This is a genomic window from Halorarum halophilum, from assembly GCF_013401515.1.
GTDB lineage: Archaea > Halobacteriota > Halobacteria > Halobacteriales > Haloferacaceae > Halorarum > Halorarum halophilum.
Genome location: NZ_CP058529.1, coordinates 3522100 through 3576681, shown reverse-complemented (window position 1 = coordinate 3576681; position 54582 = coordinate 3522100). Strand labels below are relative to the sequence as shown.

At 68.5% G+C, this 54582-nt stretch carries 55 protein-coding genes, 1 tRNA gene and 1 pseudogene (2 of these 57 cut by a window edge); 26 read left to right on the top strand and 31 right to left on the bottom strand.

What is annotated here, in order from left to right; translation table 11 throughout:
• From HUG10_RS17820 to HUG10_RS17805, 4 genes are all read left to right on the top strand, one after another.
• Nucleotides 1-656, top strand: the 3' portion of a protein-coding gene (locus HUG10_RS17820) for an NAD(+)/NADH kinase (RefSeq protein WP_179170849.1). It extends 49 nt beyond the left edge of the window; only the last 656 of its 705 coding nucleotides appear in the window; its start codon lies beyond the left edge, outside the window; its stop codon occupies nt 654-656.
• 118 nt (nt 657-774) lie between these two features.
• On the top strand, nt 775-1233 hold the full coding sequence (locus HUG10_RS17815; protein ID WP_179170848.1) for a DUF7313 family protein: 459 nt from the start codon (nt 775-777) through the stop codon (nt 1231-1233).
• 55 nt (nt 1234-1288) lie between these two features.
• Nucleotides 1289-2293 carry an NAD-dependent epimerase/dehydratase family protein gene (locus HUG10_RS17810; protein ID WP_179170847.1) on the top strand — a complete coding sequence of 335 codons (1005 nt, stop codon included), beginning with the start codon at nt 1289-1291 and terminating at the stop codon, nt 2291-2293.
• Between the two features lie 88 nt (nt 2294-2381).
• Nucleotides 2382-3374 (top strand): NAD-dependent epimerase/dehydratase family protein, encoded by a 993-nt coding sequence (locus tag HUG10_RS17805; protein WP_179170846.1) that lies wholly within the window; start codon nt 2382-2384, stop codon nt 3372-3374.
• A 137-nt stretch (nt 3375-3511) separates the two neighbouring features.
• Here the strand turns inward: HUG10_RS17805 and HUG10_RS17800 are convergent, their stop codons facing one another.
• Nucleotides 3512-4210 (bottom strand): HD domain-containing protein, encoded by a 699-nt coding sequence (locus HUG10_RS17800; RefSeq protein ID WP_179170845.1) that lies wholly within the window; start codon nt 4208-4210, stop codon nt 3512-3514.
• A gap of 173 nt (nt 4211-4383) precedes the next feature.
• Between HUG10_RS17800 and HUG10_RS17795 the strand changes: the two genes are divergently transcribed.
• From HUG10_RS17795 to HUG10_RS17780, 4 genes are all read left to right on the top strand, one after another.
• Nucleotides 4384-5100 carry an alanyl-tRNA editing protein gene (locus HUG10_RS17795; protein ID WP_179170844.1) on the top strand — a complete coding sequence of 239 codons (717 nt, stop codon included), beginning with the start codon at nt 4384-4386 and terminating at the stop codon, nt 5098-5100.
• Between the two features lie 118 nt (nt 5101-5218).
• Nucleotides 5219-5677 carry a FlaD/FlaE family flagellar protein gene (locus HUG10_RS17790; protein ID WP_179170843.1) on the top strand — a complete coding sequence of 153 codons (459 nt, stop codon included), beginning with the start codon at nt 5219-5221 and terminating at the stop codon, nt 5675-5677.
• A gap of 2 nt (nt 5678-5679) precedes the next feature.
• Nucleotides 5680-6744 (top strand): rod shape-determining protein, encoded by a 1065-nt coding sequence (locus HUG10_RS17785; protein ID WP_179170842.1) that lies wholly within the window; start codon nt 5680-5682, stop codon nt 6742-6744.
• Between the two features lie 4 nt (nt 6745-6748).
• Entirely contained in the window at nt 6749-7549 is an 801-nt protein-coding gene (locus HUG10_RS17780) for a hypothetical protein (protein ID WP_179170841.1), read from the top strand.
• A 47-nt stretch (nt 7550-7596) separates the two neighbouring features.
• Here HUG10_RS17780 and HUG10_RS17775 read toward each other — a convergent pair whose 3' ends face one another.
• The 3 genes from HUG10_RS17775 to HUG10_RS17765 form a co-directional block, all read right to left on the bottom strand.
• A complete protein-coding gene (locus HUG10_RS17775; RefSeq protein ID WP_179170840.1) occupies nt 7597-8742 on the bottom strand; it encodes a CBS domain-containing protein in 1146 nt (381 codons plus the stop codon).
• A gap of 124 nt (nt 8743-8866) precedes the next feature.
• Entirely contained in the window at nt 8867-9706 is an 840-nt protein-coding gene (locus HUG10_RS17770) for a phosphatase PAP2 family protein (protein WP_218780621.1), read from the bottom strand.
• Complete coding sequence (locus HUG10_RS17765; RefSeq protein WP_179170839.1) at nt 9706-11757, bottom strand: ABC transporter substrate-binding protein; 2052 nt, start codon at nt 11755-11757, stop codon at nt 9706-9708. Before HUG10_RS17765 ends, HUG10_RS17770 begins: the two co-directional genes overlap by 1 nt.
• A 217-nt stretch (nt 11758-11974) precedes the next feature.
• Here HUG10_RS17765 and HUG10_RS17760 point away from each other — a divergent pair, with 217 nt between their 5' ends.
• The 3 genes from HUG10_RS17760 to HUG10_RS17750 all read left to right on the top strand — a co-directional run bounded on the left by HUG10_RS17760 (nt 11975) and on the right by HUG10_RS17750 (nt 16915).
• Complete coding sequence (locus tag HUG10_RS17760) at nt 11975-13363, top strand: aryl-sulfate sulfotransferase (RefSeq protein ID WP_179170838.1); 1389 nt, start codon at nt 11975-11977, stop codon at nt 13361-13363.
• Entirely contained in the window at nt 13360-15024 is a 1665-nt protein-coding gene (locus tag HUG10_RS17755) for a glycosyltransferase family 39 protein (protein WP_179170837.1), read from the top strand. The genes HUG10_RS17760 and HUG10_RS17755 overlap by 4 nt, the downstream gene beginning before the upstream one ends.
• A gap of 157 nt (nt 15025-15181) precedes the next feature.
• The gene (locus tag HUG10_RS17750) at nt 15182-16915 is read left to right on the top strand and encodes an alpha-amylase family protein (protein WP_179170836.1); all 1734 of its coding nucleotides are present in this window, start codon (nt 15182-15184) and stop codon (nt 16913-16915) included.
• Nucleotides 16916-16929: 14 nt separating this feature from the next.
• On the opposite strand, the gene HUG10_RS17745 is transcribed toward HUG10_RS17750, so the two are convergent.
• The 9 genes and pseudogenes from HUG10_RS17745 to HUG10_RS17705 all read right to left on the bottom strand — a co-directional run bounded on the left by HUG10_RS17745 (nt 16930) and on the right by HUG10_RS17705 (nt 24691).
• On the bottom strand, nt 16930-18639 hold the full coding sequence (locus HUG10_RS17745) for a glycoside hydrolase family 13 protein (RefSeq protein ID WP_179170835.1): 1710 nt from the start codon (nt 18637-18639) through the stop codon (nt 16930-16932).
• Nucleotides 18640-18745: 106 nt separating this feature from the next.
• Nucleotides 18746-19645, bottom strand: coding sequence for a polysaccharide deacetylase family protein (locus HUG10_RS17740; RefSeq protein WP_179170834.1), 900 nt, complete (start codon nt 19643-19645; stop codon nt 18746-18748).
• A gap of 89 nt (nt 19646-19734) precedes the next feature.
• On the bottom strand, nt 19735-20817 hold the full coding sequence (locus HUG10_RS17735; protein ID WP_179170833.1) for a YihY/virulence factor BrkB family protein: 1083 nt from the start codon (nt 20815-20817) through the stop codon (nt 19735-19737).
• A 90-nt stretch (nt 20818-20907) separates the two neighbouring features.
• Entirely contained in the window at nt 20908-22032 is a 1125-nt protein-coding gene (locus tag HUG10_RS17730; protein WP_179170832.1) for a PKD domain-containing protein, read from the bottom strand.
• A 172-nt stretch (nt 22033-22204) separates the two neighbouring features.
• Nucleotides 22205-22375: pseudogene (locus HUG10_RS17725) on the bottom strand (CBS domain-containing protein); the annotation flags it as partial.
• 60 nt (nt 22376-22435) lie between these two features.
• Complete coding sequence (locus tag HUG10_RS17720; protein ID WP_179170830.1) at nt 22436-23554, bottom strand: D-glucuronyl C5-epimerase family protein; 1119 nt, start codon at nt 23552-23554, stop codon at nt 22436-22438.
• A gap of 204 nt (nt 23555-23758) precedes the next feature.
• Nucleotides 23759-23833: transfer RNA gene (locus tag HUG10_RS17715), tRNA-Val, on the bottom strand.
• Nucleotides 23834-23915: 82 nt separating this feature from the next.
• Nucleotides 23916-24449, bottom strand: coding sequence for a cob(I)yrinic acid a,c-diamide adenosyltransferase (locus HUG10_RS17710; protein WP_179170829.1), 534 nt, complete (start codon nt 24447-24449; stop codon nt 23916-23918).
• A gap of 2 nt (nt 24450-24451) precedes the next feature.
• Complete coding sequence (locus tag HUG10_RS17705; RefSeq protein ID WP_179170828.1) at nt 24452-24691, bottom strand: glutathione S-transferase N-terminal domain-containing protein; 240 nt, start codon at nt 24689-24691, stop codon at nt 24452-24454.
• A 225-nt stretch (nt 24692-24916) separates the two neighbouring features.
• On the opposite strand from HUG10_RS17705, the gene HUG10_RS17700 reads away from it, so the two are divergent.
• The 5 genes from HUG10_RS17700 to HUG10_RS17680 all read left to right on the top strand — a co-directional run bounded on the left by HUG10_RS17700 (nt 24917) and on the right by HUG10_RS17680 (nt 29535).
• Nucleotides 24917-25885, top strand: coding sequence for a hypothetical protein (locus tag HUG10_RS17700; protein WP_179170827.1), 969 nt, complete (start codon nt 24917-24919; stop codon nt 25883-25885).
• A 62-nt stretch (nt 25886-25947) separates the two neighbouring features.
• Nucleotides 25948-28080 (top strand): S9 family peptidase, encoded by a 2133-nt coding sequence (locus tag HUG10_RS17695; RefSeq protein ID WP_179170826.1) that lies wholly within the window; start codon nt 25948-25950, stop codon nt 28078-28080.
• A gap of 312 nt (nt 28081-28392) precedes the next feature.
• A complete protein-coding gene (locus tag HUG10_RS17690; protein WP_179170825.1) occupies nt 28393-28569 on the top strand; it encodes a DUF7501 family protein in 177 nt (58 codons plus the stop codon).
• Nucleotides 28566-28736, top strand: a complete 171-nt coding sequence (locus HUG10_RS17685) for a hypothetical protein (RefSeq protein ID WP_179170824.1) — start codon at nt 28566-28568, stop codon at nt 28734-28736. Before HUG10_RS17690 ends, HUG10_RS17685 begins: the two co-directional genes overlap by 4 nt.
• Nucleotides 28737-29010: 274 nt before the next feature.
• Complete coding sequence (locus HUG10_RS17680; protein ID WP_179170823.1) at nt 29011-29535, top strand: HTH domain-containing protein; 525 nt, start codon at nt 29011-29013, stop codon at nt 29533-29535.
• Nucleotides 29536-29687: 152 nt separating this feature from the next.
• On the opposite strand, the gene HUG10_RS17675 is transcribed toward HUG10_RS17680, so the two are convergent.
• Both HUG10_RS17675 and HUG10_RS17670 read right to left on the bottom strand, forming a co-directional pair.
• On the bottom strand, nt 29688-30872 hold the full coding sequence (locus HUG10_RS17675) for an MFS transporter (RefSeq protein ID WP_179170822.1): 1185 nt from the start codon (nt 30870-30872) through the stop codon (nt 29688-29690).
• 62 nt (nt 30873-30934) lie between these two features.
• On the bottom strand, nt 30935-31324 hold the full coding sequence (locus tag HUG10_RS17670) for an acyl-CoA thioesterase (protein ID WP_179170821.1): 390 nt from the start codon (nt 31322-31324) through the stop codon (nt 30935-30937).
• A gap of 245 nt (nt 31325-31569) precedes the next feature.
• On the opposite strand from HUG10_RS17670, the gene HUG10_RS17665 reads away from it, so the two are divergent.
• On the top strand, nt 31570-31749 hold the full coding sequence (locus tag HUG10_RS17665; RefSeq protein WP_179170820.1) for a DUF7838 family putative zinc beta-ribbon protein: 180 nt from the start codon (nt 31570-31572) through the stop codon (nt 31747-31749).
• Between the two features lie 49 nt (nt 31750-31798).
• On the opposite strand, the gene HUG10_RS17660 is transcribed toward HUG10_RS17665, so the two are convergent.
• Nucleotides 31799-32428 carry a DUF2391 family protein gene (locus HUG10_RS17660; RefSeq protein ID WP_179170819.1) on the bottom strand — a complete coding sequence of 210 codons (630 nt, stop codon included), beginning with the start codon at nt 32426-32428 and terminating at the stop codon, nt 31799-31801.
• 89 nt (nt 32429-32517) lie between these two features.
• Here HUG10_RS17660 and HUG10_RS17655 point away from each other — a divergent pair, with 89 nt between their 5' ends.
• The 3 genes from HUG10_RS17655 (at nt 32518) to HUG10_RS17645 (ending at nt 33392) form a co-directional block, all read left to right on the top strand.
• Entirely contained in the window at nt 32518-32679 is a 162-nt protein-coding gene (locus HUG10_RS17655) for a hypothetical protein (protein ID WP_179170818.1), read from the top strand.
• A 152-nt stretch (nt 32680-32831) separates the two neighbouring features.
• Nucleotides 32832-33035: a hypothetical protein gene (locus HUG10_RS17650; protein WP_179170817.1), complete on the top strand. Its 204-nt coding sequence runs from the start codon at nt 32832-32834 to the stop codon at nt 33033-33035.
• Between the two features lie 129 nt (nt 33036-33164).
• Entirely contained in the window at nt 33165-33392 is a 228-nt protein-coding gene (locus HUG10_RS17645) for a hypothetical protein (RefSeq protein ID WP_246310184.1), read from the top strand.
• Between the two features lie 402 nt (nt 33393-33794).
• Here the strand turns inward: HUG10_RS17645 and HUG10_RS17640 are convergent, their stop codons facing one another.
• The 3 genes from HUG10_RS17640 to HUG10_RS17630 all read right to left on the bottom strand — a co-directional run bounded on the left by HUG10_RS17640 (nt 33795) and on the right by HUG10_RS17630 (nt 36343).
• Complete coding sequence (locus tag HUG10_RS17640) at nt 33795-34466, bottom strand: hypothetical protein (protein WP_179170815.1); 672 nt, start codon at nt 34464-34466, stop codon at nt 33795-33797.
• Nucleotides 34467-35120: 654 nt separating this feature from the next.
• A complete protein-coding gene (gene aceA / locus HUG10_RS17635; RefSeq protein WP_179170814.1) occupies nt 35121-36185 on the bottom strand; it encodes an isocitrate lyase in 1065 nt (354 codons plus the stop codon).
• The gene (locus tag HUG10_RS17630) at nt 36182-36343 is read right to left on the bottom strand and encodes a hypothetical protein (RefSeq protein WP_179170813.1); all 162 of its coding nucleotides are present in this window, start codon (nt 36341-36343) and stop codon (nt 36182-36184) included. Before HUG10_RS17630 ends, aceA begins: the two co-directional genes overlap by 4 nt.
• Nucleotides 36344-36795: 452 nt before the next feature.
• Between HUG10_RS17630 and HUG10_RS17625 the strand changes: the two genes are divergently transcribed.
• Entirely contained in the window at nt 36796-37278 is a 483-nt protein-coding gene (locus HUG10_RS17625) for a hypothetical protein (protein WP_179170812.1), read from the top strand.
• Nucleotides 37279-37317: 39 nt separating this feature from the next.
• Here the strand turns inward: HUG10_RS17625 and gcvPB are convergent, their stop codons facing one another.
• Together gcvPB and gcvPA are read right to left on the bottom strand one after the other, a co-directional pair.
• The gene (gene gcvPB / locus HUG10_RS17620; RefSeq protein WP_179170811.1) at nt 37318-38754 is read right to left on the bottom strand and encodes an aminomethyl-transferring glycine dehydrogenase subunit GcvPB; all 1437 of its coding nucleotides are present in this window, start codon (nt 38752-38754) and stop codon (nt 37318-37320) included.
• A 52-nt stretch (nt 38755-38806) separates the two neighbouring features.
• Nucleotides 38807-40141 (bottom strand): aminomethyl-transferring glycine dehydrogenase subunit GcvPA, encoded by a 1335-nt coding sequence (gcvPA, locus tag HUG10_RS17615; RefSeq protein ID WP_179170810.1) that lies wholly within the window; start codon nt 40139-40141, stop codon nt 38807-38809.
• Between the two features lie 266 nt (nt 40142-40407).
• Between gcvPA and HUG10_RS17610 the strand changes: the two genes are divergently transcribed.
• On the top strand, nt 40408-41463 hold the full coding sequence (locus HUG10_RS17610; protein WP_179170809.1) for a metallophosphoesterase family protein: 1056 nt from the start codon (nt 40408-40410) through the stop codon (nt 41461-41463).
• A 76-nt stretch (nt 41464-41539) separates the two neighbouring features.
• Here the strand turns inward: HUG10_RS17610 and gcvH are convergent, their stop codons facing one another.
• The 7 genes from gcvH to gap form a co-directional block, all read right to left on the bottom strand.
• Nucleotides 41540-41920 (bottom strand): glycine cleavage system protein GcvH, encoded by a 381-nt coding sequence (gene gcvH / locus HUG10_RS17605; protein ID WP_179170808.1) that lies wholly within the window; start codon nt 41918-41920, stop codon nt 41540-41542.
• Between the two features lie 120 nt (nt 41921-42040).
• Nucleotides 42041-42454 (bottom strand): VOC family protein, encoded by a 414-nt coding sequence (locus HUG10_RS17600; RefSeq protein WP_179170807.1) that lies wholly within the window; start codon nt 42452-42454, stop codon nt 42041-42043.
• An 80-nt stretch (nt 42455-42534) separates the two neighbouring features.
• Entirely contained in the window at nt 42535-43629 is a 1095-nt protein-coding gene (gcvT, locus tag HUG10_RS17595; RefSeq protein ID WP_179170806.1) for a glycine cleavage system aminomethyltransferase GcvT, read from the bottom strand.
• 77 nt (nt 43630-43706) lie between these two features.
• Nucleotides 43707-44462, bottom strand: coding sequence for a PHP-associated domain-containing protein (locus HUG10_RS17590; protein WP_179170805.1), 756 nt, complete (start codon nt 44460-44462; stop codon nt 43707-43709).
• 284 nt (nt 44463-44746) lie between these two features.
• Nucleotides 44747-44953, bottom strand: coding sequence for a YMGG-like glycine zipper-containing protein (locus tag HUG10_RS17585; protein WP_179170804.1), 207 nt, complete (start codon nt 44951-44953; stop codon nt 44747-44749).
• Nucleotides 44954-45068: 115 nt separating this feature from the next.
• Nucleotides 45069-46757: an aldehyde ferredoxin oxidoreductase family protein gene (locus tag HUG10_RS17580; RefSeq protein ID WP_179170803.1), complete on the bottom strand. Its 1689-nt coding sequence runs from the start codon at nt 46755-46757 to the stop codon at nt 45069-45071.
• 103 nt (nt 46758-46860) lie between these two features.
• On the bottom strand, nt 46861-47910 hold the full coding sequence (gap, locus tag HUG10_RS17575; protein ID WP_179170802.1) for a type I glyceraldehyde-3-phosphate dehydrogenase: 1050 nt from the start codon (nt 47908-47910) through the stop codon (nt 46861-46863).
• Between the two features lie 653 nt (nt 47911-48563).
• Between gap and HUG10_RS17570 the strand changes: the two genes are divergently transcribed.
• From HUG10_RS17570 to HUG10_RS17560, 3 genes are all read left to right on the top strand, one after another.
• Nucleotides 48564-48980 (top strand): TOBE domain-containing protein, encoded by a 417-nt coding sequence (locus HUG10_RS17570; protein WP_179170801.1) that lies wholly within the window; start codon nt 48564-48566, stop codon nt 48978-48980.
• 154 nt (nt 48981-49134) lie between these two features.
• Nucleotides 49135-50058 carry a bifunctional 2-dehydro-3-deoxygluconokinase/2-dehydro-3-deoxygalactonokinase gene (gene kdgK1 / locus HUG10_RS17565; RefSeq protein WP_179170800.1) on the top strand — a complete coding sequence of 308 codons (924 nt, stop codon included), beginning with the start codon at nt 49135-49137 and terminating at the stop codon, nt 50056-50058.
• Nucleotides 50059-50635: 577 nt separating this feature from the next.
• Complete coding sequence (locus tag HUG10_RS17560) at nt 50636-51010, top strand: Hsp20/alpha crystallin family protein (RefSeq protein ID WP_179170799.1); 375 nt, start codon at nt 50636-50638, stop codon at nt 51008-51010.
• A gap of 3 nt (nt 51011-51013) precedes the next feature.
• Here HUG10_RS17560 and HUG10_RS17555 read toward each other — a convergent pair whose 3' ends face one another.
• A complete protein-coding gene (locus HUG10_RS17555; RefSeq protein WP_179170798.1) occupies nt 51014-51898 on the bottom strand; it encodes an ATP-grasp domain-containing protein in 885 nt (294 codons plus the stop codon).
• 211 nt (nt 51899-52109) lie between these two features.
• On the opposite strand from HUG10_RS17555, the gene HUG10_RS17550 reads away from it, so the two are divergent.
• Nucleotides 52110-52505 (top strand): hypothetical protein, encoded by a 396-nt coding sequence (locus tag HUG10_RS17550; protein ID WP_179170797.1) that lies wholly within the window; start codon nt 52110-52112, stop codon nt 52503-52505.
• 118 nt (nt 52506-52623) lie between these two features.
• Here HUG10_RS17550 and HUG10_RS17545 read toward each other — a convergent pair whose 3' ends face one another.
• Nucleotides 52624-53454 (bottom strand): phosphosulfolactate synthase, encoded by an 831-nt coding sequence (locus HUG10_RS17545; protein WP_179170796.1) that lies wholly within the window; start codon nt 53452-53454, stop codon nt 52624-52626.
• A 54-nt stretch (nt 53455-53508) separates the two neighbouring features.
• On the bottom strand, nt 53509-54582 hold the 3' portion of the coding sequence (locus HUG10_RS17540) for an MmgE/PrpD family protein (RefSeq protein ID WP_179170795.1). 279 nt of this gene lie beyond the right edge of the window; only the last 1074 of its 1353 coding nucleotides appear in the window; the start codon falls outside the window, past its right edge — the gene reads right to left on this strand; the stop codon is at nt 53509-53511.

The window sequence follows — 54582 nt, the reverse complement described above, 5'->3', positions numbered from 1 at the left end:
CCGCCGTCGAGGCGGTCGGGGGGGCGGTCGTCCCCGCGAGCGAGGCGGACGCCCTGGTCACGTTCGGCGAGGACGCGCTCGTGGATACTGCGCTCGCGGACCCGGAAGTCCCGTTGCTCCCCGTCGACGCCGGGCCGGGGAACCACTCCGTCCCGAAGCAGCGGGTGGACGAGGCGCTCGACGCGCTGGCGTCCGGCGAGGGCTGGTTGGAGCCCCACGCGATCTTCTCGGTGGCGGTCGGCGACGAGCGGGCCGCCCGCGCGCTGCTGGACGTGAGCCTGATGACGAGGGAGCCGGCACGCATCTCCGAGTACTCCGTCCGCGCCGGCGCCGAGGAGGTCGACCGCTTCCGCGCGGACGGCGTCGTCGTCGCCACGCCCGCCGGGTCGGCGGGCTACGCGCGCGCTGCCGGCGGGTCCGTGGTCGTCCCCGGAGGGGGGCTCAGCGTCGTGCCGGTGGCGCCGTTCGAGACGATGCCGGACACGTGGGTCCTCGACGCCGACCTGACGCTGGTGGTCAAGCGCGACGACAGCGACGTCGACCTCGTCGCCGACGGCCGGGTCGTCGGGTCCGCGCCGGCCGGGACGCCCATCGAGGTTGCTCGCGACGGACGCGTCGAGTTCCTGCGGGTGCCCGGCGTCGCGGCGACGCGGTAGGTGACGCCGCAAGGGTGACGCGAGAGGGTACCGCCGACGGGGCGGTTGCTCGACGGCGCAGCGGGACGACTCGCGCGGATTGGAAACCTTCTAATGAGTCGTGGACGGAGTACCCCGCATGCAACCGCTACCGCTGCAGTTCGCCCTTCCGGTCGGGGCGCTCGAGGCCGTCGCGGGCGTGCTTCCGTACGTCATCCTCGTGGTGGTGCTGGCGAACCTCGTGACCCGGATCCTCGCCCAGCGCAACTACGCCCGGCAGGCCGAGGAGGAGGACGTCGACGACGATGCCCCCCTCTCGCGGTACCTTCCCCACGAGATCATGAACGTCGTGCTCGTCCTGCTGACGTTCGCGATGACGATCGTCCAGCCCCACGGCGGACTCGTGCTGGCGACGCTGGTCGTCGGCCTGTTCATCTCGGACTTCTTCGAGTTCGAGGCGCGCTGCGTCGAGGTCCGCAACGGGATGGAGATCGAACGGCCGAACAGCGCCATCTTCGCCTCGGGCCTGGTGGTGCTGTACGCCGGCTTCCAGGCGCTGTTCTTCCTCATCGAGCCCTACTGGGGCCAGGTCATCTGAGCCGACCGGTCGGGCCGACCCTCACGTTCTTCACGTTTCTCGCCGACGCCCCCGTATGTCCAGTTCGTCTCCCGGTGGAAACGCCCTGTTCGTCGGCGGCACGCGCTTCATCGGCCGGCACGCCGTCGACCTGTTCCGGGAAACCGGCTACGACGTGACGACGATGAGCCGCGGAACGCACGGGTTCCCCTTCGACGGGGCCGTCTCGCACGTCGAGGGCGACCGCACGAACCGCGAGGACCTGATCCGCGCCCGCGACGCGGCCGACCCGGACGTCGTCGTCGACATGGTCGCGATGCACCCCGGCGAGGTCCGCACTGCGACCGAGGTGTTTTCCGACGCCCGCTACGTGTACGTCTCCTCGGGGAGCGCGTACGACGCGGTGGACGTGCCGATGCGCGAGGACGCGACGCAGCTGCACCCGTGCGGGCCCGATCAGGAGGACGACGACTCCGTGGAAACGTACGGCCCGCGGAAGGCCGAGGGCGACCGCGTCGTGGCGCGGGCCGCCGAGGACGGCGTCGAGGCGATGGCCGTCCGCCCGATGCTGGTGTACGGCCCGCATGACTACACCGAACGGTTCGGCTACTGGGTGAACCGCGTGGCGACGTACGACCGCGTCCTGGTCCCGGGCGACGGCGGGTCGCTGCTCCACCGGGCGTACGTCGAGGACGTCGCCGCGGCGCTCCTCCGGGTCGCCGAGAACGGCGCACCGGGCGAGGCGTACAACGCCGCGGACCGGAACACGTTCTCGCTGGGGCGCTCGCTCGAACTGATCGCGGACGCGCTGGACACCAATGTGGAGCCGGTCCACGCGAGCGAGCGCGAACTGGCGGAGTTCGGCGTCGAGCCGACGGACTTCCCGCTGTACACGCCGCGGCCGGCGGTGGTGTCGACGGGGAAACTCGCGGCGCTCGGCTGGGAGTCGACCCCACCAGCGGAGGCGGTCGCGCGCACCGCCGAGGCCCACGTCGACGCCGGCGTGACCGGGCCGGAGGACGCGCTGGACCGCGAGACGGAGGAGCAGGTGCTCGATGCGCTGGGCGAGCGCACCCGGTAACCGGAAAGGGCACCCGCAACCACCGGACGAACCGGCAACCGGGCCGGTGACCGCGGCTGTTTTCCCCGCCGCAGCCGACTCGGCTCGTATGACCGACTCCGCGCTCGTCGTCGGCGGCACGCGCTTCATCGGCCGGCACGTCGTCGAGGACCTGCTCGACAACGGTTACGAGGTGACCATCTTCAACCGCGGGAACCACGACAACCCGTTCTCCGGGAACGACGACGTCGCACGCGTCGAGGGCGACCGCACGAACGACACCGACCTGCGGGCGGCCGCGCTCTCTGTGAAACCGGACATCGTCGTCGACTGCGTGGCGTACAGGCCGGCCGACGTCGAGGCGGCCGTGGAGATATTCTCGGACGTTGATGGCTACGTGTACGTCTCCTCGGGGTCTGCGTACGCCGCCGAGGAGATCCCCAAGCGCGAGGGCGAGACGGAGCTGTGCGGCTGCACGCCCGAGCAGGCCGAGGACGACTCGATGGACAGCTACGGCGCGCGGAAGGCCGAGGGCGACCGCATCGTGGACCGGGCCGCCAAGGACGGCGTCAACGTGATGTCCGTCAGGCCGTGCATCGTCTACGGTCCCCACGACTACACCGAGCGTATGGACTACTGGCTCGACCGCGTGCTGAACTACGACCGCGTGGTCGTCCCCGGCGACGGTCAGCACGTCTGGCACCGCGCGTACGTCGAGGACGTGGCGTCGGCGCTGCGGATCGTGGCCGAGGAGGGCGATCCCGGTGAGGCGTACAACGTCGGCGACCGGCGGCTCGTCACGATCGAGGAGATGGTGGACCTCGTCGCCGACGCGGCCGACACCGAGTGCGATGTCGTCCGGGCGAGCGAACGAGAACTCTCGACCGGGGGGCTCTCGACCTCGGACTTCGTCCTCTACCGCGAGTACCCCCACGTGCTCGGCACGGCCAAGCTCGCGGCGCTCGGCTGGGATTCCACCCCGCTGTCGGAGGCGATGGCCCGGACGCTGGCGGAGCACCGGGAGTCGGACCGCGACGGGAGCGAGCACGACCCCGGCCGCGAGGCCGAGGAGCGCGTCATCGGCGTGCTCGATACGGTGTAGGTACTCGACACGGTGTAAGCCGAGCCCTCGCGGCGGTTGACTGGACACTCGGGCGCAACCGCTCTGCCTGGCTCGACGTCGGAAACCGCCGCTCGCGACCGCTCCTCGAGCGACCTAACAGCGCGGGACCGTCCAGGTCAGACCCCGGTCGGGTCCTCGCGGTCCCACTCCATCTCCGTCACCTCGTCCTCCAGCCACTCGCGGAACCAGCGCACGCGCTTGAGCCGCTCGTGGGCGATGGACTCGGCCGTGTCGGACTCGATGCGGGCGATGTGGTCCTCGCCGCGCTCCAGCACGCGCTGGACCATCTGGGCGGCGTCCATGTGCGTCCGGGCCTCGTACCCCATCCGCAGGAGCATCAGCGCCGTCCCGTTCGCGCCGACCTTGTCGAGCAGGTCGGCCTCGATGAGACACTGCGTCTCCAGCGAGAGGTCGGTGAGCGGCCCCTGGTACGAATGCTCGGTGATCGACGCGCACACCTCGTCGACGAACGACTCGGGGTACTCGCCGCGGCTGAGCAGGTACTCGCGGGCGACGCGCGCCCCCTCCTCGGCGTGGACGTCCTGGTCGGCCTCGAGCTTCGAGACGTCGTGGAACAGCGCGGCGACGCGGACCACGTCCGTGTCGGCGCCCTCCCGCTCGGCGATGCGCTCCGCGAGGGACACGACGTTCAGGATGTGGTTGAAGCGGTACTCCGCGGAGTGCCAGGGGTACCAGCGCATCCGGCCCCCGTCGTCCTCCGACTCGACGGACGCCGTGAGGTACTCGCGGACGAACTGCTTCATGTCCGCGAACTCCTCGTCGGCGACGCTCGAGCCCTTTATCTCGACTCCCACATGGACCACCCCCGATGACGATACGTACGAGAGACGTGCGTAGTTCTCATTACGGGTATGTGAGGTGTGTTTCGTTCTTAGGCGTTACGACACCCGTACTACTGCGCGCGGATGCCCGGGAGGCGGCTGCCGGCGGGCGAACCGCTAAATAGGCGGGCCGGCTTCCCTCCGGCGTGACCGAGCAACTGTACCTCGCGGACAGCACCGTCCGGGGGTTCGAGGCGACCGTCGAGCGCGCGCTCGACGACCGGGTGGTGCTCGACCGGACGCACTTCTACCCGACGGGCGGCGGCCAGCCGAACGACACCGGAACCCTGCGGTTCGACGATGGGGAGACGACCGTGACCGACGTGGCGAAGAAGGACACCGTCTACCACCACGTCGATGGACCGGTTCCGGCGGAGGGGGCGACCGTGACCGGCGAGATCGACTGGGACCGACGGTACGCCCACATGCGGTACCACACAGCCCAGCACCTGCTCTCGGCCGTGCTCCTCGAGGAGTTCGACGCGCCGACGGTGGGGAACCAGCTGTACGCGGACCGCGCGCGGCTCGACGCGAGCCACCCGAAGTTCTCCGAGACGGACCTCGCGGACGTGGAGGCACGGCTTAACGAACTCGTCGACGACGACCTCCCGGTGCGCCACTACACCATGGACCGCGAGGTCGCCGAGGCCGAACTCGACACGGAGCGGACCCGCATCGACCTGCTCCCGTCCTCGATCTCGGAACTCCGCATCGTCGAGGTAGGCGACGAGTCGGACCCCTTCGACCGCACCGCGTGCGCCGGTACCCACGTCGCCGGCACAGACGAGGTGGGCGAGGTGACCGTGACGGGGCGGACGACACAGGGGAGCGAGACCGAGCGGGTCGAGTTCACGCTCGGGTAGGCGGACGCGCGGTTCCCGTCCCGCAGACCGTTTTCACGGCTGATACGCGGGGGCGAACCCCTATATGTCGGCTGGCGAATCCGACGAGTAGCGGCACAGGGAGTGCGGACGAACGAATATGCTCAATCCGAGCGATTACGACCCGGAGGAGTTGCGGGCGCTGGCGGGAGCGGCAGCGCCGACGCGTGCGGGCCCGGAGGGGGACCGGTGGGTGACGCCGGACGATTTCCTCGTGCGGGCCGAGGCGCGCGTCCGATCGGCGCAGGTCGAGGACGCGTTCGTCCTCGGCGCTGCGACCGACGGCACGAGCAGACCGTACCTCCCGAGTCTCCCCGACTCGGGGGTCGGCACGCGACTCGTGCTCGACTGGTTGCGATTCCTCGTCGGCGTCGGCGGGTGCGAGGGCGCCCGCGACGCCATCGCCTACTACGGACGGGTCGAGTGGCTCGGGGCGGACGCCGAGGAGGCGCTCGCCGCCCACCTCGAGACGTTCTCCGACGCGGAGAACCGCCGGGTGGGCCCCGGTCACCACCGGACGAGCCTGTTGTTCGTCGCCCGCCTCGCCGCGCTCCGATAACCATGGCAGCAGAATCAGACGCGAACGACGACAGTTTCGAACCCGGAGAAGCGACCCCGGTCGGCGTCAAGCTCGGCTCGACCCGAACGGTACTGAAATACCCCGACCAGAACGGCGAGCTCACGACGGTCCGCTCGCTCACCTGCCTCGCGACGTACGAGGACGCGATCACGGGGAGCGAGAAGGCGCTGTTCGGCGAACGCGCCGCCGCGGAGTACCCCGACCGCGTGGAGTACATGCTCCGCTCGGGGCTCCCCGAGGACGACGAGCGCGCGGAGCTCGCGGACCGCTACTTCCGCGAACTCATCGCCGCGAACGGCGTCCCCGAGGAGAGCACGGTGGTGTACGCCGTCCCGACGATGGAGAACGACGCCGGGCTGGAGAACCTCACCGACGTCATCGAGTCCTCCGCCATCGGCGGCGTCGAGATGCGCTCGTACCCCGAGTCGCTGTGCGGGGCCATCCCCGCGCTCGGCGACGGCGTCGAGGCGGTGGACGAGGTGTTCATCGCGGTGAACATGGGCTCGACGAACCTCGAGGCCTCGGCGTACCGCCGCGGCGACCAGCTCGTCCCGTTCTCGACCGGGTCGGTCACGGGCAACGACGTGGACCGGCGCATCGTCTCCAACGTCGAGGAGGAGACGCAGGGCCGCGTCCACGTGGACCTGACGACCGCCCGCGAGTACAAGGAGGAGCACGGCGACTTCGACGCGTTCGAGCCGTTCTCGGACGTGGTCCAGCAGCCCGGCGGCGGCTCCCACGAGTTCACCATCGAGGACAGCGTCCAGGAGGCGCTGAACTGGTACCTCGACGCCGCGGTCGACGCGGTGGCCAACGAGTTCCTCCCCGAACTCGCGAACGACTACATGAAGCCGTACCAGCTCGCGCTGGCGAACCCCATCGCGCTCACCGGCGGGATGGCGTGCATCCCCGGGATGACCGAGGAGTTCGAGAAGCGGCTCTCGGCGGAGCTCGACCGCGACGTCGAGGCCGTCTCGCCGGACGAACCGGACCTCGCCGCCGCCGAGGGCGCCCACCGCATCGCGGAACGCCTCGCGGGCCGGTAGACGCATGACCGGGGGTTTCGAGTTCGGCGCGGACTCCCCCGACGACACGCTCGGTTCTCGACTGGATCCGACCGCGAGCGACGGCGACGACGCCGCGAACGCGTCGGTCGACACCCACCACGGCACGGACTCGGAATCGGTCGCTCCCACCGACCTCATCGCCGAGGCGGAGCCGGGAGCGACGTCCGACCCTGCGGTGGATTCGAATCGAGCGACCACCAGTACTGCCTCGGCGAACGCCGACCCCGCGGCCGACGACCCCGAACTGACGAAGCTGTTGTACGACGGTGAGGTCGTCGAGGCGAGCGTCCCGGTCGACGGCGGTCGCCTCGTGCGGACGAGCCACCGGCTGCTCGTCCACACGCCCGGGACCGACGGTCGGACGCTCGCCGTCGTGCAGCGTCCGAACGTCGAGGGGATTCGCGTCGTCGCGTCCGGGCGCGGCGGGTACGTCGCGCCGGCGCTGAAGGCGATCCTCGTCGGTGGAGTCCTCGTCGCCGCCGGCGCGACCGTGCCGCTGGACGGGATGGCCGACGTGGCCCCCTCCGCGAGCGGCGCGGGCGCGACCGGGATGGGCGGAACGGTCGCGCTGCTGGGGAGCCTGCTCTCCGCGATCGCGCTGCTGGACGACGTCCTCCGGGTGGTCGGCGCGCTCGCCCTGCTCGTCGGGGTCGCGCTGCTCGGGCTGTATCTGCGGTCGCGAAAACGGGAGATCGTGGTGTCGGTCGCGGGCGACGAGGACCTCCGCGTGTCGGCGGCGGACGTCGCGGAGGGCGATGTCGCTCGACTCGTGCCGGAGTCGTAGCCGGGACGTCGCCGAGGTACGGACTGTTCGCCGTGTTCCGCCGGGCCTCAGAGCTCGCCGAGTTTCCGGAGGAGCTGCCCGCGGTACCGCTCGTCGGCGACGACGCCCTTCAGCTCGAGGACGTTCCGCTCCAGTTTGTCGAGCGCGACGTGGAACGCGTGCTCGGCGCCGTACCCCTCCCCGGATCCGGCGACCTGCCCGTGCGTCGTGCGCAGGCGGATCTGGGCCTGGATGAGCGGGGTGCCGCGGAGCTTCTCCTTGTGCTCGTGGAAGCGGACGTGCGCGTGCATGACCTGCATCTCCTGGTACTTCTCGGCCACCTGGCCGATCGACTCGCGGACGTCCTCGCGCGTGATGGTGCTGTCCATCAGCTCCACGTTGGTGATTTGGACGTCCATCGCCTCCTCCTGGGTGAACGTGAGCGCGCGGAGCACGTCCGTCTTGGTGACGACGCCGGAGACGAAGCCGTCGTCGTCGGCGGGCGTGACGACGAGCCCGTTCACGTCGTTGTCCATCATCGACTCCACGGCCGCGCGGACGGTGGTGCCGGGGGTGGTCGTGAACACCGGGCTCGACATCAGGTCGTACACCGGGAGGTCGAGCATCCGGTCGAGGTCGCCGCTTCGGTCGCCCTTCCCCTGTCGTTCGTCCTCGCGGACGACGAAGTCGACGATGTCGTGCGTGGTGAGGACGCCGGTCAGCCGGCCGTCGTCGGTGACGACGGGTAGCCGGGAGATGCCGTGTTCCCGCAGGCGGTTGATCGCCTGGCCGACCCCAGCCCCATCGCCGATGGAGACCACGTCGGTGGTGTAGATGTCCTCCACGGTGAGCGCGTCCAGGTTCTCGAGCACCGCGTGGAGGATCGCGTCGGCGGTGACGATGCCGTAGAGCTTGCTCCCCTCGTACACCGGCGCCACCTTCACGTTCCCCTCGACGAGCACGCGCGCCACCTCCCGCACGTCCTCCCGGCGGTCGACCTCCGGCGCGTGGTTCATCAGCGCCGCCGCCTTGGTGTCGTCCTCGACGCGGGACCGGACGAGGTCCCGCTCGCCGATGACCCCCGCGTACTCGCCGTCCTCGACCACGATGATGCCCTTCGGGTTCTCGCGTTCGAAGAGGGAGCGGATCTTTCCGAGTCGCTCGTCCGACTCCACCTCGACGAACTCCGGCACGGCGATGTCTTCGATATCCATAACTCCGTTGCGGAGGTACGCCGCCTCGCGTCTTGAAGGTTGGTTCCACGCGACAGGGTCGTTCCGGTGGGCGACGCGGTCGCGGACGCCCCCGACCGGGGCCGTTGTCGTCCAGCCAGGGGACTTATCCCCGAACGCGCCAGTCGCCGGCCGCGCGGATGCGGCCGAGCAGCGCCTCGGTGTCCGAACGACGCGCGAGCGTCACGCACAGCGCCGCGAGCAACGCCCCCGCGACGACGTCGGTCGCCCAGTGGATGCCGAGGTACATCGTCGCGACGACGACGCTCGCGGCGAGGGCGGGTGCGATCACCCCCCAGGCCGGGTACGTCCGGCGCGTTCGCACCGCGAACGCCGCGGTCGTGAGGGACAGCGACGTGTGCAGCGAGGGGAAGACGTTCGTGTTCGTGTTCACGTGGCTGACCAGCGTCTGGTACTCCGGGTAGGTCGAGTACAGCAGCGGTTCCACCTGGTCCACGAGCAGGTTCCGCGGGCCATAGGCGACGAAGACGGCGTAACAGACCAGCCCGATGGCGTAGTTCAGCCCGTAGGCCACCGCGAGTTCGCGGAGGTGGTCGGGGTCGGGGTGGAGCAGGTACGCGAGCAGCGGGAACACGAGGAGGAAGGTGTAGCCGAACACGTACACGAACGAGAAGTACGCCGTCGCCGCCGGCGTGGCGAACGACTGGACCCACGGGACGAACCCGCCCTCCAGCGCGTGGATGTAGCCGGTGATGTTCACGCCGATCAGCCACGAGACGTCGGGAACGCGCTCGCGAACGAGGCCGTTGAGGAGGAGCATGGCGCCGAGCGCGAGCATCGCCGGCCCGACCTCCCTGATCCGGCGACGGCCGTCCGTTCGGAGCAGCGCGACACGGCCCTCGCGGGCGAGCACGATGGCGCCGGCCAGACAGAGCGCCGTGACGACGACGAACACCTGGACCAGGACGGCGACGAGCGTGCTCATCAGTGGCGGAGTCGGCCCTCCTCATCGTATCGATACCCCGCCTCGCGGAAGGCCGTCCGGGCGCGCTCCACGTCGAGTTCGCCGTTCCGGCCGTGGAAGCGCTCGTTGCGCGTCTCCTGGTCCCACCGGAGTTCGGGCGCTTCCCACTTGCTTCCGGCAAGCGGCGTCGCGGCCGGCCGCGCGTAGCCACCGAACTGCTCGTTCGCGACCCGCTCCGCGTCGAGCAGCCGGGAGATCGCCCCCCGGAAGTGCGGGTTCGACAGCGGCGAGCGCCGCATGTTGAACCCGAGGTGGTAGAACGACCACGACCGGGAGGAGACGAGCCGCAGTTCGTTCGTGCGGCCGATCCGCGGCACCGTCGACGGGTTCAGCTGCGAGATGGTCGCGTCGACGTCGCCCGCCGTCGCGAGCTCGACCGCGGTCGAGTCGGACGGGGCCGCCTGGACGAACAGTTCGTCGAACGCCGGCTTGCCGTGGAGCCGCTCGGGGAGGCCCTCCGGAGGTTCGTCGGAGGCGAGGAAGTGCTCCTCGAAGCGCGAGAACAGCACCGACTCCCCCGCCGTCGCGCGCTCGAACTCGAGCGGGCCGCTTCCCACGGGTTCGGGGTTCGCCCAGACGAGCGCCTCGGTGACCCCCTCGGTGCCGAGCCCGGGGACGTCAACCTTGCCGGTCCGTTCGGTCCAGACGTGCTCGGGCAGTATCGGGACCGTGAGGGCGCCGGCCGCCACCCGCCGGTTCGTCGTGTTGAACCGCAGCGCCAGCGTCCGGTCGTCGATCGCCCGGGCCGACGTGACCAGCGAGGACTGGCCCCGGAACCGAGGGGCCGGGACCGGCGACTCCAGTTCGCCCATCGACGTGTCGGTCAGGAACTCGTAGGTGAACGCGACGTCGGCGGCGGTGAGCGGCTCGCCGTCGTGCCAGGTCAGCCCCTCGCGGAGTCGGACGATCGCCGACAGCTCGCCCTCCCCGGCCTCGATCGTCACGGTCCCGTCCGCCTCCTCTGTTCGCTCGGTTCCCGTCTCGGTCCCGTTGCCCGCCGTGGGTTCGGCGACCCCGGTACCCGTCGGGGTCCCCGTGCTAGCCGGGGTCGCCGCGGTCTCGTTGCCCGGTGTTCCGGCGGCCGTCCCGTTCCCCGGCGTCCCCCCGCCGGACTCGGTGCCGTCCGTGCGTACGGTCCGCCGACCCTCCGTCTCGTCCTCGCCTGGCCACTCCCAGCTGGTCGCGAGCCACGGGCGGATCTCGTCGGTGAACTGCCTCGCGAGCGAGTCGTACACGAGGCCGGTGAACGCGCCGGTGTTCCGGAACTCGACGGCGACTGGATTGCGGTTCTCCGTGACTCGCACGTCTGTCGTCGCCAGCCGGAGCCGGTCGGGGGCGGCCGCCTCGTCCCCCTCCGACGCGTCCACGGTCGTCGTTACCTTGTCGAGACCCAGCAGGCCGAGGGGCGTGTCGAAGCCCTCAGCTGTGCCGATCCACCCCTCGTAGCGCCCCTCGCGGACGGCCGAGAGGTCGTCCGGGAACGCGAGCACGGAGAACGGGCGCACGTCGTCGATCGCGCCCTGGAGGTCCGTGACGGCCGCGTTCCGTTCCTCGCCCGTCGTCGTGCGCTGCCGGTCGAGCAGTTCGTCGATCGTCAGGTCGGTACAGCCGAACGGGTTCTGCCACCCCGCCTCGCCCGTGAACCGGGAGTGTAACAGCGGGTAGAACTCGTCCGGCCCGATGACGGACGTCGTGGGGTAGCGACCGACGTAGACGTCGAAGTCGTTGTTGATGAGCACCTGCCGGTACAGTTCCTCGATGGCGACGGGGGTCACCTGGGAGGCGATACCGACCGCGTGGAGGTTCTCGGCCAGCGTGCGTGCGATCGCGATCGCCATCGGGTCCTCGTCGGCCGGGGGGGCCTTGATGTCGAGCGAGACCCGCTGGCTCGTGTTCCGGCTGGCCACGCTCCGGAGCTGATCGAGACAGCCGCCGGTGAGGGCAGTTCCGGCGGTAGCACCGAGCGCGGCGAGCGTTCGTCGGCGCGTGGCGACTGGGGACGGTGTAGCCATCGACTCCTCGGATAATTCGCTGCAGAACCGTTTAATCGTTCCGCGACGCGGATTGCATCGCGCCGGACGGGGACCGAGGCTCCGATTGCGGGGCGATCGGCCGTCAGCGGGGCCGATCCGGGCCATTGCTGACGGGCGCCGACTCGGGCGACGATCGGGACGCCCGGACTGGATGAGAAGCGTTTTTCCGCTCGTTCGCCATTGTACGCGGGTGAACATGGGGAATCGGCGCCGCGTCACGCTCGGAGTGCTCACACTGTTGGCAGCGGCCGTCCTCGCCGGTGGCTTCGCGTCGGCCCAGTTCGCCGGCGACAGCGTGCGGGGCGACCCGTCGGTCGAACAGGCGTTCCGCTCGGGTGACACCGGGCAGGTGGTCGGCGAGCGTGACAACATCACCATCGTCGGCACCGACTCGACGGCGTTCGTGGGCGACGAGGGGTCGGGAGCCCGTCAGCTCGCCGAACTCGTCGCGTTCGCTCCGGACGGAAGCATCTACTACTACGACAACACCCACACGCGGTACTGGGACGTCGACCCCGTGGAGGGGACGAACGCCACCGTCGAGTACGTCTACGCCGACCACCTCACCCCCGAGGACTGCGGCTCCGAGTCGGTGTGCACCCGGAACGGCGTCGAGCGGGTGAACCTCACCACGGGCGAGACGACGCACGTGTACAGCCGCATCACGCCCGGCAAGCACTCGACCCGGTGGCACGACGTCGACCGGATCGACGACGAGCGCCTCCTCGTCGCGGACATCGACCGGGATCGCACGTACATCGTGAACGCGACCACCGGGATCGTCGAGTGGGAGTGGGACGCACAGAGCCAGTTCGACCCCGAGAGCGGCGGCCCGTACCCCGACGACTGGACGCACATCAACGACGTCGAGGCCGTCGAGATCGACGGCCGCGAGGCCGTGATGGTGAGCATCCGGAACCACGACCAGGTGGCGTTCATCGACCTCGAACGGGGGTACATGGAGGACTGGACGCTCGGCGCCGACGACGACCACAGCGTGCTGTACGAGCAACACAATCCCGACTTCATCCCCGCCGAGCGGGGCGGCCCCGCGGTGCTGGTCGCCGACTCCGAGCGCGGTCGTGTCGTCGAGTACCAGCGCGTGGACGGCGGCTGGGAGCGGAGCTGGGTGTGGGCCGACCAGCGCATGACGTGGCCCCGTGACGCCGACCGCCTGCCGAACGGGCACACGCTGATCACCGACTCGAACGGCGACCGCGTGTTCGAGATCGATCAGGAGGGCGAGATCGTCTGGACCGCCGACGTCGGCTTCCCGTACGAGTCCGAAAGGCTCGGCACGGGCGACGAGAGCGAGGGCGGGGAGAGCGCCGACTCGCTCGGGTTGGAGTCGAACGAACCGCCGGCAGCGAGCGGGGAGGGCGACCTGATCTCCCGGCTCGCCGCGAACCTCCCGCCCTCGGTCGTGAACGCCATCGCGTACGTCCTGCCGCCCTGGATGGGCATTCCCGAGATCCTCGCGGCCCTGACGCTCCTCGTGGTCGCGCCGTGGTGGCTCCTGGTGGAATACCGCCTGAGTTCGTACCGACTGTCACTCCGGACGCCGTTCACGCTGGGGAGACGATGAGCGGCGACTCGGCGGGCGGGAGCGACGATTCGACCGGGAACCCCGGGGACGCGACCGGAAAGCGCAGCACGTCGACGGGGGAGCCCGGCTCGTCGGTCGTATCGAACCGGGAGCAATCCGGCGCGTTCACTCGGGCGTTCGCGGGCGCACGCGCCTGGCCGGACGCGCCGTTCTCCCGCGCAGACGCGCCGTGGGTCGGTGGTGTGCTGGCGGTCGGCCTCGCGGTCGCGGCGACGTACGTCCTCACGAACCCGTACCCGGCGTTCGGCGCCGGGCTCTACACCGTCATCGCCGACGGCATCCGGGCGTCCGGGTACGGGCTCCCCGCGGGCGTCTCCGGCTACACGACCGAACCTGTGCCGGTCGCGTACCCGCCGCTCGGCTTCTACGTGCTCGCCGTCCTCCGCGATCTCGGGGTCGGCACGTTCGCCGCCGCGCGGTTCCTCCCGCCGCTGGTCACCGCCGCCGCGCTCGTCCCGGCGTACCTGCTCGGGCGCGACCTGCTCGACGGACGGGCGCAGGGCTGTGCTGCCGCGCTCCTGCTCGGGGTGAACCCGCAGGTGCTGCAGTGGCACATCTCGGCCGGCGGGGTGGTCCGCGCCCCCGCGTTCCTGTTCGCGCTCTCGAGTTCGTACGCGGCGCTCCGCCTGTTCCGGGACCGCGACTCGACGTGGCTCCCGGCCGCCGTCGTCCTGTTCGCGCTCACGGTGCTCACGCACCCGACCTACACGCTGTTCGCCGTCCTCACCGCCGTGCTGTTCTGGATCGGCTTCGACCGGACGCTGTCCGGACTGCTCCGGGGGACGGCGATGGGGCTCGGCGGCGCGGCGGTGACCGCTCCGTGGTGGGTGACCGTCGCCACGATCCATGGCCCGACCGTGTTCGCCGCCGCCGCCGGCACCCACGGCGGCGTCGGCGGCGGGCTGTTCTCGGGCGTGTCCATCTGGACGTTCGTCCCCCTCACGGCCGCCGTCATCCTCGCGCTCGCGGGGCGTCGCGTGCTGCCCGCCTGGGTCGTCGTCGCGGAGATCGCGTTCGCCCAGCCGCGGTTCGTGTACACCGTCGGCTCGTTCGCGGTCGTCGGCGTGGCGGTCGAACTCGCCCGCCGGTTCCCGAGAATCGTCCCCGACCGACCGGGGGCCCGTCGGGTCCTCGTGGCGGCGATCCTCGTCACCGGCGCGATCGCCGGGGTGGGCCAGCTCGGCTACTCGTTCGCGTCCACGACCGACAGGACGACCCCGGCGTTCGTCGACGACGACGACGTGGCCGCGATGGAGTGGGCCGCCGCGGAGACCGAGCCGGACTCCACGTTCGTCGTGCTCGGCGACGCGGCCGAGTGGTTCCCGGCGGTGGCCGATCGCACCATCCTGGTCGCCCCCTGGGGGTCGGAGTGGCGGACGCCCGAGACGTACGCGCGCCACCTCGGCGCGTTCAAGAACGCCTCGGCCTGTGGGACCGCCGGGTGTCTCGACGCGTCGCTCGCCCCCGTCGACCCCGACCCGGACTACCTCTACGTCCCGCGCGGCGGGTACACGGTTCGGGGGTTCCGGTACGTCCAGTTCGGCACGCTCGAGCGGTCGCTCGAACTCACCGGGCGGTACGAACGGGTGTACGCGAACGACGGCGTGGTCATCTATCGCGTTCGCGACGACGACGCGTGACGACCTCGAGCCGACCCGGACCGGCTCCGAGATCGCGAGAACCGGCCAAGTATTACGTTCGTAACCGTTTCCGCCCGTCGACGGCGGGGTAATTGATTCATAACAATCAGGATCGGCACGAACGATTAACGGCGTGGGTGCCCAAGCACCGCTGGGAATGGTCTCCGTATCACCCGAAACCTGGTTCAAAAACGCCGTCGTGTACGCGGTGGATGTGGAGGCGTTCAACGACTCTGACGGCGACGGAGTCGGCGACTTCCAGGGACTGACCCAGAAGCTCGACTACCTCGATCGGCTGGGTGTCTCCGCGCTGTGGCTCCTCCCGTTCTATCCGACGCCTAACCGCGACAACGGGTACGACGTAAGCGACTACTACGGCGTCGACCCGCGGCTCGGCACGCTGGGCGACTTCGTCGAGTTCATGGACGAGGCCGAGGCCCGCGGGATCCGGGTCATCATCGACCTCGTGGTGAACCACACGTCCGACCAGCACCCCTGGTTCAAGGCGGCCCAGGAGGACCCCGACTCGAAGTACCGCGACTACTACGTCTGGGTGGACGAGCGACCGCCGCCGGACCCCGAGCGCGCCACGGTGTTCCCCGGGGAGGTCGAGGACGAGCGCGTGTGGACGTACGACGAGGAGGCGGACGCGTACTACTACCATCGGTTCTACCCGTTCCAGCCCGATCTGAACCTGGCGAACCCGGACGTCCGCGCCGAGATCTACCGGATCATGAAGTTCTGGCTCGAACTCGGCGTGGCGGGCTTCCGGGTCGACGCGGCGACGCTCATGATCCAGCCGAAACACCCCGACGCCGAGCAGCTCGACGACCCGCACGAGGTGCTTCGGAGCCTCAAGCGCCACGCCGTCGCGCGCCGGAGCGACGCGGTCCTGCTCGCGGAGGCCGACGACGCGCCGGGTGAGCTGGAGTCGTACTTCGGGGACGGCGCCGAGATGGACCTGCTGATGAACTTCGTCCTGAACGCCCACCTCGTCGCCGCGCTCGCGACCGAACGCGCGGCGCCGCTCGCCGAGGGGCTCGAACGCCTCCCGCCGGCGGACGTCGGCCAGTGGATGAACTTCCTGCGCAACTACGACGAGCTCAACATCGGCCGGCTTCCGAAGGACCTCCAGGACGAGGTGTTCGAGCGGTTCGCTCCCGACACGGACATGCGCATCTACGGTCGGGGAATCCGCCGCCGCCTCGCGCCGATGCTCGACGGCGACGAGCGGCGGGTCAAGCTCGCGTTCAGCCTGCTGTTCTCGATGCCCGGGACGCCGATGCTGCTGTACGGCGACGAGATCGGGATGGGCGAGGACCTCTCGCTCCCCGGCCGGACGTCCGTGCGGACGCCGATGCAGTGGACCGACGAGGAGAACGCCGGCTTCTCGACGGCGTCCGAGGACGACCTCGTGCTCCCGGTCGTCTCCGGCGGCCGGTTCGGCCACGAGGAGGTGAACGTCGCCGCCCAGCGCGCCGACGCGGAGTCGCTGCTCAACTGGATGGAGCGGCTCATCGCGACCCGCCGGGAGAGCAGGGAGATCGGCGAGGGGTCCTTCAGCGTCATCGACGTGGACCACCCGTGCGCGTTCGCCCACCGGTACGACTTCAACGGGAACGCCGTCGTCTGCGTGCACAACCTGTCGGACGGGAAGTGCTCGCTCGAGTTCGACCTGGATCTGGTCCAGGGGGACGCGCTCTACCCCCTGCTCGGGAACGCCGACCATACGCGCCACGACGACGGTAGCTGCGAGATCACCCTCGACGACTACGGCTACATCTGGCTCCGACTCCACCGAACCGGCGCGGGTGCGAGCAGGCGGTCGGCCTCGGAGAGCGGCCAGCAGAGTCGACCGGAGGGCCCGCGGGCTCAGTCGGAAAGTCGGTAGGGTCGATCGGGGAGTCAGTCGAGCCGGTAGACCCGGGCCTCGTAGGGACGCAGGTCGAACGCGTCGGGCGGGGCCGGCCGTTCGACGTCGTAGTTCGCGAGCAGGAGGTCGGCCTCCCCGTACTCGATCGACTCCGGGAGGTCGAACCGGGGCTCGTCGCCGAAGAAGTTCAGGACGACGAGCGCCCGCTCGTCGCCGAGGCTCCGGAGGTACGAGTAGATCTGCGGATGCTCCGGCGCGACGAGGTCGTAGCGGCCGTACACCAGCACGTCGTGTTCCTCGCGGAGGTCGGCGAGTCGACGGTAGTAGTGCCAGACGGAGTTCGGGTCGGCGCGCGCGTCCTCGACGTTCACCTCGGGGTAGTTGGGGTTGACCGCCAGCCACGGCTCGCCGGTGGTGAACCCGCCGTTGGGCTCGTCGGACCACTGCATCGGCGTGCGGGCGTTGTCGCGACTCCCGTACCTGACGGCCTCGCTGATGTCCGCGAACCCCTCGACGTCATCGCGCTCCAGCATCCGTTCGACGTACCGGAGCGTCTCCACGTCGGCGAACTGCCCGGCGCTCTCGAACGGGACGTTCGTCATGCCGATCTCCTCGCCCTGGTAGACGAACGGCGTCCCCCGAAGCGTGTGGAGCAGGGTCCCGAGCAGCTTCGCCGACGTGACGCGGTACTCCTCGTCGCCGAAGCGGGAGACCATCCGTGGCTGGTCGTGGTTGTTGAGGTACAGCGCGTTCCACCCGTCCTCGGCGAGCCCGGTCTGCCAGCGCGTGAACGTCTCCTTGAGGTCGGAGAGCTCCCAGTCGCGGAAGTCCCACGCGTCCCCCTCCCCGGCGTCGAGGCGCATGTGCTCGAAGTGGAACACCATGTCGAGCGGCCCGTCGCTGACGTACTCGCGCGCGCCGTCCACGGAGACCCCCGGCATCTCCCCGACCGTGACGATGTCGTCGTAGTTCGAGAGCACCCGCTCGTCCATCTCGCGGAGGTACTCGTGCATCCGGGGACCGTTGATGAAGTGCTCGCTGCCGGTGACCACGGACCCGGCGTCGCCGTCGGGGAACCCCTCGGTCTTCGACAGCAGGTTGACGACGTCCATTCGGAAGCCGTCGACGTCCCGGTCGAGCCACCAGCGCATCATCTCGTAGACGTCCTCGCGAACCGCGGGGTTCCGCCAGTCCAGGTCGGGCTGTTTCTCGTCGAACAGGTGGAGGTAGTACTCCCCGCGGACCTCGTCGTAGGTCCAGGCCGAGCCGCCGAACAGCGACTCCCAGTTGTTCGGTGGGTCGCCCGACTCTCCCTCCCGCCAGATGTAGTAGTCGGTGTAGGGGTCGACCTCGCGGCGGGACTGCTGGAACCACGTGTGTTCGTCGGACGTGTGGTTCACGACGAGGTCCATGACGAGGCGGATGTCCCGGTCGTGGAGGCCGTCGCGCACCCGCTCCCAGTCGTCCATCGTGCCGTACTCGGGGAGGATGGAGCGGTAGTCCCGGATGTCGTAGCCGAAGTCCGCGAGCGGGGAGTCGTACACCGGCGTCAGCCACAGGAGGTCGACGCCGAGGTCGTCGAGGTAGTCGAGTTTCTCGTAGATGCCGGGGAGGTCACCGACGCCGTTGCCGGTGGAGTCGTAGAAGCTCCGGGGGTATATCTCGTAGGCGGTCGCCTCCTTCCACCACTGCCGATCGACCTCCTCCGATTCCGTAGCACTCGCCGAGGCTGGGGGATCCATTCGATAGAGTCTACGGGACGAACGTACGAAAGGGTTGAGTCGGTCGCCTCAGAACCCGCCCCACCGGAGGTACGCCGTGACAACCTCGGTAGGGACGACGACCGCCTCAGACGAACTCGCCCTCCGGCTCGTACACCGAGGGGTCGTCCCGGTACTTGTTGGCGATCGCTTCGAGCGTCAGGAACTCGACGCCGGAGTGACCCATCACGTACTGGATGAACTCCTCGAGCAGCGGGATCATGTGCGGCTTGCCGTGGACGTCGGGATGGATGGTGAGCGTGTAGACGCCGGCCCCGCGCCGGTCGTACAGGAAGTCGAACTGCGCCTTGTACAGCTCCTCGTGGATCATCTCCGGGCTCGCGTACCCCATGTTGTAGTAGGGGTGTTTGATGAACATCATGGGCGGGATGTCGTCGCGATACCAGCTGATGGGGACCTCCACGACGTCGAGTTCCTCGCCGTATCCGTACGGCTCCATCCACGTCTCGGGGTCCTCCTCGTAGTCGATCTTCTCCCAGCTATCGCCCTTCCGGACCTGTCGTGGTTCGAACTCGCTCTCCATCAGGCTGCTGTCGTAGAGGAAGTCGTACTCGTCGAGGAGTTCGGCGGTGTTCTCGCTGAACTCCCACCAGCTGGCCCGGTGTCCGACCGGCCGGGAGCCGGTCACGTCCTCGACGAGGTCGATCGACGCCTCGATGATGGCTGCCTCCTGGTCACGTGAGAGGTCGGTCGGGTTCTCGTGGGAGTAGCCGTGAATACCGAGTTCGTGGCCCGCGTCCGCGACCGCTTCGATCTCCTCCCGGAACGTCTCGATGGTGTGACCCGGAACGTACCAGGAGGTGTCGATTCCCTCGTTCTCGAACACGGTGAGCATCCGCGGAACGCCCTCGTTTCCGGCCGAGAGCCCGCGCGAGAGGTCCGCCCGGGAGTCCTCGCCACCGTACGATCCCAGCCAGCCAGCGACGGCGTCGACGTCGACGCCGATCGCGATGTCGATGTCTCCCATAGGTGCGTGAAACAGTACCACAGGGAACGTCGAAAAGGTTGTCCGGGGGAGGAGCCACCCGCCAGCTCGTCGGCCCCTGCGAGCCCCCCTCAACTCCCCCCGGTATCGGTCCGGTCGTCCGACTCGTCGGGTTCGGCCCGCCAGCGGAACGACACCGCCCACTCGTCGTGGTCGCCCTCACGCGAGGTCTGTTCGATCACCTCGACGTCGCCCACGGGTCGGGGGTACCGACCGTCACCGCCCGCGTCCTCCATCGGTCGCATCCCCTCGTAGTGACCGGTGAGCCCCTCGCGGAGCCCGCGCAGGTACTGGGCGAACTCGTCGCGGCTCATCCCCTCCTCGTGCGTCGTGTCGAACCCGGCGGCCCCCTGCCCGACGCCGCCCGCCTTACCCGACGCGTGCCCGCCGAGCACCGCGTTGATGACCGCCCCGAGGAGGAGGACGAGGCCAGAGAAGTACAGCCACGTGATGACGACGATGACGCCGCCGAAGAAGCTCCCCGTGCCCCCGCCCGTGGACGCGATGTACACCTGGAACAGCGCCTGGAGGACTGCCCAGCCGACCGCCGCGAACACGACGCCCGGGAGGACGTCGCCCCAACTCACGTCGGTGTCCGGGAAGCGGTAGTAGATGGGGAGGAACGCGACGACGAGGCCGGCGACGAGAACGAGCGGCGTCAGGACCCCGACGAACGGGATCGTATCCGAGAGTCTCGCGAAGACGACGGTGACCCCCACGGTAGCGGTGACGGCCACGAGGATGGCCACGAGCACGACCAGCCCGTCGACAAGCTGGTCGGGGAGTGAGTTCTGTCCCTCCGTCTCGTAGATCTCCGAGAAGGCGGTGTCGAGCCCGCGGAAAATCTTCAGCGTCCCCCACAGCAGCGTGAGGAGCCCGACGGCCGACGCGCCCGCCGCCACGTCGTTCCCCTCGAACACCTCCGCGATGACGTCGGCGATGGGGCCGGGCAGGGCGCCCCGGGCGAGTTCGACGATGCGGCCCTCCAGCCCGCCCCCGAAGGCGGTGACCGTCAACAGGAGCACGAGCAGCAGCGGCGCGAGCGAGATGAACGCGTTGTACGCGATGCCCGCGGCCATGAACGTCACGTTCTTCCCCGAGAACTCGGAGAAGATCCGTTTCCCCGTTCCCACGACGCCGGAGAGACTGACCATGCAGTGGAGTTCGGGAGAGGAACGGAAAACGGACACGGGCGATTCGCTCGCCGTCGACCGTCCGGGCGGAGCGAGTCGGCCGGGTCCGCGCTACACCGTCGAGAGGACGAGCTCCTCGGTCGCGGTCGCCCCCTCGTCGTCGGTGACGCGGAGCGCCACGGGGAGTTCGCCGCAGAACGAGAGCGTCACCTCCGCGGTCTCGTCGCCCTCCTCGAACTCGTTCGTCCCGTTGACGTCCCACTCGTACGTCACGATCTCGCCGTCCGGGTCCTCGGAGGCGGAGGCGTCGAGGTTGACCGTCTCACCCTTCGAGAACACCGTCTCCTCGGCGTTCTCCGGGTCGGTCTCGATTCGGGCCACGGGGATCTCGTTCTCCTCCTCCGGAGCGTCTCCCCCGTCGTCCGGGTCCTCCGGGTCACCCTCACCGGGGGTGAGGAGCTCCTCCCAGACGAGGCTCCGGACCACCCTGGCGTGCCAGTGAATCCGGGTCGAGAGCTCCGGCCCGTCCGATACGGTCTCGGCGAGGAACGCCGTGGCGTCGGTGTCCCGGGCCGCCTTGTGGACGAACATGTTGGGCGTCTCGCTCGGCGGCAGGGAGAACGGGGCCACGGTGAAGTCGTACGTCGAGTCGTCGACGTAGTCCTCGTTCAGCGTCTCGGCCGCCTCCTGGGCCTCCTCCTCGGCCCGGACGTCGCGCGAGTGGAAGATGGCCTGGCCGACGCCGTCCTCGACGTCCCCCTCGTACAGCTCCTGCGACTCGTGGAGGTCGATGACGACGTCCGGTTCGTACTCCTCGACGACGCCCCAGAGCGCACGTGCGAGCTCGGTGCTCGGCTCCTCGTCGGTCGGGAACTGGCGGTTCAGGTCGGTCCCGTCGGCGCCGATCCGAGTTCCGCTCTCGATGGCCGTGGCGTTCGCCCGCGGGACGGTCACGAGACGCCCGCGTTCGAGCTCCATGTCGGACACGTTCGCCGCCGCCTCGTAGCCGGCGACCTCGTTCCCGTGGAGGCCCCCGACGACCAGGACGGTCGGCCCGTCCGCGTCCGCGGTCTGGACGTAGCCGGTCGTCTCGTACTCAGTTCCTTCCAGAAGAGTGACCTTTTCGTCGGCCTGTGCGGCGTTCGCGCGTTCGGACGTGGCGGCGATCCCCGCACCGGCGAGGGCGATCCCTCCGACCGCTGCGAGAAACGGCCTCCGCCCCGTATTTGATGGCATAGCGGGAAGAGCCTCGTCCGACCCGTGATTAACTATTATCTCTATAAGCCGGGGATGTTCCGTCGAACGAGCCCGAACCTGTTTCCATCATATCACTAATGTGGCAGGGGAAAAACGTCCGAGGAAGGAGGTCGTCGGGGAGGAGAGGGAGCCGCCCCCTTCGTTCCCGAGATCAGGGACTGTAGTCGAGCGACTGCGCCTCGATCGTGTCCGCGACCTCGTCGAGTTGCTCGCCGACGGTGCTGACGTGGTCGTCGACCGTGGCGATGCTCTCCAGCTTCCCGTCGTCGTCGACCACCGGGAGCCGTACGTTGTGCTCGCCGATGGTCCGTGCGATCTCGACCTGCATCTTCCGCTAGCTCGTCCGGCTCAACTCCACGAGCCGGACGACTCGTGCTCGCCGTTACTCCCGCTCGTCCACCGGGTGGTCGGACTCGAACGTCTCCCGCATCTCCCGGAAGTGCTCGGCGCCGGAGATCTCGTAGAGCTTGTCGATCTGCGCGACGTGAACCTCGTGGTACGCGGCGTTTCCGCGGTACGGCCTGGCCGGATACGTCTCCGTCATGCCGCGCTCCCAGTAGAAGTACCCGTCGAGCCCGTAGTAGCTCACGTCGTTCGGGGCCCGGATGTACTCGAGGGAGTGTTCCAGCGTCGTGAGGGCGGCCTCCAGCAGCAATCGGCTCCGCTCGGAGCGCACGTGCATCCAGTAATCGTAGAGCCCCCAGAGGCCGACGCAGTAGCCGTTGAAGACGTGCGTCGGCGGGTCGGCCGGGTACTCCTCCACCCAGTAGTGGCCGTCCGGGTCGACCATCGACGTCCACGGACCGTCCGTGTCGCGCGCGAGCGTGGTGAACGTCTCCAGCACGCGATCGGCTGTCTCGAGGTGCTCGTCGTCATCGGTCAGTTCGTGGAAGTAGGTGTACGCCGACAGCGCGACGCCCTGGCACATCCCCGAGTACCACGGCGCCTCCATGGAGGCGCTCGACCCGCTCTTGTCGATCCCGTACGGGAAGTAGATCCCGCCGTCCTCGACCTTCGTGGCGTCCGCGAGGAACGCCCCCGACATCTCCTCGGCCTTCGAGAGAAAGCCGTCGTCCCCCGTGACCCGATAGCAGTGGAGCAGTCGGAGGAGCCAGCGCGCCGTCCGGAGCGGGAAGTGGCCCGTCTGACCGTCGACTTCGGCCATCCGCAGGTTGTCGATATCCTGGACGGCCTCTACAGGGTACGAGCACTTGGGCTCGGACTGTCGGTACGGTCCGAAGAACTGCGGACGCTTCTCGTACGGGAGTTCCCGCAGCGAGTACCGTCGACGCTGGACGGGGACGTTGCCGATCCGTGGCTGTGACGGCGTGGGGGTCGGGGACGGCGTCGAGGGTGGGGACGGCGTCGGAGTCGATGCCTCGGCGGCGGAGCTGGAGTGCCCCTCGAAACCCGTACAGCCGGTCAACCCGACGGCCGTGGCGAGTGCGAGGAATCGGCGTCGTGAATCGGCGGACGAATCGTCGTCGGAGGGCGCTGCCATCGATGTCCGACACGTCGAGCTTGGAGTTGTTATAGCCGACGTAAACGGTTCGAGCCGCTCGGAGCGGTTTCCACCGAAGTTCGATCGGGGAAGTCAGCTCGGCCCACAGATATGAATGCGTCCGGAGCGCAGGGACGGGATTTTTCCACAGTTCTCCGGCGGCGTGGCTCCTCGCTCCGCTCGTCGCAATACGCCGCAAAAACATGGGTCGGGGCGGATTCGAACCGCCGGCCTGCTCCGTGTGAAGGAGCCGTCATAACCGGACTAGACCACCGACCCGGCACCCCGAACTACCCCAGTGGGAGACTTAACCCTTACCTCTCGCCACGGGGCGACCACCCGACGACCGGCACCCCGCAGCTCAGTACGTCGGCCGGTCTTCGGGTTCGCCGTCGCGCTGGTTCACGACCCGCGCGAAGGTGAACAGCGCGTCCGAGAGCCGGTTGAGGTACGCGATCGCCTCCTCGTTCACCGGCTCGTCGTTCGCCAGCGCGACCGCGCGGCGCTCGGCCCGCCGGGAGACCGTCCGGGCGTGGTGGAGCTTCGCTCCAGCGTCGCTCCCCGACGGGAGCACGAAGTGCCGCAACGGCTCCAGTTCCTCGTCGAGTTCGTCGATCCAGTCCTCGAGCTGTTCGGTGTGGGCCTCGCGCACGGCCGGGTCGTCCTCGTCCGGGTCCGGGTTCGCGAAGTCGGCCTGGACGACGTGGAGATGGTTCTGGACCGTCCGCAGCATCTCGTCGACGTCGTCGTACCCGGTCGGTCGGACCGTGCCGACGAGCGCGTTCGCCTCGTCGACGGTGCCGTACGCCTCGATCCGCGGCGACGTCTTCGACACTCGCGACATGTCGCGCAGGTCGGTCTTCCCCTCGTCGCCCCGCCCCGTGTACACGGGCATGATTACGCGAGCGTCCGGTCGATGTACTCGAGGATGTTCGCCGACTCGTTCATCGTCACGCCGTGCTCCTCGTCCACGAGCACCGGCACGGCGCGCTGGCCGCTCACGCGCTTGACCTCGTCGCGTTCGGAGTGGAGCCCGTCGGTCCACACCGTCTCGTACTCGAGCCCCTCCTCAGAGAGCGCGTCGTGAACCTTCTCGCACCACGGACAGCCGTCCAGCGCGTACAGCGTGATGGACATGTCGCGGGGTAGGGCCAGGTCAGGGAAGTAGCTTCGCCCGTCGCGCGAGAACTCCGAATCGGCCGGCGAAGCGAAATACTGTCACCAAGATGTCCCTATCGGTCGGAAATCGGTCTCAGAATGTCGTCTCGGGGTATCGAACGGGAGAACAGTACGCCCCGCGCATGACGTTCGTCTGACTTTTCGAGTCGTTTAATATCGCTGAAAGAAGGCACCGGCCACAGCATGGAGCGGGGCGACGGAACGCGGGAAGTGGACCGGGGCAGCGAGACCCTCGGCGAGGGGGCGCTCCCCGCGAGCGTGGAGCGGCTGGCCGAGCGCTACGACCGAATCATCCCCGAACGCGGTCGGTACGTCTGGACCTGGCTCGCCGAGACCCTCCCGACGTTCCGCCTGAGTTCCGTCGCCCCCCGTCATCGACCGCGGGCCGACGAGGGTCGCCTGCTCGTCTCGGTGTTCGTGACGGCGCTCAACGACCTCTCCGACCGGCGCGAGGACGACGCGGCGTTCGAGACCGCAGCGGGTATCCCCGAGGGGAGGACGGATCCGGCCGAGTCGAACGACCCCGGCGTCCGCCTGGCCGGCGACGCCTGGGACGCCGTCGTCGACCGGCTGGAGGGGGCACCGCGTTTCGAGACCTACCTGGACTCGCTCCGGCTCTCCCTCCGGTGGACGGCACGGGCCCAGCGCCACGCCGCGTGGTCGGCCGAACACCCCGCGAAGACCACCTACGAGGAGTGCCTGCTGGAGCAGTCGCCGACGATGTGCATGGACGCGCTCGCGTCGGTGGACCTGATGTACTCGCCAACGTTCGACCCCCGCGAGGAGCCGGCCGTCAGGGAGGCCGTCGGGCTCGCGGAGCCGCTCGGTCGCATCGGCAACTGGCTGACGACGTGGGAGCGGGAGCTCGAGGAGGGGGACCTCGCCAACGGCATCGTCGTGAAGGCCGTCGAGGACGACGCCGTCTCCCCCGAGGCGGTCCGTCGAGCGCGGGTCGAGCCGACCGTGCGTCCCGCGTTCCGCCGCCGGGTCCGTGAGGCCGGCGTCGAACTGGCCGTGGACAGCGACTGGCGGCGCCGGTACGACCGCGCGCTCGCCCAGGACTGGAACGCGGAGACGGTCGACCTGGACGCGTTCCTGGCGGCGATGGCGGGCGTCCGAAGCCGACACGAGGCCAGTCGCGGACGCAAGTAGCGCCCGAGCCACGGGGGTTCCCGTTCCCGAACGGTGAAGTGGGCGCTCTCCCAGCCCACCCCATGGACGACGGCATCGATCCAGAGAAGTTCTACGACCTCCGCCTCCTTACCGACGTTACCCTCTCGCCCGACGGCGAGCGCGTCGCGTTCGTCGCTAGCGAGTCCGACCCGGACGACGACGAGTCCAGGACCGGCCTGTACGTCGTGCCGTCCGACGGCTCGCGCGACCCCCACCGGCTCACCCGTGCCTCGACGGCCTCCGCGCCGGCCTGGGGACCCGACGGCGACACGCTCGGCTTCCTCGCCGCCCGGGACGGCGACCTCGACAGGCGGGCGGGCCGGCGCCGGGACGAATCCGACGACGGTGGCGATGAGGACGGTAGGAACGGTGGAGACGGCGGAGGCGGCGGAAACGGAAGCGACGGCGGCGAGGGGCCGAAGCCGCAGGTGTGGACCTTCGACCTCGCGCTCGGCGGCGACGCTCGCCAGGAGACCGACTTCGAACACGGCGTCCGCGAGTTCGACTTCGGCCCGGACGGCGACCGTCTCGGCGAGTTCGACTTCGGCCCGGACGGCGACCGTCTCGTCGTCTCCGCGCGCGACCCGACCGAGGAGGAGGGGGAGTACCTCGACCGGCGGCGGGACGACGGGCCGATCGAGGTCACCAGGCTCCAGCACAAGATGGACGGCGCCGGCTGGCTCGACGACGTGACGACGTACCTGTTCGTCGTCGACCGCGAATCGGGCGAGACCGACCGCCTCGACGACGCCTACGGCGCCGGCTCCGCCGAGCCGCTCATGGGCCTCCAGCCGTCGTGGGGTTCCTCGAACCGCATCGCGTTCTGCCGGTCGAACGCGGAGCACCCGGACGACGACGGGAGCGTCGACGTGTTCACGATCGCGCCCGACGGCGCCGACCTCCGGCGGCTGACCGACGGCTCGATGCGCTGTATGGTTCCGACGTGGTCGCCCGACGGCGACCGCCTCGCCTTCGCGGGCGGGAACCACGAGAACTGGTACGAGCCCACCGACGCGTACGTCGCCCCCGACGACGCGGACGCGGAGTACGAGTCGCTCTCGGCCGGCCTCGACCGAACCCTCGCCCGCGGCGGCGGGCTGGCGTGGCTGGACGGGGAGACGGTCGTGGCGCCCATCGCCGACGAGGCGTGGACCAGGCTCGCGGTCCTGCCGCTCGATGGGGAGCCCCGCCGGTCGTACGAGCGCCAGGGACGCCAGCGAACCATCTGCGCGTTCGACCTCGCCGGCGACACCGTCGCGCTCGGGTTGACGACGCCCGACGACACCCCGCAGGCGTTCTCGCTCGACGCCGGCGAACTCCGGGAGGACGACACGGGCGGGCCGATCCGCCGGCTCACCGACCTCAACGCCGACTGGGTCGCGGACGCGCCGCTCCCGGACTGCGAGGTGGTGAGCTACGAGAACGCTGACCTCGAGGAGGTGGAGGCGATCGTTTATTACCCGGACGGCTTCGACGCCGACGCGGACGGCCCTGCGCCAGCCATCTGCTCCATCCACGGCGGCCCGATGAGCTACGACGCGCCAGAGTTCCGCTTCACCGTCGCGTACTGGACGAGCCGAGGGTACGTCGTCGTCAAGCCGAACTACCGCGGCTCGACCTCCTACGGCCGCGACTTCTCGGAGGCGCTGAAGGGAAGCCGGGGCGACCTCGAGTCCGACGACGTGATCTCCGCGATGGACCGCCTCGTCGCCGACGGCGTCGCCGACCCGGACCGGCTGTTCTGCACCGGCTTCAGCTACGGCGGCATCACGACCGCCCACGTCGTCACGCGGACCGACGAGTTCGCGGCCGCGGCCCCCGAGCACGGCATCTACGACTTCCACTCGAACTTCGGCACCGACGACAACCACAACTGGCACGAGTGGGAGTTCGGGATGCCCTGGGAGAACCCGGAGACGTACCGCGACATCTCCTCCATCTCGCGCGTCGGGGAGATCGACACGCCGCTGCTCGTCACGGCGGGCGAGGAGGACTGGCGCTGTCCGCCCACGCAGGCCGAACAGCTCTACGTCAGCGTCCGCAAGCGCGGCATCGACGCCAAACTGGTCGTCTACCCGAACGAGCACCACGACATCGGCGACCCCTCACGGGCGACCCATCGGCTGGAGGTATTGACGGAGTGGTTCGAGTCGCACGATCCAGGCGAGGCGTGAGCCGGGTGCGGTGAGGCGAGATCCCCGGTCGGTGATGGCGTCGAAGCGAACCGGCGGCGAATTCGGATTCGGACCACTCGTCCGTTCGAGCAGTCGCCGTCCCGCCATCCGCACTCGATCTCCACGAGCGTTCAATCCAACTACGCGAAACAGCATCCACGACATCCACATGTCTATTTCCATCTCCTCAATCCAACTGTTCGTCCACATCTCATCGACAGACCTAGTAGGATTCCAGTGATTAAAGGTATATCACCCCATTCGTCCTATTTCACCAGTACTCTTTTTGTCGATCGGACACGATGGGCTCCCATGGCAGCGAGCGACGTGTGGAGCGACCCGAACCGTTGTCCGTTCTGCGGCGCCGGCCTGCGCAACCCCGGGGACGGGTTCATCGACCACATCGAGGAGGCGTCCGACTGCGCGTCGCGCTTCGGGCTTTGGCGCGACCGGATCGGGGACGACATCCAGGGGGACTGGAGCGGGTGACGGGCAGCAGGACGGACTGCCCGAGCGCCGAGCAGGCGGAGCCACGGCACTCGTTCCGAACTGACCCGGACGAACTCGGATCGGTTTGCGAGCCGACCACCGCCTTCCTCCGGGCGGCCGTCGACCGGAGTGGGGCGGACGGCGTCGTCGTGCGACTCCGGGGGTGACGTCGGATCGACCGTGACGGCGGCGCTCGGTGTCGACCCGGAACTCGTCGAACGCGTGACCGCTCGCCACGCTGGCACGCGACACAATCGACATCGGCCCCGACACCCCGGGCGGGCCGAGGCGAGTTCGGAGGAGGCGTGAGGAACCGTTCGAATACGTGAACATTCGCCTCACGGAACTCGAACGGGACGTTCGGTCACCCGTTCCCGGAGTCGGATATGGAAGGAGAGTACTTTTCCTCGGACCTTTATGCGAACGACGACCACCGACTGTATGAGCCAGATCGAACTGAACGACGTACAGAACCGGATACTCGCCATCCTGGTCGAGGAGTACCAGTCGAGAGAGTCACCGGTGAAGGGGGAGTTCGTCGCGGACGAGGTCGGCCGCTCGGCTGGGAGCATCCGGAACCAGTTCCAGAGCCTGAAGGCGCTCGGTCTGGTCGAGGGGATTCCCGGGCCGAAGGGCGGGTACAAGCCCACCGCGAGTGCATTCAACGTCCTCGATTACCAGAACCTCGACGACCCAGAGCGGCTCATCGTCGCCCACGACTACGAGCGCGTCACCGCGACGGTCGACCAGATCGACCTGCTCACCGTCAGGGAACCGGAGCAGTGCCAGGCGCGGGTCCACTTTCAAGAGCCCATCGAGGGGTTCGGGGTCGGGGACCCGATCGTGGTCGGGCCGACGCCCATCTCGGAACTCGTCCTCGTCGGCGAGATTGAGGAGATCGACGGGACGACGAACCACGTGGTCCTCGACGTCAGTTCGATGGAAGCGCCGTTCTCCGAGGAGTAGTCCCGTCGCACTCGGGCGGGGTGACGTGACGACGGCCGGGATTCCAGCCGACGAGTCCGAGCCGGCGCAGGTTGCGTAATCCGGTTCGGGGATTCTTCCGGCACGGGAAACCGCCCTGGCAGTCGACCGCGCCGGGTCCGTGACGTCCGAGCCTACAGTCCGAGCCGTAACGCCCGGTTCGCGCCGAGCAGAAGCAGACAACAGCCGAGCAGGCCGATGACGGTGCCGAACGCCAGCGGCCACCCGCCGACGTCCGCCAGCACGCCGACCACCACGCTGCCGCTCGCCGCGAGGAACATGTACGTCGTGCGGATCAGGCCGAAACCGTAGCCGCGCTCGGCAGCGTCGAGTCGGTCCATGATCCGCGCCTGGACGGTGCCGGGCCAGGAGATGCCCGCGCCGACCACCGCGGTCCCCGCGACGAGGGCGACGGTTCCCGACCCCCAGACGAGCGTGCTCAGCCCGACGGCCGTGAGCGCCGCGCTGCCCGCGATGGCGGCGTCGCGCGTGTACGCGTCCGAGGCCCGGCCGGCCAACGGTTGCGCCACCGACGAGAGCGCGAACGCGGCGCCGAACGCGAGCCCGGCGGTGCCCGGATCGAGCCCGCGGTGCTGGACGAGGAACGTCGGGAAGAACGACGAGAACGCCTGGAACGTGAACCCCGTGCAGACGGCGACGATGGTAGTGTACGCGAGGTCGGGGCGCGTGAGGAGGCCGGCGAGGCGGGCCGGATCGCCCGCAGCCACGAGGTCGCGTTCCGAGTTCGCCGGCGGGAGGCGTGGGAGCACGACGAGGATCGCGCCGAACGCGGGGACCGTCACGATCGCGCCGAGGCCGACCGCGATCCGCCAGCCGAGCGCCTCCGCGAGGAAGCCGCCGACCGCCGGGAAGGCGACGCCCGCGAGCGCCCCGCCGGCCGTCAGCGCGCCGAGCGCGCCGCCGCGCGCCTCGAAGAGGCGGGAGAGCAGCGACGACGCGGGGGCGAAGAACAGGCCGGCGCCGGCGCCGAGCAACACCGCGGCGACGCCGAACAGCGCGACGGTGGGCGCGAGCGCGACCAAGCCGGTTCCGACGGCGGCCCCGCCCACGCCCGCCAGCATGATCGGTCGCTCCCCGTAGCGGTCGGCGAGCACGCCGCTCGGGAACTGCAACAGCGCGTAGGCGGCCCACATCCCGGTCAGCGCGAACCCGACGACCGACTTCGTCGTGTCGAGTTCGAGCAGCACGAACGGGACGACGGCACCGAGGAGAAGCCGAACCCCGAGCTGGCTGAAGTTCGCACCCGCGACCACGGCCAGGACGCGCCGCGAGCCCCTCGGACCCTCGTCGTCGCTCACGGTCACCCGTCCGCCCACCAGCAGCATAACCTCGGGGCAGGGGGCAATGCTGGCCGGCGGGCTCAGCCGTCGAGGTGGCGTTCGAACGCCGCGCGGACGTCCTCGGGGAGCGGGGTCGGGTCCCCCTCCTCGTCCAGCATCACCTGCACCGACTCGGCCGTCGCGACCGTCTCGCCGTCGCGTCGGAGTTCGTACGCGAGCGTGGCGCTCGTCGTCCCGAGATCCGTTACCCGGAGCTCGACCGTCACGTCGTCGAGCCCCTCGATCGGCCGGCGGAACTCGATCGAGAGCGCCGCGAGTGCGGCGTTCGAGTCGTGGAGTTCCACGCCCACCTCCTCCCTGAAGAACGCCGTCCGGGCGTGTTCGAGGTAGGTGGCGTACACCGCGTTGTTGACGTGGCGCATCGGGTCCAGGTCGCGATACCGCGGCTCAACGGTCGTCTCGAAGGTCATCGTACGTGCCTCGTCCGGCGGGGGCTTTTGCGTACCGCTACGTCGACGCCGGCCCGACACGCTCGGCGACGGCCGACACGGCGTGAGCTAGGTTTGCCGACCACGATGTCGAGCGCATCCACGCTCGTCGGGAACAGGCCGAGCGGGAGGGTGAGCGTCGTCCGTATCGGAACCGAACGATTCGGGAAACCTAGCTCCCGCCCACAATCGGTGTGTTGAAAGGTCCGCCGGCCCGAACGCAGAGCATGAGTCTCGAGCTGGAACACGAGTGTCCGCGGTGTGAGGGGAAGCAGACGTTCTGGCGGACCGCCAGCATGGAACTCCACCTCGGTGAGAAGACGAAGTGGCGCTGCCCGGAGTGCGACTACGGGTTCATCCGCATCAACGACGAGGCGGACATCGACTCCTCCCGCATCGACGCGTAGACGCCCACGTTTCTCGCGGCACTTCCCGGCTCTCCGGTGCGACCGTCCGTCACCCCGGCAGCAGGTCGCCCAGCGCCGCCCCGACCGCCATCGGCACGAGCGCGGCGACGACGTTGCCGAGCGCGATCGTCGGCTCCGCCCAGCTGATCCGCCCCCAGGCGGTCAGTCCGAGGACCGCCACCACTACCGCCACCCCGAGCACCCCGACGAGTCGGCGCGGGACGACACCCAGGATGGGGTTCTTGACGCGCACGTCCTGGAAGTCCGCGACGTAGATGATGCCGACGACGACCGTAACGGTGAACGCGGCCGTCCCGGCCATGTACGCCGGATGGGCGGCGAGGAACTCGCCGACCTCCTGCGTGCCGCCCTCGACGAGCATCGGGACGCCGAAGATGACGCTCCCGAGGAGCGCCTCGGCGATGTCGCCGCGGTCGAACCCCCGGACGACCCGGCCGAACACGGTCGGCCGCGAGAGCTGCGTCGCGGTCCGCATGGCGTCCCGGACCTTCTCGACCTCCTCGGAGTCGTCGACGGTCTCCTCGAGCGTCTCGAGCTGGTCGAGCAGGTCGTCGACCGTCGGTTCCTCCCGCCTCGTCCGGTCGCCGCCGTCGGCCGCCGTCGGGTCGTCCCTCCTCGGGCCTGGACCGGCCCCCGGGTCGTCGGCTCCGCCGTTCATACCCAATCGGCTCCCGCCCCCGACGTAGTTCCGCCGGTCGCGGCGGAGCGGCCATCGGACCCTCCACCCTCCGAACCGAACTCCGGGTGATGCCCGATGACCCCGAGAAGCAATCGAGCGACGAGGTCGACGTGAACCAGATCCAGCAGGCGCGCACCGAAGGCGAGGCGTACCAGACGTCGGTCACCTACATGGCCGAGACCGTCGAGACGACGTTCGAGGGAATCGAGGTCGAGACCGGACAGGACTGAGTCGGGCCCGTGGTCGGGTCCGAAGTCAGCAGTCGGTAAGACGGGTTCGGTACTCGGTCCTCGTGTCGGAACGAAGCTGATCGACGTAGTAGGTAGTCCTGCTTCCGTATCGACCGCCAACAAACCTACAATCCTTGATACGGCGTTCCCGCATGGCGATGTTTCCGGCTCGACCCCCGTTCCCCGCCGAGCACGAGATGGTACTCGGCATTTTGCTTCTCCTCATCGCTGTTCTCTACAGAGGATTCCTGTTCGGTGAGGAGGTATCGCCACGAGTACGTCAAGGACTTGCCGTCATGCTCCTCGTCGCCGTCGTTCTTCTTCTGTTCTCCCTCATCGTTCGATTCTACCGATAGTCCGTCACCCTGTACCTAGCGAGTATTTGTGTCCTTTCGAGTTCGAGGAGGTCAGCCGGATCTGTTCTGGCTCGATGTTTAGTTGACCGGCGAGAATGGTCACACATGCACTGGCGAAGACGGCGCGACTTGGAAGGCGGAAAGGTACTGGGTGCCTGGTTGCTCCTCGATGAGGGGACTGTCGAGGAGGAACTGTACGTCGAGTCGCACGAGTACCGGGGCGGCGATTTCGACGTCTATACTACCTCTTCCGACGGAGAATGGAAACACAGGGGTACCTTCGATACGGCCGACGACGCCTTCGATGCCGCCCTCGCGTACATTGACGAGAGTCAGTCCCCTGTCGAAGGGAGGTGACGTTCACTCAGCTGCTCGGGGGGTGGCTCCAATCATGGTACAGGCATCCTCTGTAGTCAGCACACTCCTTTTGACAGGAATCGAGTAAACCGTCGAGAGCGTGCTGCATACGGAGCGCGTATCGGGCACGAGAACGAGATGATGTGACGGTCGATTGTATCGCTAAGTACAGGTGGACTACTGCTCGATTTCGTACGGATTCCGACAGTAGTAGACCGAAAGTCCGGCGTATACAGCGAACAGTGCGAGGAGAACTGCAAGAAGGGGTAATACGTCTGTTGAGGCTGTTTCGCCCCTGTTCGTGCCTGGAGAAGGGGATTCCAACGACGCTGGTCTGGACAGACGGGCTTCAAGCGAACCGACGATCAGAGTACGACCAGCGGATCGCTGGATGCTGCTCGGTCACTCATCGGGCGTGTATGTGGCGTTCACCGTCGCGGTACCGTAGACGTCGTCCCACTGTGAATCCTTGTCAAACAACACGACCAGGAGTTCGACCTCGCCCGCCTCCGTATCGGCCGCCTCGAACGCGGCCTGGGGGACGGTGAGCGTGAACGTCCCGTTCTGCTCGAAGCGGAGCTCCGACGAGCGCTGGACGGGCGATCCCGTGGCGATGTAGAACCGGGGGTCGTACCTCGACTCGTTGGTGAGTGAACCGTTGGCGTATACGAGGAAGAACGGCTCGCCGCGCACGGTGCCGTGTTCCGGGGGATCGATGTTCCGCAGCGACGTGTTCGCGGCGATCCGTAACTCGACGGACTCGCCGCTGTCCCTGACCTCGACGGACTCGATGTGGTTCGTGACTCCCTCCTCCAGTTTGTTCTCGAATGGCTTGTTCGGCGGCTGTGGCGTCGACCACGCCTCGGTCGTCGACTGCGTGGCGGTTTCGGTAGTCGGTTGTGTGGTGGTCGTCTCCGTCGTCGGTCCCGACGTTGGTTCGGTCGTCGGCTGTGCGGTGGTCGTCGGCGATTCCCCGGTCGTCGTGGGGGTCGACTCCGAGTTGGCACCGAAGCCAACACACCCCGCGAGTAAAACAACACAGACGACACCGACTGCCCGTAGCACTTCTCCCATTGCCCGACCCATGTACCTTCGGCGTTTTCTTATACACTTCCTAAGAGGACTCTCAGATGGCTGTGCCGAACCCCTCTCCGAATCTCTGAGTCACCTCCCCGCTCGACCCAGTAGTTTCGAATGCCGAACTTCGTGCGGTGGAACGATGCAGGTTCCGATGGCGAGGAAGGGAACCGGATGGGAGGACTGGGATGTAAACATACTGCCCTGATCTGTCTCCTCTGGAGCTGACGCCAGTTATCGTGCGGTATGGGGACTACCGAGATTCGTACTCCATCTCTCGGTCACATCCGGTTGGCTATAGCATGATCCCTGAGCTCGCTACAGTAAGTTCGCAGTTTCTTCTTAGCAGCAGATTCGTCGCTGATAGCCGGAAGCGAACGACGACCGTCTACTGCATACATTCTCTGTATTCAGCACGCGGTTCTTAACGGGTACTGGGTAGATTGCTGACCGGTGCAGTACTCCGTTCCCCGACTCGATCGAGCATTTCAGGCTCGAGTCGGACGAAGAACCGGATCGTCAACGTTCGAAGGGAGCGGTGACGGAATGGAGTTCTCGGAACGGAGTGATCCGGCGCGAGAACGCCGACCTGATGGCCGGCGCCCTCGCCCGCTCGTTACCGGTGGGAGCCTCACCGTCTCCGACCGCGGCTCAGTCGTCCGTCTCCGAAGGAACCGGCTCCTCCTCGCTCTCGGAGGAGATGGGGTCCGACCGGTCCTCGCTGAACCCCTCCGAGGACTCGATGCGCTCGCGCGCCTCGGGGTCGAACCGCGTCTCGATGTCCTGGAAGCGGTCGACGAAGGAGAGCTCGTGGTGGCTCTCGGTCTCGTGGCCGAGGTATCGCCCCTCGAGGTCGAACTGCGCCTCCTCGTCCGCCTCCGCGAGCTTCGCGAAGTCCTCGTACACGCTGTGGGCGCCCGAGTGGAGCCCGAACAGCGTGATGAAGATGTACTTGTACCCCAGATCGCCCAGCTCCCGGAACGTCAGCGGATCCTCCTCCTCGCTCCACGCGAACGACGAGGAGTAGTTGAACGCGAGCTTCTGGTCCGGGTGCGTCTCGTGGATCGTCTCGGCGTACTCGACGGCGTCATCGCGGGACGGGTCGGGCATCTCGGGCCACACCAGGTCGACGCCGGCGTCCGAGTAGATGCGGCCGCGTTCGAGGTGCTCCTCCCAGTCGCCGTTCGCCGAGCCGTAGGCGTCGGTGCGGGCGATGACGACCGTGTCCTCGGACTGCCGGGCGTCGACGGCGGCCTCGAACCGGGAACGGGCCTGCTCCCGGGGGACGATCTTCTTGCCCGCGATGTGGCCGCAGCGCTTGGGCGTCGTCTGGTCCTCGATGTGGACGGCGGCGACGCCGGCCTTCTCGTACTCGCGCACGGCCCGGCGGACGTTGTGGGTCCCGCCGTAGCCGGTGTCGCAGTCGGCGATGACGGGGAGCGACGTCGCCTCGACGATGCGCTTGGCGTTCTCGACCATCTCGGTCATCGTCACCATCTCGAGGTCCGGGAAGCCAAACTGGCCGAGCACGGTCGAGTAGCCGCTCATGTAGGCGGCGTCGAGCCCCGCCATCTCGGCGAGGCGGGCGTCGAGCGCGTGGTACAGGCCGGGCGCGAAGACGAACTCCTGATCGTCGAGGAGGTCGCGCAGCTCGCGGCCCTTCCGGTTGTCGATGTCGCGGACGTACGGATCGGTGTCGAGTTCTGTGGGGTTCATTCGGAGTCCTCCATGAGTTCGAGTTCGAACGGGTCCGGGCGGCGCGGACCGCGCTCGGTCGTGTGCCCGCGGCGGCCGAGATCGGGGACCAGCGGGGCGTCGGTCTCGTCGCGGGAAGCGGGCGTCGGGTCGATGCGCCGGCGGGGTCGTCGGCTCATTGGGAACCCCCGCGCGTCGGAGCGGCGGGTCGGCGGCCGCTTCGAGCCGTGTCGAATAGGCTCAGCTCTCGGTCGTCGATGCGGTCCAGGTCGGTGTCCGGGTTCGGGTCGAAGGTCAACTGCATTCTCGTGTGGGTGGTATCGGTGGGTCGCGTGGTTCGCGTGTGGTCGGGTGCGCGGTGCGTCCGTCGGCGGATCGGTGGTGTACGCCCATCTGTGGCACCTCGTCCTGGCAAACCGGGAAGAGGGACATAAAGTTAATGAACTATAATGATAATATTCTTTAATTCGTTTTCGGGCTCGAAGGGCATTAAAATGGGGCGCTATGGCGTACCACGGTCAAGCAGTCGAAATCGACGTTAGACGCGGTCGGCAACCCGCGTTCCGACTACGCGTCGCGTCCGGGCTCTCCGGGAGCAATGCCTACGGCGATGGCGCACCGGGTTTCGAGCGTGACCGACTCCCGACCCGGCCGCGACGACGGGCCGACGGACCTGGACGGCGAGTCGTACCGACTCGCCGCGCCGGGACCCTTCGGCACCCCGTGGACCCGCGCGACGCTCGGGCCGAGGGGGCTGACGCTCTCGGGCGACGAGGGGCGGACGGCGATCAGATACGAGGACCTTCGCGCCGTCGATTCGGTCCCCGTCCGCGACGAGCACGGGGAGGCCCGCATCGCCGTCGACCTCGTCGTCCTCGGCGCGACCATCGTGCTATCGGGCGGGGCCGCCCTGGCGCGTCGGCTGACCGACGGCGACGTCGCCCCGCCCTCCGGCCTCTCCCGGTACGCGAACGAGGTGGTCGCGACGGACCCGCTGGTCCGCCTCCGCCTCGCCACCGACGACCGCGCGTACTACCTCTACGCCGACCGGGAGACGGCGACGTCGCTCTCGAACGAGCTGCGCGAGCGGAGGAAGCTCGAGGGGGAGGAGTGACCGCGACCCGGCGGTCGCGGGGCTCGAATGTCCCGCTCGCTACGAGTCGTCCGGCGACTCGCCCAGCGCCTGCCAGGAGAGCCGCGGGTTCCGGGCGGCGTCCGCCTGGTCGATGCGGCGGGCCGTGGTCTTCGAGGGCGCCGTCTCCAGCTCCTCGACCGAGTCGGCGGCCGCCGCATTGAACGCCGCCGCGAGGTCGTCGAGCGAGGACTTGCTCTCGGCCTCGGTGGGCTCGGTAAGCATCGCCTCGGGCACCATCTCGGGCCACTTCGTCGTCGGCGGGTGGACGCCGTAATCGAGCATCCGCTTTGCCACGTCGGCCGCGTCGCGGTCGCCCGAGGTCGCGGCGAACTCGTGGTGGAACGGGCCGTACGGCACGTCGAACTCGACCCGCTCCGCGAGGTAGTTCGCGTTCAGGACCGCCTTCGCGGAGGCGTCGAGCAGGCCCTGGTCGCCGAGGCGGTGGATGTACGCGTACGCCCTGACGAGCACCAGCCAGTTGCCGAGGAAGCCGTGGACCTTCCCGACGGAGCGCTCCGGATCGAAAAGCTCGTAGCCGTCGCCGTCGGGGGCTTCCCGCACTTGCGGCCGGGGGAGGAACTCGGCGAGTTCCCCGGTGACGCCGACCGGCCCGGCGCCCGGACCGCCGCCGCCGTGGGGCGTGGCGAACGTCTTGTGGACGTTGTAGTGCATGATGTCGAAGCCCATGTCGCCGGGACGGGCGCGGCCGAGCAGCGCGTTGAGGTTCGCGCCGTCGTAGTAGAGCAGGCCGCCAGCGTCGTGGACGACCGTCGCGATCTCCTCGATGTCGCGCTCGAACAGGCCCACCGTGTTCGGGTTCGTAAGCATCAGCGCTGCCGTGTCCTCCGAGACTGCGGCCTCCAGCGCCTCCACGTCGACGCGGCCGTCCTCGTCCGAGGGGAGCTCGACCACGTCGTAGCCGGCCATCGCGGCCGTGGCGAAGTTGGTACCGTGGGCCGAGGCCGGGACGATGACCTCGCTCCGGTCGTCGCCGTTCGCCTCGTGGTACGCCTTCGCGACGGTGATGCCGGCGAACTCGCCGGCAGCGCCCGCCGGCGGCTGGAGCGTCACCGCGTCCATCCCGCCGATGTCCGCGAGGTACCCCTGGAGGCCGTGAAGGAGTTCCAGGTTCCCCTGCACCGTCGCTGGGTCGCGGTCGGGGTGGACGGCGGCGTTCGGGTCGGCCGCGACGACGTCGGTGAACGAGGGGTTGTACTTCATCGTGCACGAGCCGAGCGGGTACGGCCCGGCCTCGACGCTCCAGTTCATCTGCGAGAGCCGGGTGTAGTGCCGGGCGAGTTCCGGCTCCGACAGCTCCGGCAGTTCCAGCGAGTCGCGCGTCAGGTCGTCGGGGAGGACAGACCCCTCGCCCGGATCGACCTCCTTCCCGTCCTTCTCGGAGAGCAGCGGCTCGTAGCGCTCGTCGTCGCCGTAGCGTGCCTGATCGTAGTTCACGCGAGCCACCTCCGTGGCGAGCGTGAGCTCGTCAGACGTGGTCCGACGTAGTTCATCGGTCCGTCACCTCCGCGAACGCCGCGACCAGCCCGTCCCTCTCCCCGGCGTTCAGGTCGGTGACGCACACCTGGAGCGTCCCGTCGTCGAGCACGTGGACCGCGTAGCCGCGCTCGCGGAGGCCAGCCGCGACGGCGGGCGCGTCGTCCACGCCGACGGCGAACTCCCGGAAGTGGTGGCGGTCGTGCAGCGGCGCGGTCACGCCGTCGAGGTCGTCGAGGTCGGCAGCGAGGTCGCGGGCGTTCCGCACGCAGTCCTCCGCGAGGTCGGCGAGCCCCGACGCGCCGAGCATCGCGACGTGCATCGCGGTCCGGAGCGCCACCCACGCCTGGTTCGTGCAGATGTTGGACGTGGCTCGCTCCTTTCGGATGTGCTGTTCGCGCGTCTGGAGCGTCAGGGTGTACGCCCGCATCCCGGCGGCGTCCTCGCCCGCGCCGACGAGCCGACCCGGCACCTGCCGGAGGTACTCCTCGCGGCAGGCGAACAGCCCGAGCCCCATGCCGTAGGCCGTCGGGAGGCCGAGCGCGCCCGCCTCGCCGACGACGACGTCCGCGCCGGCCGACGCCGGTTCCCGCAGGAGGCCGAGCGCGACGACGTCGCTACCGACGCAGAACAGCGCGTCGTTGTCGGCCGCGACGTCGCCGACAGTCGCGAGGTTTTCCTCGATGGCGCCCGTGACGGTGGGGTTCTCGGCGTAGACGTAGCAGACGTCGTCGTCGACGCGGTCGCGGAGCGCGTCGAGGTCGACGACCCCGTCGTCGTAGGGGTACGTCGCGACCGAGAGCGACGAGCCGTCGACGTAGTTGTCGAGCGTGGAGCGCTTGCCGTCCCGGAGGTCCTCGGGGACGAGCACCGTCTCGCCGCTGGTCGAGCGGACGCGGTCGGCGAGCAGCGCGGCCTCCGCGAGCGCCGTCGCCGCGTCGTACATCGAACAGTTGGCGACCGGCAGGCCCGTCAGTTCGACGAGCATCGACTGGTACTCGAACAGCGCCTGGAGGAACCCCTGGGTGATCTCCGGCTGGTACTGCGTGTAGCTCGTGAGGAACTCGGAACGCGACGAGAGGTCGTCTACCAGCGCGGGGACGTAGTGGCCGTAGTGACCCCGACCGAGGAACTCGGTGAGGTCGTCGTTGCGCGCGAACGTGTCCCGGAGGTCACCGATGACCTCGCGTTCGCTCCTGGCCGGGATGCCGAACTCGCCGTCGAAGGCGACCGCGTCGGGGATGTCGAACAGTTCGGCCTCCTCGTCGACGCCGACCGCCGCGAGCATCTCCGCGGTCGTCTCCGCCGTGTGCGGGGCGAAGGGTGTGCCCTCGGACCGTCCGCTCATCGCTTGGGGAACCCTCCATCGTCACGTTCGTGCCACCCGAGACCCGAATCGCGTGCACGCCTGTCCATGAGTGTGCCAACGAGCGGGCGGTCAAGAGTCGTTCGCTCCCGGTTCGCCGTGCCGGAGAGCAGACGGTTTCCGTGAAGGGTCCGGGCGACCGACTAGTCAGTCTGCCCCCGACGCCCAGGAAATATATAGATTATAGAGTATAACAATATTTTTGCCGTTGCTCTTATATACTCACCGGTGGCAAGAGGACGGTAGGAATGAACGCCCGGGAACTCGCCGACCGACACTCGTTCGCCGAGGACGAAACGCCCCACGACGTCGCCTACGACGCCCTCACGACCGACGAACAGCACGCCGCGCGCTTCGATCGACCGCGGAGCGCGGTCCCCCTGCGTCTCGCCGTCGTCTCCGATCCACACGTCGCCGGCGACGAGCACGGGACGTGGAAGATGCTCCACCGGACCCGCGACCGCTTCCGCGCCACGCTGGCGGAGGTCGAGGCGCTGGGGGTCGACGCCCTCCTCCTCTCGGGCGATCTCACGAAGGACGGCGAGGAGGAGAACCTCGACTGGATCGAGGCGGCGCTCGATGACGTCGACATCCCGGTTCTCGCGGTCCCCGGTAACCACGACGTGAAGGAGTTCCCCGTCTCGGCGTTCGCGGAGCGTTTCACCGACGACGGCTTCCCCGTCCACCTCCGCCTCGACGGGCTCGACGTCATCGGCCTGAACAGCGCGATGAGTCCGGCGGAGACGGAGGGGGACGATCCGGAACTGGACGTCGTCTCCGAGGACCAGCTCGACTGGCTGGAGGCGACGTTACCGGGGACGACCGACCCGATCGTCGTGTCCCACCACAACCTGCCGGGGCTCGTGGAGCACATCGGAAGCGACGGGTGGGCGCCCCACCCGCCGGTCGGGAACGCCGACGCCCTGGTGGACGTCCTCGCCGCCCACGACGTTCCCCTCCACCTCTCGGGGCACGTCCACCTGCTGTCGCTCACACGCCCGCGCGGCGTCCGGGGCCTGATCTCGCCGTCGCTCGCCTCGTTCCCCCAGTCGTACCTCCTGCTGGAGATCGATTTGACCGGCACGACGGTGCGGTGTCGGACCACCGCGACCAGGGCGGACGTCGAGGAGTCGTACGACGAGGGGCGAGCACACTCCGCGCGCAGCACGCTCATCTCCGATCTCAACGCCGAACAGCTCCGCGCCCTACCGCTCGTCGACGAACGAAACGGCCCGTCGCGGGGGATCGATCCGATCCGTCCCGATTCGGTGGAGGCGAGTCGCGACGACGGTCACACTGACTAGTTCAGTCGCGCCACGGGGCTGGTGACGCCCCGTGAGAATCCGCGGGCGACCCCCGGATGGAATCGTCCGTCCGCGGTTACTCGATTTGGTCCCGGTAGTCCTCCGGAGGGAGGAGCGCGTCGAGGTCGTCCTCGTCCGAGGGTTCGACCTCCAGCATCCAGCCGTCGCCGAACGGCTCCTCGTTCACCAGTTCCGGCCGGTCGAACAGGTCCTCGTTGACGGCCGTCACCTCGCCACTGACGGGAGCGTACAGGTCCGAGACGGCCTTGATGGACTCGACGACGCCGAACTCTTCGCCGGCCTCGACCGTGTCGCCGACGTCTGGCAGTTCGACGAACACGACGTCGCCGAGTTCGTCCTGGGCGAAGTCGGTGATGCCGACGCGGTGGGGCGCCTCGGTCGAGATCCACTCGTGCGACTCGCGGTAGCGGTTTCCGTCGGGTACGTCGAAGCTCATGGTGAGGTGTTGCCGAAGGTTACCGAGAGTGGAGCAAAAAGCCCCACCCTTTCGGCGAGTCAGACGGCACGCGGAGGAGGTGCCCGAGTTGTCCGGACGGTCAGCCCGGGACGCGTCCCGTCACTCTGGTCCGACCACTTCGACCTTGAGGCCCTCCGGGTCCTCACAGTAGAGGGCGTAGTAGCCGCCGGCGAACGGGTGGCGATCCTCGTACAGCACCGACGCGTCGTCGCGCTCGCGGACGCCCGCGGTGAGTTCGTCGACCTGCTCGCGCGAGGCGGCGTGGAACGCGAGGTGGTTCAGCCCGGCGGCCCGCCGGTCGAAGGGGAGATCCGACTCGTCGGCCCGCGCGAGCACGACGTACGTCGGTCCGTTGACCCACGAGCGGCCGGCGTCCCACTCGTTCTTGGGTTCGTAGCCGAGTTCGCCGAGCAGCCACCCCCAGAAGTCGACCGACGCGTCGAGGTCCGACGCGTACAGTTCGACGTGGTGGAGCCGTCCCGCATGCTCGGGGTCGGCGTGGTCGTACTCCATGGTCGGCGTGCTCGGCACGGGTACATGACGAGTTTGCTTTCCCGCGTCACCGCGGGCGCGACGTCACCGAGGGAGCGGCGTCACTCGAACGGCGTGGCCACTACTTCCGCGCGCTTCGGCTCGCCCCGGACGACGACGTCGACGGCCGTGCCGGGCTCGGTGAGGTCGGTCCGGAGGTAGCCGAGCGCGACGGGCTTGCCGAGGGTCGGGCTCATCGTGCCGCTGGTCACTCGGCCGACGACGGCGCCGTCCTCGTCGGTCACGTCGTAGCCGTGACGGGCGACGCCGCGCTCCCGGAGTTCGATGCCGACGAACGACTCCTCGACGCCGGCGTCCGTCTGCTCGGCGAGCGCGTCCCGGCCGACGAACTCCGTGTCGAGGTCCACGACGAAGCCGATGCCGGCCTCGTACGGCGTGTGCGGCTCGTCGTCCGGGTGGAAGTCCTGCCCCGAGAGCAGGAACCCGTACTCGATGCGGAGCGTATCGCGCGCGCCGAGCCCGCACGGCTGGCAGGCGTCGGCGAACGCCGACCAGACCGTCTCGGCGTCGTCCCACGGGCACAGCAGTTCGAAGCCGTCTTCGCCGGTGTAGCCCGTGCGGGCCACCCAGCACTCGACCCCGGCGACATCGGTGAACGTCGCCGTGAACTTCGAGAGGTCGAGCACGTCCGCGTCGGCCTCGTCCGCGACCAGGTCCGGCGCGTCGGGTCCCTGCACGGCGAACATCGCCCAGTCCTCGGTGGCGTTGCGGACCTCGGCGTCGAGGTCGGCGTCGTCGCGGTGGGCGACCCAGCGGTCGTACGTCTCCTCGTCGTGCCCAGCGTTCGGGATGAGCAGGTACGCGTCCTCCCCGTCCTCGTCGGGCAACCGGTAGACGACCGTGTCGTCCAGCATGACGCCGTCCTCGCGGCAGATGGCCGAGTACTGCGCGTCGCCCGGGGCGAGCGCGGTGACGTCGTTGGTGGTGAGCCGTTGCATCAGCGCCGTGGCGTCCGGCCCGACGACCTCGATCTCGCCCATGTGGGAGACGTCGAAGACGCCGGCCGCCTCGCGCACGGCCTCGTGCTCCGCCCTGATGGAGTCGAACTCCACCGGCATGTCCCAGCCGCCGAACTCGGTGAACGACGCGCCGCGTTCGGCGTGGACATCGCGCAATGGCGGCTTCCGTAGGATCATGGTTGACCCGTCGACTGGTGGCAAGTAATGTCTTTTTACTCGCCCGAATGCAGGTGCTCCCGGTGGCGCGGTACGGGTCAGGCGTCCCGCATCGAGGCGGGCCAGGGCGGCACGTATGGGACCCTCGACGTCAACAGGTAGGCGCTCTTCCGGACGGCGCCCTTTGTGTACTGGCGCGCGCTCCGGTGGATCGGCGTCCGCTTGCCCCGTACCCGGGTCTTCCCGAACCGCAACGCGTCGATCACGTCGTCGACCGCGATCTCGGCCGGCGGCGTCCCGGCGTCGACGTCGGGGAGTTCGAGTTCCGTGTACGCCCGGCCGACGTTGCGGATGTGGTGGGCGTCGCTGGCCCCGAGTTTCGAGTAGCCGAGTCGCTCGGCGAACGAGTTGGCCCGGCGGTTCCGGTAGCCCGTGAACACCATCGAGTTGTACACCTCGATGCCGTCGCAGTCGTCGATCCAGCGTTTCCGCACCCCGTGCCGGCTCCGCTGGAACGGGTGGGGGATGACCGCGACCCCGCCACGGTCCCGCACGGTTTCGATGGTCTCCTCGAGCGGCCGTCCCTTCTTCGGCCGCTCCTCGACGCCGATGGCGAGCAGGTGGCCGGCGGAGGTCGAGACCTCCACCCCCGGGATGCCCACCAGCCCGTACTCGGGCGCCAGTTCGGCGGCACGCAGCGACTCGTCGATCGAGTCGTGGTCGGTGATGACGACCCCGTCGAGGCCGATGTCGCTGGCGTGCTCGAGGACGAGTTCGACCGGTTCGTGCCCGTCGTAGGAGTCCTCCGAGTGGACGTGCGGATCGATGCGGAGCACGGTTCCCTCGCCCGTCATGTGCCCGGCGTACTCCCTCCACCACCAAGAACTCGCCTATTCATCACCGGTTACGAACCGTAAACTGTCACGAATGGTGGGACCTTGGTACGTTCCCGTGGCGTCGAGATCGGGCAGGGCGGGGAACACCGACGAACGCGGCCGACTCCGACGGATCGGGCTGATCGGGACGGATCCGGCTGACCCCATCAGTTCGAACGACGGGAAATCGATTCCCATCCAGGTTCTCCCGCTACGCGGACCGAGCGCGCTCGGTCGAGAACGCCCGGGCCGGTCGGTGACGGTTACGACTGCTTCTTCGTCTTGATCTGATCGATCGTCGTCTCCACCGTCGAGCGTTTCTCCCCGATCGTCGCGCCCACGAGCGCGCCGACGCCGGCCGCGGTACTCGCGGCGTTCCGGCTGACGAGTGCCCCCAGCGAGGCGCCGGCGGCCGCACCGATGGCTGCGAACTTGACGCGGTTCAGCGTCCGCTTGATTCGAGTACCCATGCTCGTACCGACGTGAAATAGTCGGATAAAACTACCCCACTGCCGTCGAAACGTGTCGTAACACTGCCGTTTCCCGAGGAATTGGGGAGATCCGGCCCTCCAGAACGCCCGCAGTTCAGTCCGCGCTCGCCCCGCCGGCCGCACTCCCGGCGGCGTCAGCGGGAACGGTGCCGTCGGGCGTCCAGCCGCGGACGCTATAGTACTCGTCGAGCGCCTCGTGGAACCCGTCGAGCGAGTACGGCAGCGTGTCGTCGGCGCGGTCGAAACCGCGCTCGTTGTTGAACCGCCGTTCGAGCGTGACGACGCGGTCGCCGACCGCGAGCAGGTCGTCGTAGTCCGCCTCGAACAGCGCCTCGAAGCGCTCGGGCGTCATCATGCCGCGCGAGAACCGGCAGATGATCCCGCAGTCCTCCAGCGCGCGGGTGTTCTCGACCTCAACCAGGCGTTCGACCTTCTCGGGCGGCAGGCCCTCGGGGTCGAACGCTTCCTCCTTGGCCACGAGCGGGTACTCGTACGCGTAGAAGGTGGCGTACATGTGGTCGGCGCCGCGGTTCGCTACCGCGAACGAGAGCCCCTGGCCGTTGAGGGTACGACCGTCGTGGGCGGGGAAGTCCATCCCCTTCACCGTCCAGTTGTCGACGCCGAGTTCGCCATGGACGCGGTCGACGCCCTCCGCCAGCGTGTCGCCGATCCCCTCACGGTGGGCGATCTTGTCGACCAGTTCGTGGATCAACTCCGTGTCGCCGAAGGCGTCCTCGCTGGCCAGGTAGGCGGCGACGGTGTCGCCCGCCGAGATGGTGTCGAGCCCGTAGCGATCGCACTGCTCGTTCGAGCGCATGACCTCGACGATGTCGTCCTCGTCGCAGTTGCCACCGAACGACATCACCGTCTCGAACTCCGGCCCCTCCGTTTCGACACCGGCGGCCTCGTCCCTCGTCGGGAGCTTGCAGGCGAACGCGCACTGCGAGCAGGTCCCCTTCTTGAACTTCTTGTCCTCGACCGCGTCGCCGTTGATGGATTCGGCCTTCTCGTAGGACGTCTCGGAGAAGTAGCGCGTCGGGAACGCCTCCACCTCGTTCGCGAGGTCGGTGACGCTGGTGGTCCCCTGGCGCTTCATGATGTGCTCGCTCGTCGCGGCCTCGCGGTGGATGTCCATCGCCGTCGCGTCGACGTCGATCTCGGGGGCCGCGTCGCCCTCGAAGGTGAGCACCTTCACGTTCTTCGCCCCGAGGACGGCGCCTAGGCCGCCGCGGCCGAACGCGCGCGTCTCGGAGGTCATGACCGACGCGAACCGGACCCGGTTCTCGCCCGCAGGGCCGATGCAGGCGAGGTTCTCCGCCTCCAGGTCGTGTTCCGTCTCGGCCCACTCGGTCACCTCGGGCACCTCGGCTCCGGCGAGGTCGGGGACCGGTTCGAACTCGACCCCGTCGTCCCGGACGTGGATCGCGAGCAGTTCGTCGGCGGCGCCGACGAGTTCGACGACCGCGTTGCCGGTTCCGGTGAAGTTCCGCGAGAGGAAGCCGCCGGCGTTCGACGAGAGCAACCCGCCGGTGAGCGGCGAGAGCGCAGTGGCTGCCATCCGGCCGGTGAAGCTCATGCGGCTGGCCTGCATCGGCCCGGTCGAGAGGTAGACGCGGTTCTCCGGTCCGAACGGGTCGGCGTCGAACGGGATGCGGTCGTACGCGAGCGCCGTGTTGACGCCCCGACCGCCGATGAATCGGGCGAGCGTGTCGTCGACGTCATCGGTCGTCGCCTCCCGCGCGTCGAGGTCGACGGTCAGGAGTGGCCCTTCGGCGTGAAGCATGCTCGAACGTCCGACCCCCTAGGTGAAAAAGGACACCGCTGTGGGAAACACGAGGAACGGGACGACCGGAACGCTCACGCCCGACCGAGGGGCGCGCCCGGCGTCAGTTCCCTTCCACGAACGCCGCCATGTCGAGCAGGCGGCACGAGAAGCCGTACTCGTTGTCGTACCACGTCAGGATCTTCGCCAGCCCCTCCTCCCCCACGACGTTCGTCGAGTTCAGGTCGACGTACGAGGAGAACGGCAGCCCGACGATGTCGCGCGAGACGACCTCGTCGTCGGTGTAGCCGAGGACGCCCGCCAGCGGGCCGTCGTCGGCGGCCGCCCGGAACGCGTCGTTGATGGCCTCCGCGTCGGGCGAGGACTCCAGGTCGACGACGAGGTCGGTGATGGAGCCGTTCGGGACCGGCACGCGCATCGCCATCCCGTCGAGCTTTCCCTGTAGCTGGGGCAGGATCTCGGTGGCCGCCTTCGCGGCGCCGGTCGAGGTGGGGACGATGTTCTCGGCGGCCGCGCGGCCGCGGCGGGTCTTCCCCTTCGGGCCGTCGACGAGGCTCTGGGACCCGGTGTAGGCGTGGACCGTCGTGAGCATGCCGTGGTCGATGCCGAACTCCTCGTCGAGCACCTTCGCGACGGGCGTCACGGAGTTCGTGGTGCAGGAGGCGTTCGAGACGACCTCCTCGCCCTCGTACTCGGTGTGGTTCACGCCGTAGACCAGCTGTTTCACCGGTTCCTCCCCCTTCGGCGGCGCCGAGAGGACGACCGTGTCCGCGCCCGCCGTCACGTGTCGCATCGCGTCCTCGCGCGTGCGGAACACGCCAGTGCACTCGAGGGCGACGTCGACGTCGTACTCGTCCCACGGCAGGTCCGCGGGGTCCTGCTCGTCGAGCACGGGGACGGCCGTGTCGCCGATGGCCAACTCCTCGCTGGCGTTGTCGTAGGAGAGGCCGTCGAGCCGTCCCATCACCGAGTCGTACGAGGCGAGGTAGTGCATGTCCTCGCCCGACATCACGTCGTTGATGCCGACGAGTTCGATCCGCGGATCCTCGAGCACCGCGCGGAAGACGTTCCGACCGATGCGGCCGAACCCGTTCAAGCCGACGCGGACCGGGTTCGTCACGTCGTCCCCCGCCGAGAGGTTCGATTTACTCATAATCGAAAAACAGTCCGCGAGGGCCTTAATTGTTGTAGTCAAGACTGGGTGCGGCCTGGAATCGAGACCGAGACTCGAACGAGTTGACATGTTCCCTATTTCCGAGATATCGGCGGGGGTGAACACCACCTAGAATATTTATAACTGATTTGGTGGCCCATGGTTCATCTACATATTCTGATGAGCACTGAGAAAACCGGGGCCGGTCCAATTCGGCGACGGCCGGCGAGAAGCCTGACGAAACGACACGGAGTTCGATTCCTCGTCTCCTCCACGACTCTCCGGCCGAAGCGGGTGGTTCGGAGCACGCCGTGAAGCCATTTGAGCCGCGAGTTCTCGTCCAACGTGCTTCACGGGCGAGTCGTCCCTTCGCTACCAAAGTCGGGTCTCATGGGGGGTCAGACGAACGAATTCCTACCGGCCGATCAGACGGAATCGGATGAAGGGATCGTCGGCTTTCGACGTCCGATAACGCTCTTCTATCGGTTATCAGTTTAGTATTGTATATTGGTATATGCGCCCCTCTTCTTTCGCATCCGGCTGTCGGGTTTCGTTGTCGGTTGGAAGAGTAGAACAGGGGATTCGACAAAGCAATCTCCTACGGCCACCCTCGGAGGAACGAATAGTTTAACAGATTAGTGTGTTAAGCAACGTTGCACGATCCCGAGAACCTGTTCGTCGCGGACTTCATCGGCTCCCCGTCGCCGAACCTCTTCGACTGTCAGGTCGCCACGAACGGCGGCTCCGTCCGCCTGGAGAGCGACGAGTTCACGCTCGAACCCACGCCCGAGCAGGCCGACGCCCTCCGCGACCGGGCGGGCGACCACGTCGTCTTCGGCATCCGCCCCGAGTACCTCGACCTCACGACGGCGACGGGCGACTTCGAGGCGGCCGTCGACGTCGTGGAACCGCTCGGCGACCGCGACGCGGTCCACCTCTCGATCGGGGAGAAGCCGCTCTCCGCGGTGACACAGCAGGGGCAGGTGTCGCGGGGGACCGATCGCCTCGCGGTCGACGTGGACGTCGGGGAGGGGTGGGTGTTCTCGCCGGACGGCGACCGGCTGGTCTGATTCGTCGGCGTTCCCCGCCGATCGGCTCCGCGCCCCCGATATTTCACCAGACGAAACGGGCCCGGTGTCCCCATCGCGAAGCTATTATATCGGTCCCAACTCCACTCCTCGACCATGCAGCGCCTGGAAAGCAGCCCGCGCCTTCTCCCCCGAGATGACTGACCTGGTGACGTTCGGCGAGTCGATGCTCCGCTTCTCGCCCCCCACCGGCGAGCCGCTCGAACGAACGGACACGCTCGACGTCCACGCGGCCGGCGCCGAGAGCAACGTCGCGGTGGCGGCCCAGCGTCTGGGCCTCGACACCGCGTGGCTCTCGAAGCTCCCGGACTCGCCGCTCGGCCGTCGCGTCCTCTCGGAGCTCCACTCACACGGGGTCGACACGGACGTCGTGCTGGACGAGGGCCGCCAGGGCGTCTACTACATCGATCGGGAGAGCATCACCGAGCGACGGAACGTGATCTACGACCGGGACGACGCCAGCGTCCGGACGACCCGGGTCGAGGACCTCCCCCTCGACCGCGTCAGGAGCGCGGACATGTTCTACACGACCGGCATCACGCCCGCGCTCTCGGCGACGCTGTTCGACACCACCAGCGAACTGCTCGACATCGCCGGCGACGCCGACGTCACGACCGGGTTCGACGTCAACTACCGGTCGAAGCTCTGGACGCCCGCGGAGGCCCGCGACACGCTCGTCGACCTCCTCCCGTCCGTCGACCTCCTGTTCGTTCCCGAGCGCGACGCGGAGCTGATCTTCGAGCAGACCGGTCCGGTGGAGGAGCGGGCCGCGTACTTCGCCGACGAGTTCGGTATCGACACCGTCGTCGTCACGCAGGGCAGCGACGGCGCGACCGCGCTCCGCGACGGTTCCGCCGTCCGGGCGGACACGTTCGAGGTGGAGACGATCGATTCGATCGGCTCGGGCGACGCCTTCGTCGGCGGGTTCCTCGCGCGCTACCTGGATGGCGACGATCTCACCACGGCGCTGCGGTACGGCTGTGCCACGGCGGCGCTCAAGCGCACGATTCGCGGCGACCTCGCGGTCACGACCCCCGAGGAAGTCGAGTCCCTGCTCTGAGCCGGGGATTGACCCGTTCCCGTTACGCGCCCCGTTCGGCCATGTGGTCGGCTGTATCGGTTCTCTCCTCCGAAGTGGTTCGACCCGATATCGCGTGGGAGCGGTAGTCCAACTCACTCGACGGGGGAAGCGAAATCCGCCTGGGGTCGATCGGTTCGAGTCAGTCGTGACGTACTGGTTTCTATTATCGAAATTTTATATTTCCCCACTTCATCTGATTCCTGGGCGGGAATCTCTGCCGGCACGGATAGAGATGCTCTCGGAAACATCACATCGTGAAAAACCGCACTAGTGGGATAAAGAGACCCCATCGCGAGAGACTGGCGTGTCGGAATTCCTGTCCATCCGGCCGGCCGCGACGATGGTCCGCTTGGGGACGATCAAGTTCGAATCGGCCGACCATCAGTCGAGAGTCCGTACGATATATCGTCACCAGCGCACGAGTTTCAGAGCTATATCATCTTTAGACGTGGGACATCATCGACCAATCCTTCGGCATCGGTGGAGGATTCGTTCGCGCCGCCCGACCCCTGCCGGGGGGAGAAGGCTTATCGGCACCACCGAGCAATGACGCCTCATGCGGGACGACCGCGACGACCCCTTCGGCGACATCTTCGACGAGATCGAGCGGATGATGAACCAAATGACGGGCGCGGGATCCCGGGGCGGCGATGCGGGCTTCGGCAGCGAGACGCACGTCTCCGTCCATCACGACGATGGGCAGGTCCGGCTGGTGGCCGACCTCCCCGGCGTCGGGAAGGACGACATCGACCTGAAGTGCGACGGGCGGATGCTCACCATCAGCGCCCACAGCGAGACGCGGCGCTACGACGAGCGCGTCCGGCTCCCCGTCCGCGTCGACGAGCACTCCGCCTCGGCGTCGTTCAACAACGGCGTCCTCGAGGTGACCTTCGACGCGCTGGAGCCGTCGGCGGACATCGACGTGGAGTAGTACTCAGGTCCGGCCGCCGTCCGCGGTCCGCCGGACCAGTCGAGCCAGGTCGTCGTAGAACCCCTCCTCGTACTTCGTCGCCTCGTCCACCGTCGGCCGCGCGTTCGTCTCGGAGACGACGAGGCGCCCATCGGTCTCCAGAATATCCACCCCGAGCAGCGGGACGTCCAGCACGTCGGCCGCGCGCTCGGCGAGCCGTCGGTGTTCCCCGGGCGGGGATACGCCCTCCGCGACGGCTCCCCGGTGGACGTTGTGTTTCCACTTCCCTGCCGCCGTCTCATCGTCGGGAAGCCGGCGCTCGACGGCGCCGGCGAACGCCCCGTCCACGACCATCACGCGGTAGTCGCGCGCGTCCGGGAGGAACTCCTGGAGGAGGTACGACTTGTCGCCAGTCGCCCGGTAGTCGTGCACCAGGTCGAGGTAGTCCGTCGAGCCGAGCAGCGAGTCGGGGTCGGCGACCTTCGTCACGCCGACCCCGCGGGTCGTCGAGTTCGGCTTGAGGACGAGGGGGTAGCCGATCCCCGCGGCCGCGTCGAGCACCGCGTCCTCGTCCGCGGGGTTCGACACGAGCGTCGTCTCGGGGACGGGCAGCCTCGCTTCGCCCAGCGACGCGAGGACGCCGGCCTTGTTCCGCGAGGCGAGCACCGCGTCGCGGCCGTTCACCCAGGGGACGTCGAGGTGGGCGTCGAGCACCGCGCCCTCCATCAGCCGCGACGGGTACACCCAGCCGACGTCGGCGTCCGGGAAGCCGGGGTCGGCGAGGGGAAGTACCCGCTCGGTCGGGTCGGCGTGGACGACCGCGATACCGCGCTCCGCGAACGGCCCCCGGATCCGCTCGAACGTCTCCGCGCGGGTCGTCACGGCGAGGCGGAGGTCGGCGTCGGTCACGGTTACACGGTGTGTGCCGGGAGAGTATAAGAACCGCCGGTACCCCGAGTTCGAGGGTCGTCGTGTCGGGGGATCCGCGCCCAGCGTGTCGGTCGCCTCCGACACCCCACGCCTCCGTGGCCGAATCGCTCGACTGAGTCGCTGTATCGCACCCGCACCGTCCCTGGAAAGCAGCAGCCTCTTGCCGTTCCCGGGCTGAATTCGTCACCCAATGCTCGGAGCGTACACGGTCGGGAAGAAGGCGGTCAAGTTCGGGTACAAGCGATACGGTCTCCCGGGAGCGGTCGCATCCGGGAGCGTCGCGATGGCCGGATACGTCATCGTGCGACGGGCCCTGAAGTCGTCCACGAACTCCGATAACGTGGATTCGGCGATCGACGCGGGGACGATCAAGGACGCGGTCCGGGAGAGGGGCCTCGGAGCCGTGACGGACAGGGGGACGCTCGACGACGCGATCCGGGAGGACGAACTGGGAACCCCCATTGACATCGACGAGGTCCAGTCGTCCGCGGCGGAGGAGTCCGACGAGATGACCGGTTCGGGGACCGAGGATCAGGACCAGGATGAACCGGACGACGGGCAGGACGGATCGAACGACGGGGAGTAGGGAACGGCCGTCTCGAGCCCCGCCCGTCGGCGCTTTTCCGCACGAGTTCACCATGTAGTCGGCAGGACCGCCTGACGGCTCTCGCGGGTGAGGACCGTCGGGGACGATCAGTTCCCGCTCACCCGCGGTCGTAGGTGACGGTCCGACCCCAGCTACTCTTCTTCCCCCAGAGCCCCGACCGCATGCACTCGAGTTCGACGATCTGGGAGTTGTCGACGAAGAGGTTGACGTTCGGGCCGAAGTTCTTGATGTACCACTCGAACACCGGCGGGTCGGCCGCCTCGAACACGCAGTGCTCGATCCCCACCTCGTTCGCGATTGCGAACGCGACGTCCGTCCGCCACTCGCGGACGCGCTCGGTGATCCCCTCCGACTCGACCATGATCTTGTACGCGCCGGCGTCGAGGTGTCGCTCGGCCTCCGCGATGGCGCTCGCCGGGTCGATCGCCTCCTCGCCCTCGAGTTCCTCGACGCTCGACGCGCCGCCCGCGCCGAACTGGACGTTGATCTCGGGTTTCGGCTTCATGCCCTGGTCGTCGACAAGCTCGGTGAGCCCCACCATGTCGTCGACGTCGATCGCGAGGAACCCGCTGGAGATCTCGACGATGTCGAAGCCGAGATCGCCGGCCTCCTCGACGTACCGTTCGACCTCGTCGTGGTCCCGGACGAGCACGTTCTCGATGAAGCCGCCGGTCGACACCTCGACGTCGTACTCGTGGCAGACGTCGATGAGTTCCCGAACGGCGTCCTCGGGCATCAGCGCGAAAGAGCCGCCGGAGAACTTGTAGATGTCCACGTACCGGCCCATCGTCTCGAGGATGTCGCGGAGTTCCCGGGGGCCCATCGGATCGTAGTACGGGCCGCGTATCTCGGTGATCCCCTTCTCGCGCGGCTTGTCCGGCCGGTGGTTCTGGTGCAGGAAGCCGAACGCTCTCTCGGAGTCGGGCATGGCTCGTGGAGAGACGGCCGCGATTTCCTTAGGGGTACCCCCGGCGTCAGCCGGTCAGTCGAGGAGGCCGACGAGGTCGGCGACGTCGTGCTCCTCGAGGTCCCGGATCGTCTCGACGATCTCGGTCCGGCGGGCCTCGTCGTAGCGCCCCTCGGCCATCGTCGCGAACTTCGCCTCGACCCCCTCCCAGGACATCGGCTCCGACGGGTGGCCGCCGAACGCGTCCTTCTCGATCCGATGGACCGTGCCGTCCGCGAGTTCGACCTCGATACGGGCGGGCATCTCGCCGTCCTCGAACCGGTCGGTCAGGGCCGGGTCCTCCTCGACCGCGACCGTCCGGAGCAGCGTCTGCACGGCGTCGCGACGAATCCGCTCGGGTTCGTACGCCGCGTTGGTCATCTCCCGGTCGATGAGCGACGCCGCGAGCATGTACGGGAGCGAGTGATCCGCCTGCGCCTTGGTCTCGACCTCGTACCGCGACCCCTCGCCGCCGCCGATGATGAGTTTCGCGCCCGCGAACGTCTCGAGGCGGATCGCCTCGACCGCCTCGTGGTCGATCCGCTCCCGCTCGGCGAGTTCGATGATCCCCTCCACCGCCGACTGCGCGTACGTCTCGGCGACGTACCGCTTCGTCATCGTGTCGAACACGTGCTCGCACCCGGGGTCGAGATCGACCTCGAACTCCCCGGAGACGACCTCCTTCCACCCCTTCTGACCCTCGAACAGGTCGACCGGCCCCTCCATCCCGTTTCGGGCGAGCATCACGGAGTACACGGCGTTCCGGGCGGCGTTCGCGCTCGCGATCCCCTTCCACTCGTTGATCCCGCCCGTCCGGGTGACGCGGAGCGCGTTGTGCGCGGTCCCCGCGATGCCGATGGCGTTCCGAAGCTGTTCGTCGGGGAGATCGAGAACCGTCCCGGCGCCGGTGGCCGCCGAGATGACCGTGTGGGTCACGTGGTCGAAGCCCCGGTCCCGGACGGGCGCGTTCCACGCGAGTTCACCCTGGACTTCGTAAGCGACGCCGATCCCCTCGATCAGTTCAGTCCCGGACGCGTCCGCGAGTTCGCCGCACGCGACGATGCTCGCGATGTTGTCGCTCGGGTGCGGCGTCTCCCCGGGCGCGAGGAA

What these genes read in the sequence shown, in the direction of transcription:
- HUG10_RS17815 (WP_179170848.1), top strand. Translation starts at nt 775, where the DNA reads ATGCAACCGCTACCGCTGCAGTTCGCCCTTCCGGTCGGGGCGCTCGAG.
- HUG10_RS17810 (WP_179170847.1), top strand. Translation starts at nt 1,289, where the DNA reads ATGTCCAGTTCGTCTCCCGGTGGAAACGCCCTGTTCGTCGGCGGCACG.
- HUG10_RS17805 (WP_179170846.1), top strand. Translation starts at nt 2,382, where the DNA reads ATGACCGACTCCGCGCTCGTCGTCGGCGGCACGCGCTTCATCGGCCGG.
- HUG10_RS17790 (WP_179170843.1), top strand. Translation starts at nt 5,219, where the DNA reads ATGCTCAATCCGAGCGATTACGACCCGGAGGAGTTGCGGGCGCTGGCG.
- HUG10_RS17785 (WP_179170842.1), top strand. Translation starts at nt 5,680, where the DNA reads ATGGCAGCAGAATCAGACGCGAACGACGACAGTTTCGAACCCGGAGAA.
- HUG10_RS17780 (WP_179170841.1), top strand. Translation starts at nt 6,749, where the DNA reads ATGACCGGGGGTTTCGAGTTCGGCGCGGACTCCCCCGACGACACGCTC.
- HUG10_RS17775 (WP_179170840.1), bottom strand. Translation starts at nt 8,742, where the DNA reads ATGGATATCGAAGACATCGCCGTGCCGGAGTTCGTCGAGGTGGAGTCG.
- HUG10_RS17770 (WP_218780621.1), bottom strand. Translation starts at nt 9,706, where the DNA reads ATGAGCACGCTCGTCGCCGTCCTGGTCCAGGTGTTCGTCGTCGTCACG.
- HUG10_RS17765 (WP_179170839.1), bottom strand. Translation starts at nt 11,757, where the DNA reads ATGGCTACACCGTCCCCAGTCGCCACGCGCCGACGAACGCTCGCCGCG.
- HUG10_RS17760 (WP_179170838.1), top strand. Translation starts at nt 11,975, where the DNA reads ATGGGGAATCGGCGCCGCGTCACGCTCGGAGTGCTCACACTGTTGGCA.
- HUG10_RS17755 (WP_179170837.1), top strand. Translation starts at nt 13,360, where the DNA reads ATGAGCGGCGACTCGGCGGGCGGGAGCGACGATTCGACCGGGAACCCC.
- HUG10_RS17750 (WP_179170836.1), top strand. Translation starts at nt 15,182, where the DNA reads ATGGTCTCCGTATCACCCGAAACCTGGTTCAAAAACGCCGTCGTGTAC.
- HUG10_RS17745 (WP_179170835.1), bottom strand. Translation starts at nt 18,639, where the DNA reads ATGGATCCCCCAGCCTCGGCGAGTGCTACGGAATCGGAGGAGGTCGAT.
- HUG10_RS17740 (WP_179170834.1), bottom strand. Translation starts at nt 19,645, where the DNA reads ATGGGAGACATCGACATCGCGATCGGCGTCGACGTCGACGCCGTCGCT.
- HUG10_RS17735 (WP_179170833.1), bottom strand. Translation starts at nt 20,817, where the DNA reads ATGGTCAGTCTCTCCGGCGTCGTGGGAACGGGGAAACGGATCTTCTCC.
- HUG10_RS17730 (WP_179170832.1), bottom strand. Translation starts at nt 22,032, where the DNA reads ATGCCATCAAATACGGGGCGGAGGCCGTTTCTCGCAGCGGTCGGAGGG.
- HUG10_RS17720 (WP_179170830.1), bottom strand. Translation starts at nt 23,554, where the DNA reads ATGGCAGCGCCCTCCGACGACGATTCGTCCGCCGATTCACGACGCCGA.
- HUG10_RS17710 (WP_179170829.1), bottom strand. Translation starts at nt 24,449, where the DNA reads ATGCCCGTGTACACGGGGCGGGGCGACGAGGGGAAGACCGACCTGCGC.
- HUG10_RS17705 (WP_179170828.1), bottom strand. Translation starts at nt 24,691, where the DNA reads ATGTCCATCACGCTGTACGCGCTGGACGGCTGTCCGTGGTGCGAGAAG.
- HUG10_RS17700 (WP_179170827.1), top strand. Translation starts at nt 24,917, where the DNA reads ATGGAGCGGGGCGACGGAACGCGGGAAGTGGACCGGGGCAGCGAGACC.
- HUG10_RS17695 (WP_179170826.1), top strand. Translation starts at nt 25,948, where the DNA reads ATGGACGACGGCATCGATCCAGAGAAGTTCTACGACCTCCGCCTCCTT.
- HUG10_RS17690 (WP_179170825.1), top strand. Translation starts at nt 28,393, where the DNA reads ATGGCAGCGAGCGACGTGTGGAGCGACCCGAACCGTTGTCCGTTCTGC.
- HUG10_RS17680 (WP_179170823.1), top strand. Translation starts at nt 29,011, where the DNA reads ATGAGCCAGATCGAACTGAACGACGTACAGAACCGGATACTCGCCATC.
- HUG10_RS17670 (WP_179170821.1), bottom strand. Translation starts at nt 31,324, where the DNA reads ATGACCTTCGAGACGACCGTTGAGCCGCGGTATCGCGACCTGGACCCG.
- HUG10_RS17665 (WP_179170820.1), top strand. Translation starts at nt 31,570, where the DNA reads ATGAGTCTCGAGCTGGAACACGAGTGTCCGCGGTGTGAGGGGAAGCAG.
- HUG10_RS17660 (WP_179170819.1), bottom strand. Translation starts at nt 32,428, where the DNA reads ATGAACGGCGGAGCCGACGACCCGGGGGCCGGTCCAGGCCCGAGGAGG.
- HUG10_RS17655 (WP_179170818.1), top strand. Translation starts at nt 32,518, where the DNA reads ATGCCCGATGACCCCGAGAAGCAATCGAGCGACGAGGTCGACGTGAAC.
- HUG10_RS17650 (WP_179170817.1), top strand. Translation starts at nt 32,832, where the DNA reads ATGGCGATGTTTCCGGCTCGACCCCCGTTCCCCGCCGAGCACGAGATG.
- HUG10_RS17640 (WP_179170815.1), bottom strand. Translation starts at nt 34,466, where the DNA reads ATGGGAGAAGTGCTACGGGCAGTCGGTGTCGTCTGTGTTGTTTTACTC.
- aceA (WP_179170814.1), bottom strand. Translation starts at nt 36,185, where the DNA reads ATGAACCCCACAGAACTCGACACCGATCCGTACGTCCGCGACATCGAC.
- HUG10_RS17630 (WP_179170813.1), bottom strand. Translation starts at nt 36,343, where the DNA reads ATGAGCCGACGACCCCGCCGGCGCATCGACCCGACGCCCGCTTCCCGC.
- gcvPA (WP_179170810.1), bottom strand. Translation starts at nt 40,141, where the DNA reads ATGAGCGGACGGTCCGAGGGCACACCCTTCGCCCCGCACACGGCGGAG.
- HUG10_RS17610 (WP_179170809.1), top strand. Translation starts at nt 40,408, where the DNA reads ATGAACGCCCGGGAACTCGCCGACCGACACTCGTTCGCCGAGGACGAA.
- gcvH (WP_179170808.1), bottom strand. Translation starts at nt 41,920, where the DNA reads ATGAGCTTCGACGTACCCGACGGAAACCGCTACCGCGAGTCGCACGAG.
- HUG10_RS17600 (WP_179170807.1), bottom strand. Translation starts at nt 42,454, where the DNA reads ATGGAGTACGACCACGCCGACCCCGAGCATGCGGGACGGCTCCACCAC.
- gcvT (WP_179170806.1), bottom strand. Translation starts at nt 43,629, where the DNA reads ATGATCCTACGGAAGCCGCCATTGCGCGATGTCCACGCCGAACGCGGC.
- HUG10_RS17590 (WP_179170805.1), bottom strand. Translation starts at nt 44,462, where the DNA reads ATGACGGGCGAGGGAACCGTGCTCCGCATCGATCCGCACGTCCACTCG.
- HUG10_RS17585 (WP_179170804.1), bottom strand. Translation starts at nt 44,953, where the DNA reads ATGGGTACTCGAATCAAGCGGACGCTGAACCGCGTCAAGTTCGCAGCC.
- HUG10_RS17580 (WP_179170803.1), bottom strand. Translation starts at nt 46,757, where the DNA reads ATGCTTCACGCCGAAGGGCCACTCCTGACCGTCGACCTCGACGCGCGG.
- gap (WP_179170802.1), bottom strand. Translation starts at nt 47,910, where the DNA reads ATGAGTAAATCGAACCTCTCGGCGGGGGACGACGTGACGAACCCGGTC.
- kdgK1 (WP_179170800.1), top strand. Translation starts at nt 49,135, where the DNA reads ATGACTGACCTGGTGACGTTCGGCGAGTCGATGCTCCGCTTCTCGCCC.
- HUG10_RS17560 (WP_179170799.1), top strand. Translation starts at nt 50,636, where the DNA reads ATGCGGGACGACCGCGACGACCCCTTCGGCGACATCTTCGACGAGATC.
- HUG10_RS17550 (WP_179170797.1), top strand. Translation starts at nt 52,110, where the DNA reads ATGCTCGGAGCGTACACGGTCGGGAAGAAGGCGGTCAAGTTCGGGTAC.
- HUG10_RS17545 (WP_179170796.1), bottom strand. Translation starts at nt 53,454, where the DNA reads ATGCCCGACTCCGAGAGAGCGTTCGGCTTCCTGCACCAGAACCACCGG.